Source organism: Martelella mediterranea DSM 17316 (assembly GCF_002043005.1).
Lineage (GTDB): Bacteria > Pseudomonadota > Alphaproteobacteria > Rhizobiales > Rhizobiaceae > Martelella > Martelella mediterranea.
Map to the genome: position 1 here is coordinate 342,933 of NZ_CP020331.1, position 57,671 is coordinate 400,603.

44 protein-coding genes and 3 pseudogenes (2 of these 47 cut by a window edge) are annotated in these 57,671 nt (G+C 61.8%); 37 read left to right on the forward strand and 10 right to left on the reverse strand.

Annotated features, from left to right (window positions below; translation table 11 throughout):
- Both Mame_RS23350 and Mame_RS23355 read right to left on the reverse strand, forming a co-directional pair.
- A protein-coding gene (locus Mame_RS23350) for a glutathione S-transferase family protein (protein WP_026173333.1) crosses the window boundary here: on the reverse strand, positions 1-99 show its start. It extends 567 nt beyond the left edge of the window; 99 of the gene's 666 nt are visible here — the first part of the coding sequence; the start codon lies at positions 97-99; its stop codon lies beyond the left edge, outside the window.
- Between the two features lie 154 nt (positions 100-253).
- Complete coding sequence (locus tag Mame_RS23355) at positions 254-1,039, reverse strand: GntR family transcriptional regulator (protein WP_155122267.1); 786 nt, start codon at positions 1,037-1,039, stop codon at positions 254-256.
- Between the two features lie 497 nt (positions 1,040-1,536).
- Between Mame_RS23355 and Mame_RS23365 the strand changes: the two genes are divergently transcribed.
- The 3 genes from Mame_RS23365 (at position 1,537) to Mame_RS23375 (ending at position 4,501) form a co-directional block, all read left to right on the forward strand.
- A complete protein-coding gene (locus Mame_RS23365; RefSeq protein WP_026173334.1) occupies positions 1,537-2,511 on the forward strand; it encodes a TRAP transporter substrate-binding protein in 975 nt (324 codons plus the stop codon).
- Positions 2,512-2,639: 128 nt separating this feature from the next.
- Positions 2,640-3,200, forward strand: coding sequence for a TRAP transporter small permease (locus Mame_RS23370; RefSeq protein WP_210162235.1), 561 nt, complete (start codon positions 2,640-2,642; stop codon positions 3,198-3,200).
- 2 nt (positions 3,201-3,202) lie between these two features.
- Complete coding sequence (locus Mame_RS23375) at positions 3,203-4,501, forward strand: TRAP transporter large permease (protein ID WP_018063974.1); 1,299 nt, start codon at positions 3,203-3,205, stop codon at positions 4,499-4,501.
- Positions 4,502-4,761: 260 nt separating this feature from the next.
- Here the strand turns inward: Mame_RS23375 and Mame_RS23380 are convergent, their stop codons facing one another.
- A complete protein-coding gene (locus tag Mame_RS23380) occupies positions 4,762-5,316 on the reverse strand; it encodes a putative glycolipid-binding domain-containing protein (RefSeq protein WP_026173335.1) in 555 nt (184 codons plus the stop codon).
- 498 nt (positions 5,317-5,814) lie between these two features.
- Here Mame_RS23380 and Mame_RS23385 point away from each other — a divergent pair, with 498 nt between their 5' ends.
- The 10 genes and pseudogenes from Mame_RS23385 (at position 5,815) to Mame_RS23430 (ending at position 18,540) form a co-directional block, all read left to right on the forward strand.
- A complete protein-coding gene (locus tag Mame_RS23385) occupies positions 5,815-6,843 on the forward strand; it encodes a LacI family DNA-binding transcriptional regulator (protein ID WP_018063976.1) in 1,029 nt (342 codons plus the stop codon).
- Between the two features lie 277 nt (positions 6,844-7,120).
- Complete coding sequence (locus Mame_RS23390) at positions 7,121-9,040, forward strand: ABC transporter substrate-binding protein (RefSeq protein WP_026173336.1); 1,920 nt, start codon at positions 7,121-7,123, stop codon at positions 9,038-9,040.
- A gap of 87 nt (positions 9,041-9,127) precedes the next feature.
- Positions 9,128-10,117: an ABC transporter permease gene (locus Mame_RS23395; RefSeq protein WP_018063978.1), complete on the forward strand. Its 990-nt coding sequence runs from the start codon at positions 9,128-9,130 to the stop codon at positions 10,115-10,117.
- A 19-nt stretch (positions 10,118-10,136) separates the two neighbouring features.
- Positions 10,137-11,270: an ABC transporter permease gene (locus tag Mame_RS23400; protein WP_026173337.1), complete on the forward strand. Its 1,134-nt coding sequence runs from the start codon at positions 10,137-10,139 to the stop codon at positions 11,268-11,270.
- On the forward strand, positions 11,260-12,339 hold the full coding sequence (locus Mame_RS23405) for an ABC transporter ATP-binding protein (RefSeq protein WP_018063980.1): 1,080 nt from the start codon (positions 11,260-11,262) through the stop codon (positions 12,337-12,339). The genes Mame_RS23400 and Mame_RS23405 overlap by 11 nt, the downstream gene beginning before the upstream one ends.
- Positions 12,336-13,373, forward strand: a complete 1,038-nt coding sequence (locus Mame_RS23410; RefSeq protein ID WP_018063981.1) for an ABC transporter ATP-binding protein — start codon at positions 12,336-12,338, stop codon at positions 13,371-13,373. The genes Mame_RS23405 and Mame_RS23410 overlap by 4 nt, the downstream gene beginning before the upstream one ends.
- Complete coding sequence (locus Mame_RS23415) at positions 13,374-15,221, forward strand: DUF2264 domain-containing protein (protein ID WP_018063982.1); 1,848 nt, start codon at positions 13,374-13,376, stop codon at positions 15,219-15,221. It begins immediately after the preceding gene.
- The gene (locus tag Mame_RS23420; protein WP_026173338.1) at positions 15,218-16,228 is read left to right on the forward strand and encodes a hydroxyacid dehydrogenase; all 1,011 of its coding nucleotides are present in this window, start codon (positions 15,218-15,220) and stop codon (positions 16,226-16,228) included. The genes Mame_RS23415 and Mame_RS23420 overlap by 4 nt, the downstream gene beginning before the upstream one ends.
- Before the next feature lie 419 nt (positions 16,229-16,647).
- Positions 16,648-16,806, forward strand: a pseudogene (locus Mame_RS27735) (DapH/DapD/GlmU-related protein); the annotation flags it as partial.
- 1,080 nt (positions 16,807-17,886) lie between these two features.
- Positions 17,887-18,540, forward strand: a complete 654-nt coding sequence (locus Mame_RS23430; RefSeq protein WP_018063985.1) for a ThuA domain-containing protein — start codon at positions 17,887-17,889, stop codon at positions 18,538-18,540.
- Between the two features lie 161 nt (positions 18,541-18,701).
- Here the strand turns inward: Mame_RS23430 and Mame_RS23435 are convergent, their stop codons facing one another.
- The 3 genes and pseudogenes from Mame_RS23435 to Mame_RS23445 form a co-directional block, all read right to left on the reverse strand.
- Positions 18,702-19,271 carry an RES family NAD+ phosphorylase gene (locus Mame_RS23435; RefSeq protein WP_018063986.1) on the reverse strand — a complete coding sequence of 190 codons (570 nt, stop codon included), beginning with the start codon at positions 19,269-19,271 and terminating at the stop codon, positions 18,702-18,704.
- A 116-nt stretch (positions 19,272-19,387) separates the two neighbouring features.
- On the reverse strand, positions 19,388-19,825 hold the full coding sequence (locus Mame_RS23440; protein ID WP_026173341.1) for an MbcA/ParS/Xre antitoxin family protein: 438 nt from the start codon (positions 19,823-19,825) through the stop codon (positions 19,388-19,390).
- 85 nt (positions 19,826-19,910) lie between these two features.
- Positions 19,911-20,058, reverse strand: a pseudogene (locus tag Mame_RS23445) (transposase); the annotation flags it as partial.
- A 66-nt stretch (positions 20,059-20,124) separates the two neighbouring features.
- Here Mame_RS23445 and Mame_RS23450 point away from each other — a divergent pair.
- Positions 20,125-20,507, forward strand: a pseudogene (locus tag Mame_RS23450) (SDR family oxidoreductase); the annotation flags it as partial.
- Between the two features lie 369 nt (positions 20,508-20,876).
- On the opposite strand, the gene Mame_RS23455 reads toward Mame_RS23450, so the two are convergent.
- Positions 20,877-22,016, reverse strand: a complete 1,140-nt coding sequence (locus tag Mame_RS23455; RefSeq protein WP_033409790.1) for an ROK family protein — start codon at positions 22,014-22,016, stop codon at positions 20,877-20,879.
- 91 nt (positions 22,017-22,107) lie between these two features.
- Between Mame_RS23455 and Mame_RS23460 the strand changes: the two genes are divergently transcribed.
- From Mame_RS23460 to Mame_RS23555, 20 genes are all read left to right on the forward strand, one after another.
- Positions 22,108-23,481 carry a sugar ABC transporter substrate-binding protein gene (locus tag Mame_RS23460; RefSeq protein ID WP_018063990.1) on the forward strand — a complete coding sequence of 458 codons (1,374 nt, stop codon included), beginning with the start codon at positions 22,108-22,110 and terminating at the stop codon, positions 23,479-23,481.
- 69 nt (positions 23,482-23,550) lie between these two features.
- Positions 23,551-24,462, forward strand: coding sequence for a carbohydrate ABC transporter permease (locus Mame_RS23465; RefSeq protein ID WP_018063991.1), 912 nt, complete (start codon positions 23,551-23,553; stop codon positions 24,460-24,462).
- Positions 24,462-25,541: a carbohydrate ABC transporter permease gene (locus tag Mame_RS23470; RefSeq protein WP_018063992.1), complete on the forward strand. Its 1,080-nt coding sequence runs from the start codon at positions 24,462-24,464 to the stop codon at positions 25,539-25,541. The genes Mame_RS23465 and Mame_RS23470 overlap by 1 nt, the downstream gene beginning before the upstream one ends.
- Before the next feature lie 4 nt (positions 25,542-25,545).
- Entirely contained in the window at positions 25,546-26,658 is a 1,113-nt protein-coding gene (locus Mame_RS23475; protein WP_018063993.1) for an ABC transporter ATP-binding protein, read from the forward strand.
- Positions 26,659-26,670: 12 nt separating this feature from the next.
- The gene (gene ugpQ, locus Mame_RS23480) at positions 26,671-27,393 is read left to right on the forward strand and encodes a glycerophosphodiester phosphodiesterase (RefSeq protein ID WP_018063994.1); all 723 of its coding nucleotides are present in this window, start codon (positions 26,671-26,673) and stop codon (positions 27,391-27,393) included.
- A complete protein-coding gene (locus tag Mame_RS23485) occupies positions 27,393-28,919 on the forward strand; it encodes a metallophosphoesterase family protein (RefSeq protein WP_018063995.1) in 1,527 nt (508 codons plus the stop codon). The genes ugpQ and Mame_RS23485 overlap by 1 nt, the downstream gene beginning before the upstream one ends.
- A 298-nt stretch (positions 28,920-29,217) precedes the next feature.
- Positions 29,218-30,693: a protein adenylyltransferase SelO gene (locus Mame_RS23490; protein WP_018063996.1), complete on the forward strand. Its 1,476-nt coding sequence runs from the start codon at positions 29,218-29,220 to the stop codon at positions 30,691-30,693.
- A gap of 56 nt (positions 30,694-30,749) precedes the next feature.
- A complete protein-coding gene (locus Mame_RS23495; protein WP_018063997.1) occupies positions 30,750-31,145 on the forward strand; it encodes a hypothetical protein in 396 nt (131 codons plus the stop codon).
- A 199-nt stretch (positions 31,146-31,344) separates the two neighbouring features.
- The gene (locus Mame_RS23500; protein ID WP_018063998.1) at positions 31,345-33,078 is read left to right on the forward strand and encodes a sensor histidine kinase; all 1,734 of its coding nucleotides are present in this window, start codon (positions 31,345-31,347) and stop codon (positions 33,076-33,078) included.
- 17 nt (positions 33,079-33,095) lie between these two features.
- Positions 33,096-34,463 (forward strand): sigma-54-dependent transcriptional regulator, encoded by a 1,368-nt coding sequence (locus tag Mame_RS23505; protein WP_018063999.1) that lies wholly within the window; start codon positions 33,096-33,098, stop codon positions 34,461-34,463.
- Positions 34,464-34,808: 345 nt separating this feature from the next.
- On the forward strand, positions 34,809-35,816 hold the full coding sequence (locus tag Mame_RS23510) for a DctP family TRAP transporter solute-binding subunit (RefSeq protein WP_018064000.1): 1,008 nt from the start codon (positions 34,809-34,811) through the stop codon (positions 35,814-35,816).
- A gap of 126 nt (positions 35,817-35,942) precedes the next feature.
- A complete protein-coding gene (locus Mame_RS23515) occupies positions 35,943-36,623 on the forward strand; it encodes a TRAP transporter small permease (protein ID WP_018064001.1) in 681 nt (226 codons plus the stop codon).
- 4 nt (positions 36,624-36,627) lie between these two features.
- The gene (locus Mame_RS23520) at positions 36,628-38,253 is read left to right on the forward strand and encodes a TRAP transporter large permease (RefSeq protein WP_018064002.1); all 1,626 of its coding nucleotides are present in this window, start codon (positions 36,628-36,630) and stop codon (positions 38,251-38,253) included.
- Positions 38,254-38,693: 440 nt separating this feature from the next.
- Positions 38,694-41,126, forward strand: a complete 2,433-nt coding sequence (locus tag Mame_RS23525; protein ID WP_018064003.1) for a glucan 1,4-alpha-glucosidase — start codon at positions 38,694-38,696, stop codon at positions 41,124-41,126.
- Between the two features lies 1 nt (position 41,127).
- Positions 41,128-42,129 carry a phosphogluconate dehydrogenase (NAD(+)-dependent, decarboxylating) gene (gene gnd / locus Mame_RS23530; RefSeq protein WP_018064004.1) on the forward strand — a complete coding sequence of 334 codons (1,002 nt, stop codon included), beginning with the start codon at positions 41,128-41,130 and terminating at the stop codon, positions 42,127-42,129.
- 19 nt (positions 42,130-42,148) lie between these two features.
- Positions 42,149-43,525, forward strand: a complete 1,377-nt coding sequence (gene zwf / locus Mame_RS23535) for a glucose-6-phosphate dehydrogenase (RefSeq protein ID WP_018064005.1) — start codon at positions 42,149-42,151, stop codon at positions 43,523-43,525.
- Between the two features lie 11 nt (positions 43,526-43,536).
- Positions 43,537-44,232, forward strand: a complete 696-nt coding sequence (locus Mame_RS23540; protein ID WP_018064006.1) for an ROK family protein — start codon at positions 43,537-43,539, stop codon at positions 44,230-44,232.
- A 24-nt stretch (positions 44,233-44,256) separates the two neighbouring features.
- Positions 44,257-44,841, forward strand: coding sequence for a rhomboid family intramembrane serine protease (locus tag Mame_RS23545; protein ID WP_018064007.1), 585 nt, complete (start codon positions 44,257-44,259; stop codon positions 44,839-44,841).
- A gap of 514 nt (positions 44,842-45,355) precedes the next feature.
- The gene (gene mprF / locus Mame_RS23550) at positions 45,356-47,935 is read left to right on the forward strand and encodes a bifunctional lysylphosphatidylglycerol flippase/synthetase MprF (RefSeq protein WP_018064008.1); all 2,580 of its coding nucleotides are present in this window, start codon (positions 45,356-45,358) and stop codon (positions 47,933-47,935) included.
- Between the two features lie 102 nt (positions 47,936-48,037).
- A complete protein-coding gene (locus Mame_RS23555; RefSeq protein ID WP_033409752.1) occupies positions 48,038-49,951 on the forward strand; it encodes a potassium transporter Kup in 1,914 nt (637 codons plus the stop codon).
- 87 nt (positions 49,952-50,038) lie between these two features.
- Here the strand turns inward: Mame_RS23555 and rhaM are convergent, their stop codons facing one another.
- The 3 genes from rhaM to Mame_RS23570 form a co-directional block, all read right to left on the reverse strand.
- The gene (gene rhaM / locus Mame_RS23560) at positions 50,039-50,353 is read right to left on the reverse strand and encodes an L-rhamnose mutarotase (RefSeq protein ID WP_018064010.1); all 315 of its coding nucleotides are present in this window, start codon (positions 50,351-50,353) and stop codon (positions 50,039-50,041) included.
- A 23-nt stretch (positions 50,354-50,376) separates the two neighbouring features.
- The gene (gene rhaI, locus Mame_RS23565; RefSeq protein ID WP_018064011.1) at positions 50,377-51,663 is read right to left on the reverse strand and encodes an L-rhamnose catabolism isomerase; all 1,287 of its coding nucleotides are present in this window, start codon (positions 51,661-51,663) and stop codon (positions 50,377-50,379) included.
- A gap of 222 nt (positions 51,664-51,885) precedes the next feature.
- Positions 51,886-53,985 carry a bifunctional rhamnulose-1-phosphate aldolase/short-chain dehydrogenase gene (locus Mame_RS23570; RefSeq protein WP_018064012.1) on the reverse strand — a complete coding sequence of 700 codons (2,100 nt, stop codon included), beginning with the start codon at positions 53,983-53,985 and terminating at the stop codon, positions 51,886-51,888.
- A 177-nt stretch (positions 53,986-54,162) separates the two neighbouring features.
- Between Mame_RS23570 and Mame_RS23575 the strand changes: the two genes are divergently transcribed.
- The 3 genes from Mame_RS23575 to Mame_RS23585 form a co-directional block, all read left to right on the forward strand.
- Complete coding sequence (locus Mame_RS23575) at positions 54,163-54,963, forward strand: DeoR/GlpR family DNA-binding transcription regulator (RefSeq protein ID WP_018064013.1); 801 nt, start codon at positions 54,163-54,165, stop codon at positions 54,961-54,963.
- 49 nt (positions 54,964-55,012) lie between these two features.
- Positions 55,013-56,002, forward strand: a complete 990-nt coding sequence (gene rhaS, locus Mame_RS23580; RefSeq protein ID WP_018064014.1) for a rhamnose ABC transporter substrate-binding protein — start codon at positions 55,013-55,015, stop codon at positions 56,000-56,002.
- A gap of 315 nt (positions 56,003-56,317) precedes the next feature.
- Positions 56,318-57,671: the 5' portion of a sugar ABC transporter ATP-binding protein gene (locus Mame_RS23585; RefSeq protein ID WP_018064015.1), read on the forward strand. It continues 158 nt past the right edge of the window; 1,354 of the gene's 1,512 nt are visible here — the first part of the coding sequence; it begins with the start codon at positions 56,318-56,320; the stop codon falls past the right edge of the window.

Here is a 57,671-nt window from a genome sequence, read left to right on the forward strand (position 1 = left end):
GATCCAGCGATCGAGATAGGGCGCACCAGCCTCCTCGAGCGCTGTCAACGTTACGCGTGAGCACGCGCCAGGATAGGCATATAGTACGGTTTGGCTCATGGTTTCCTCCTCTGGCCGCGAATATGTCGCATGGATAGTAGAGATTGGTGGGCGGGTGTTTCGCGCGTCCCGTGTGTTGTGAACCCGGTCGGCCGGTCATTGGCTGGCATGCCAAATCATTGGCCTCGATCAGGCAGCGGCGTATAGGCCCGGTTCAGCGCGCCAGAGTCCGCACATTGGCTGCGGTCGGCAACATTTCTCGTCCCTGAAGATCGCTCTCGAATATCTCGCGCACCCGGTCCCTGACCGTATAGCCATGTTCGACCATCAGGCCTTCCGCGCGGGAGGATTGCCCCTTGCGGACCGCGCCATAGATTGCCTTGTGCTGGACATGGGCCTCCTCCATTCGAGCCAGCCCGTCCCGGTCCTTCTTCACCGTAAAAAGAAAGGTCGCCGGTGATACGAGCGGCATGCGGCTGATATTCGCATAGACCTTGCTGAGCGTTGAGCGATGGGCGGCATGGATGATGTTGAGGTGGAATTTCTCGTTCGCCCGTGTCCATCGCGAAAGCTTCTCGGCCGACGTGCCGGCGCCCGACAACAGATCCTCACACTCGGCAATGGATTCCTCAAAGACCTCCATGCCTCTGCCGGCCAGATGTCCTTCTTCCATTGCGGTGCGGATGGCGAGGCCCTCAAGCGCGGCGCGGACGTCGTAGGCCGACAGGATATCGTCGACAGTGAACTCGCAAACTGTGAACCCTCTGTTCGGGTGGCCCTCAACGAGACCATCCGCCTCCAGCATGCCCAGGGCAACGCGCACCGGGGTGCGCGAAACGCCGAATGTTTCGGCAATGTCGCGCTCTTGCACGCGTTTGCCGGCCTGCAGTTCGCCACCCAATATCATTTCGCGCAGTTTCTGCGCCACGATTTCGGTGTTTGTGAGCGTTCCAGTGCGAAGCTGAAGTTTGCTCTGAGACTCTGTGTTCGAATGTGCCACCTAACACTCCAGTGATCCAGACCTCGCCTTGTACATCAATTCCGGCCTCTTGGGAGCGCGGGAACTGTTGTGGACAGCGCAAGTCGGCCTCGTGTATCCGACGCTTTCGACAAAATAGCATGCCATTTTGCAAAAAATCAATAATTCTCTTTGAATTTTGCCATTGATCAATTAGTTTGGCATGCCAGAATGGAATTGAGGCAAATCCAGGAGGATCGGGCAAGGATTGCCCGGCAGGTGTTTTGTCTCAAAAGCGGGAAGGGGAGGCTCGGCGCGGGGCGGCATGTTTCTCAAATGCAATTGCCGCTCTATTTCGGGGTAACCGAAGCAAAATCCGTTCTTAAGGCATTCAAGATTCTGATTCTGCAGGGGTTATATTTGGAGATTATCCTGAAGCAGAATTTGAAGGCGCAAAATTAAACTTTCTTTGGGAGGAAAGATTGTCAAAACTTACCAGATTTACCAGTGGTATTGCCGCGGTAGGCGTTGCCTGCTCAGTGCTTCTTTTTTCTGTTGCCGGCGCCTCTGCGGCGGAAAAGCTGCGCATGGTGACCAGCCTTCCGGCCCCTTCGTTCCTGTACAAGGACATCATTTCGGTCTGGGCGAAAAATGTGACGGATGCCTCCAACGGCACGCTCGACGTGGAAGTATTCCCGGCCGGGGCCTTGGGTCGGGATCCTGCGTCGCACCTTGATATGGTCTCCAGCGGCATAGCCGACATCGGCTATGTCGTGGCCGGCTATACCCCGGGCGCCTTTCCCGAAACGACGGTGATGGAGCTGCCTGGCGTCATTCCTTCCGCGACGGTGGGCTCGATTGCCGGCGCCATGATGGTCGAGGAGGGCCTGTTCAAGGGCGTTGGCATGGACAAGGTGAAGATACTGGGCATGTTCTCGACCGCGCCCACGCTTTTGCACACCACCTCCAAGGTCGAGACCCTTGATGAGGTCAAGGGCATGCGGCTTCGCGGAGCGGGCCCGCAACTACTGCATTCGATCGAGGCGCTCGGGGCAACCCCTGTCGGCGGCATCACCAGCTCGAACCTCAGCGAGGCGCTGTCGCGCGGGCTCGTGGCAGGTTCTGTGAATGAATGGGTGGCAGCGACGATTTTCGGCGTTATCGAATCCGCGAAATTTCATCTCGACGTCAATATGGGGACCTCTCCCATCATGGTCGTGATGAACAAGGCGAAATACGACGCCCTTTCGGATGAGCAGAAAGCGGCGATCGACAAGAACGCCGGCGAAGCCTTCTCACGGCTGTGGGGCGAGCAGTTTGACGGGAACAACGAAAAGTTCCGCGCCAAGGCCCTGGAAGATCCTTCCCAGCAGATGGTGACCCTTTCGCCCGAGGAGAAGGCCAAGTGGGATGCCCGCCTGCAGACCGTGGTCGACAGCTGGATCGAGCAGACGCCGAACGGCCAGCAGATCTTCGACAAATACAGCGAGGCAGTCGCCGCGGCGAGCCAGTAGGTTCGCCCGAACATGGGCGGCGGCGCGGATGAAGAACGCATCCGGCCGCCGTTCGTGCTCGCTTGTCATTCTCTCCAATGCCTTGCCGCGAAACCTGAACCTCACCGTTTTCGAGGGGAGTAAGTCCTTTGTCGTCAATAGATAAAATCACGCGCTACGCGACACGCTGGTTGGCGCTGCTGGGGTTTGGCGGCCTTCTCGTGCTAGCGATCATGACCGCGATCGATGTGCTCTCGCGGTCGCTGTTGTCGGCCCCGATTCATGGCGTCAACGATGTGAGTTCGGTCGTCATGGCGGTGGTGATCGCGTCATGCATACCCGCCAGTCTTTATGACCGGAGCAATATCTCGGTCGAGATTCTCGGCTCCATGGGCGGGCCGTCGCTTGAGCGTGTGTTTCGGGCGTTCTCAAGCCTGGTGGTTCTGATCTTCATGTCGCTGATGGCCTGGTACTTCGTGCCCTATACGGAAGAAACCTACAGGACCGCGCGCCAGACCTGGGTGCTAGCCTGGCCGGTCTGGCCCTGGTGGGCGGCGGCAACGGCGTTCTTGTTTCTCGCCGCCTTCGTTCAATTGCTGAATTTTATCAATGATATAATCGTGATGGTCACCGGCGGGCGGGTCGATCCGCAAGGAGTCGAAACGAAGCTCGTGCCTTCCCGCAACCCGAATTCGGAAAGTGACGCATAAAAATGGAGCCTTCTGTCATTGCCCTGATCGGCTTTGCCGTCATGTTCGCTCTGGTCGCCGCGCATGTGCCGATCGGCGTTTCGATGGCCGTTGTCGGCGTTGTCGGCTTTGCCTTTCTGGCCGGCTGGGGGCCGGCGCTGTCGCTTCTCGCTTCGGAACCCGCCTCGACAATGGCCAGCCTTGACCTCGCGGTCATCCCTCTTTTCATGCTGATGGGCGGTCTCGCCACCGCCGGGGGCCTTGCCAAGGATATATATGAGACCGCGGAAGCGCTCGTCGGGCACCGTCCCGGCGGGCTCGCCGCCACGACCGTCGTCGCAAGCGCCGGTTTCGGCGCCGTCTGCGGCTCGGGCGTTGCCACCACCGCGACCTTCGGACGCGTCGCGCTGCCGGAAATGCTCAAGCGCGGGTATTCTCCCGGCAGCGCCGCCGGCTCGGTCGCCGCCGGTGGCACGCTCGGCATCATCGTGCCGCCGTCGAGCATCATGATCCTCTACGCCGTGCTGACGGAGCAGTCAGTGCTTTCGCTCTTCACGGCGGCGGTGATCCCGGCCCTGCTGTCGGTAACGCTCTACATGATTGCCATCTGGATCGTCGCCAAGCGCAATCCGGCCGCAATGCCGGGAACGGAACGCTTGCCTTACAAGGACCGGATCAGGGCGATCGGCAAGTCCTGGGGCGCGATAATGCTGGCGGTCATCGTGCTCGGCGGCATTTACTCGGGCGTCTTCACGGTCAACGAGGCGGCTGCGATCGGCGTGGTCCTTGCATTCCTGTTTGCGATCTTTCGCGGGCGGCTGAACCGCAAGACGTTTCTGGTCGTGCTCTCCGACGCCAGCGTGTCGACCGTGATGATCTACATCATGGTTTTCGGCGCCATGATCTTCTCCTACTTCATCAGCATATCGGGCGTGACGACCGACATCGTGCTCGGCATTAACAACCTGGACCTGCCGCCGCTCGGCATCATCTTCATCCTGGTGGTGGTCTATCTTTTCCTCGGGTCGATCTTCGACGAGGTGGCGGCCATTGTCGTCACGCTGCCCTTCGTGCTGCCGATCATCATTGCGATGGGCTACGATCCGGTCTGGTGGGGCATATTGAATGTCGCACTCGTAGGCGTCGGCATGCTGACGCCGCCAATCGGGATCAATGTGATGCTGCTGAGTTCGATGAGGCCGGACATACCGCTCTTCACGATCTATCGCGGGATCACGCCATACTTCCTGGCCGATTGCGTCCGGATCCTGATCCTCGTCCTGTTCCCGCAGGTAACGCTGTGGCTGCTGCATGCAAGCTGAAGCGGCGCCCGTGCCCGGCCCCGCATATGGCGAGACCGTAAACCCGCCGCCGATCTGGCTGTTGAGGCAGGCAGGACGCTATCTGTTAGAGCACATCCACTTTACTCGGGTTCATACCCGCAGGATATGAAGTGGTTGGCGCATTCTTGCGGCTCGAACATGGCGACGATCTGGCCGACTGTGTCCCGCAGTCCCTCGACTGTGCGCGCGGCAAGCGCTCACTTCAGCGCCGACTGCCAGGCGCGGGCACGCGATGGACCTCAATTTCGAGATATCGCAGTCCAGAGGCCTGGGTACTCGATGACCACGCCAAATTGGTCCGTGACGAGAGTTGCACGATAGTCATGCTGCGGTGAGACATAGGCAAAAGTTCGCTGTCCAATTCGATGGTAGCTTTGGGGCAATCTCTTGACGGCCCAATCCTCCGTATCGAGCCATACCGCTACGCAGTCCGTGCCAGCGCCCTCAGACAAGTTCATTCTCCTGACAGCATTCGTATTGCTGGCAGGCGTGAATCCGAGATCAATGTCTTCGAGACCTGCCAGAGCAGGGTCAATCGTTCCGTTCACGCGCCAATTGGCTGCATGTTCGCGCTCAATTGTCAGGTTGAAGACTGTTTCTCCGATCCATCCCGATACGGCGGCGCTACGACTGCGCCAATCCCTGTCGCAGGACACACTGTATGAGAGATTGGCAGCAGATCCGGCGTGATCGAAAACGGCCACGCCCTCAAAGTTCCAACCGTCTGATATTTCCGAATAGCGGCAGACATCGTGCCCCTCTCGATCAAGGCGGCGCCACAAAACAATATGCATCAGGCTTTCCCGGTTCGCGAATATGCCTCCCATCATATGCAGGAAGACTGTGGATGTCCTCTCTTTCCCACGGCGTTGGCTTTGACCGGCCGCAACCTGAACGGCCATTTTCTACCGAAAGCGAGTTCACCTGTTGTGCCAGTTAGGTGATCCGCTCTCATCATGGATGTGCTCTCCGAAGCGAGACGTTGCGGGCGACATGAGTTGAAGTTTGATTCCGTATTTCCTGCAAGCGCCCGCTTCCTTAATTCAGCGCCATTGTCGTCATGCAGAACAGCCTGTAATCCGGCGATGGGCCGTGGAATATCGATCCACGGCCCATCCACCCCTGCCGTTTTGTCGTAAACTGCACACGGGAAGCAAACGCCTGAACACGTGGTGTGCCATCGGACACCTTGTCAGAGCACCAACAAGGGGAACCCTGGATACGGAAAGCGCTGAAGTAACCGTGGCAGGGCTTTCAAAAATCGCAAAAATTGCGTAATCGATATTCAGGCAATGACAGCAGTGAGCAACATGACCTCGACCGGCCGCAGACCCAACCAGACCGATATCGCCTCCAGGCTCGGCGTTTCCGTCAGCACGGTCTCGCGTGCGCTGGCGAATGAGGAGGGCATATCCGAAGCGGTTCGGCGGGATGTACAGCGCATGGCGCGGACGATGGGATACCGGTCCAAGCATATGCCTGGCCTGCGGGCGATGGATCGCCGGGTGGTCGCGCTCGTTCCCTTTGCCAATGCCACCGGAGGGCTTTCGAGCTTCTATGTCAGCATTCTTGATGCCATGCGAAGCGAGGCGCGGGCCTGCGGGCTTGATCTCGACGTTCGTGTCATCAGCGAGCGGACCGTCAATCTGGACCTCATAGACCGTCACGCAAAGGAGGCCGGCGCCGGCGCGGTATTGCTGGCGGGGATCGACGCGCCCGATGAACTGGCCGTGTGGTGCCGGGAGCAGGATGTCCATGCCGTGCTCGTCAACGGCAGCGATCCGCTCATGCGCATCAGTTCGGTGGCGCCTGCAAATTTCTACGGGGCATACATGGCCACGAAGCACCTGCTTTCGTGCGGCCACAGGAAGATCCTGCATTATACCTATGGCGACCGGCCGACCATCCTCGAGCGGCGGCGCGGCTTTGTAACGGCGATGGCGGATGTGCCGGGAAGCGAGGCTGTGCTGGTTTGCGGTGAGGAGCGTACACCTCTCGAACTGCTGAGCGATATCGCCGGGCGGAAGCATGATGCCACGGCGCTGTTTTGCTGGAATGACATTGCCGCAGTGGAGATCATGGAGGGGATAAAGGGCGGTCTTGCCTCGGCCGGTCAGGGTTTCTCGATCATCGGCTTCGATGACCTGCCGCTTGCGGCCATGACCTCACCCCGCCTTACCACGATCCGCGTCGATCGCGAGGCAATCGGCCGCGGCGCGATCCGGCTGCTCTCGCATCAGCTCGAGGGCGAGACGGCGATCCAGCAGATGGAAATCGGCGTGTCTCTGGTCGCGGGCGGCACGGTTCACGTGATCGCCTGATACCGGCTTTATCGCGGGGAACGGACGCCGGAAAATTTCCGCAGCGGGTCGTCATGGTGGCAAGCGAGCGCCGTGCGCATCTTCGCCATTTGCGTCTTCATCCTGAAAATCACCAAAATAACAATAACTTGTAGAATGTAGTCATGAGCCGTTGTCGTGATTTATGCAAAAAACGCAAATAAATGAATTAGTGTTGATATTTTGCGTTTTTGCGAATACGGTTTCTCCGTTCCAGAAGAGACGGGGTCCGGGGAGGGATCCCGAGGGAGAAAAGAACATGGCTTATGCAATTCGTGTGCGGCGGTCGGTGAGGCATTCCGTGCTCGCGACATCCGCTGTAATGATGCTTTCAGGCGCGGCACTCGCCGCGCAGCAGGCGCCGATGCTCGACCCGCTGGTCGAAGACGGCACGCTGCCGCCGGTGGACGAGCGCCTGCCGGACAATCCGCTGGTGGTGGAGCCGGTCGACAGCATCGGAAAATACGGCGGCACCTGGCGTTCCGGCCTGCGCGGGCGCGGCGACAACGCCTGGATTTCGCGCACGCTGAATTATGACGGGCTGGTGCGCTATAACCGCGAATGGGATGAGATCATTCCCAATCTCGCCGAGAGCTGGGAGGTCAGCGAGGACGCGCGCCAATATACGTTCCACCTGCGCGAGGGCCTGAAATGGTCTGACGGTACGCCGTTCACCAGTGCCGATATCGCCTTTGCGAGCGAACTTATCCAGGACCCGAATTATCCCGTCGGAGGGCTGTTCCTGACCGATCCGGGCAATCCGGTCACCATCGAGGTCGTGGACGACACAACCTTCACCTATATCTTCGAGGAGCCGAATGGCCTGTTGCTTGATGAGCTTGCCGGGGTCAACGGCATCTCGTTGGTTTCCCTGCAGAAAGCCTATTGCGGGCAATTCTCTCCCGCCGTCAACGAGAATGCCGAACAACTGGCGAAAGACGAGGGCTATGAGAGCTGGGCCTTCATGATGGAGGACAAATGCGCCTGGGGGCAGGAGACCCAGCGGTGGAGCAACCCCGACCTGCCTTTCATGAATGCCTGGGTGATCGAGGAGCCTTGGACGGGCAATGCCAGCCGCGTGGTCCTGGAGCGCAATCCCTATTACTGGAAGGTCGACCCGGACGGCAATCAACTGCCCTATATCGACCGGCTGGAAATGCGGGTCAGCGAAAGTGCCGAGGAATTGACGTTGATGGCACTCAATGGTGAGATGGATTTCACCGACCGCCACATCACGACAGTGGCCAATCGTCCGCTCTTCTATGACGGCCAGAAGGAAGGCGACTACCGCCTCGGCGCCAATGTGCCATCGCAGTCATCAACACTGGTTCTTCAGCTCAACCTGAACCACGCCGACCCGGTCAAGGCGGAACTCTACAACAGCAAGGATTTTCGTATCGGTCTTTCCGAGGCGATCAACCGGCAGGAAATCATTGATGCAGTCTTCACCGGTCAGGGCGAACCCTATCAGGTCGCGCCGCGCCCGGAATCGCAGTTCTACGACGAGGAGATGGCCAAGCAATACACGGACTATGATCCGGAATCCGCCATTGCGCACCTCGAATCCGCCGGCCTGACGGAAACCAACGGTCAGGGCATTCGGCTGATGAGAGACGGCCGTCCGGCGACCATCAACGTTGATGTGATTTCGGCGTTTCGTCCGGAATGGATCGACATGCTGGAGCTGATGTCGCTGCAATTGCGCGAGGTCGGCATCGATCTTGAGATCAACAATATCGATCGTACGCTGTTCTACGACAAGCGCCCGGGTGGCGATTTCGACGCCCAGGTGTGGCAGGGAGATGGCGGCCTCGATGTGATCCAGGAACCGCGCTACTACTTCCCTTCAAGTGACGAATCCGCCTGGGCCTTCCAGTGGCAGGCATGGTTCAATGGCACCGATCCGGAAATCGCGTCCGAACCGGCCGATTGGGCCAAGGAGCAGATGGCGCTCTATGACCGGCTCGGGGCTTCTTCCGATCCTGAGGAGCAGGAAGACCTGATGCGCCAGATCCTTGCCATCGCGAAAGAAAACTTCCCCGTCATCGGCGTCAGCCTCGCGCCGGATGGCTATTACATTGCCAAGAACAATCTGCGCAATGTCTACGAGCCGATGAAGCATGCCTGGCTGTTTCCCACGCCGGCCCCCTACGACCCGCAGCAGTGGTACTTCGACTAGAGAGAGCAACACCTCCTCCCGGGTGTATCCTCCGCGGCTTTCGGGTCGCGGGGGAACCGCGGGACGCATGCAGAAAGGGCAGATTCCATGCTCGGCTTCATAGTTCGGCGGCTGATTGCGATGGTTTTGACGATCTGGGCGGTTTCTTTTGTCTCGTTCGCCATCATTCAGCTTCCGCCCGGCGATTACCTGACAAGCTACATGGCAGACCTCAGCGCCGCCGGCGACAGGGTTGATCCGGCGACCATCGAGGCGATGCGCAAGCAATACAGCCTCGATGATCCATTCATCATCCAGTACTTCAAGTGGATCGGCGGCGTGCTGCACGGCGATTTCGGCAACAGCTTCGAATGGAGCGCGCCGGTCACCGACCTGATCTGGGGACGGCTCGGCAATTCGGTGCTCGTCGAGGGGCTGGCCGTGCTGGTCATGTGGCTCGTGGCGCTGCCGATCGGCATCTACGCCGCGGTGCGCAAATATTCGCTTGGCGATTATCTCGCCACCATCGGCGGCTTTGTCGGGCTTGCCATTCCCAACTTCCTGTTCGCGCTGGTGCTGATGTATCTCTGGTACATCTATTTCGGTGAAACGCTCGGCGGTCTCTATTCGCCCGATCTTCAGGGCACGCCGTGGGACCTTGAGCGGATCCTCGATTTCCTGGCGCATGCCTGGGCGCCGGTCCTGGTTCTCTCGACCGCCGGAACCGCGCAGCTCATCCGCGTGATGCGGGCCAACCTGCTCGACGAACTGACCAAGCCTTATGTCACGACCGCCCGGTCCAAGGGCCTGCCGGAATGGCGGGCGATCCTGAAATATCCGGTGCGCGTGGCGCTTAACCCGCTGGTCTCGACCATCGGCTGGCTGCTGCCGACCCTGGTCTCGAGCTCCGTCGTGGTTTCGGTGGTGATGAACCTGCCGACGGCCGGCCCGCTGCTTTTGCGCTCGCTTACCACCCAGGACATGTATCTCGCTGGCGCCATCATCATGCTTCTCGGCGTGCTGACCGTCATCGGCACGCTGATCTCCGATCTGATCCTGGCGTGGATCGATCCCCGCATCCGCTATGGAGGACGCTGACATGACCATCACCACGGACATGTCCGAGACGGCGGCGGTCGAGACATCCGCCAAAGCCACCCTGACGGGGCGGGAAACGCAGCTGAAGATGACCTGGCGCCGCTTCAAGCAGCACCAGCTCGCCTTCGTCTCGCTGTGGATCGTGATCGCGTTCTACCTGGTCGCGATCTTCGCCGAGTTCGTCGCGCCGACCTCGCCGGGCGCCTACAATCCGCGCTATACCTATGCGCCCCCGCAGGGTATCCACTTCATCGCCCGCGATGCGGATGGCGGCTTTCAGTTCGGACCCTATGTGAACGGCTACAAGACCGAGATCGATCCCGAGGCCCTGCGCCGGGTGTTCACGATCGACCCTGAGGTCCGTCATCCGGTCGGCTTCTTCGTGCCGTCGGAGCCCTACAAGCTGATGGGCTTCATCCCGATGAACCGCAAGCTCTTCGGCACGCTGGAGCCGCGCGCACCCTTCTACGTGATCGGCGCCGACAGGCTCGGGCGCGACCAGCTCAGCCGGCTGGTCTATGGTACCAGGGTTTCGCTGTCGATCGGCCTCGTCGGCGTGATCCTCAGCCTGTTCTTCGGGGTGATCATCGGCGGCTTTTCGGGCTATTACGGCGGCTTTTTCGACGGCATCGTGCAGCGGACGATTGAGTTCATCCGCTCGCTTCCGACGATCCCGCTATGGCTCGGCCTTGCCGCCGCCTTCCCGCGCGACTGGGGGCCGCTGCAGACCTATTTCGCGATCACAGTCATCCTGTCGATGCTGGGCTGGACGGAGCTTGCCCGCGTGGTGCGCGGCCGGTTCCTGGCCTTGCGCACCGAGGATTTCGTCACCGCAGCGCAGCTTGACGGGGCATCGGACTATCGGGTGATCATCAAGCACATGGTGCCGTCGTTTACCAGCCACATCATCGCGGCAACCACGCTTGCCATTCCGGGGATGATCCTCGCGGAGACGGCGCTCTCCTTCCTTGGCCTCGGCCTGCAGGCGCCGATCGTCAGCTGGGGCACGCTGCTGCAGGACGCCCAGAACATTCGCACGCTCGCAGGCGCGCCGTGGCTTCTGTCGCCAGGTGTCGTCGTTGTCGTCGCGATCCTTGCCATGAACTTTCTAGGAGACGGCCTTCGTGATGCCGCAGACCCCTATGGACGATAAAGCAGAACTGCTCAGGATGGAGAATGTCAGTATCGTGTTCTCCTCGCCCGACGAGGCGGATATCGAAGCCGTCCGCCAGGTCGATTTCACCCTCACGCGCGGCAAGACGCTGGCGCTCGTCGGCGAGAGCGGCTGTGGCAAGTCCGTCACCGCCCGCACCATCCTGCGGCTGCTCGACAGGAACGCCCGGATCGGAACCGGACGCATCCTGTTCCGGGCCGAGGACGAGGCGCCGGTCGATATCGTGTCGTTGAAGCCCGACAGTCCGGCGATGCGCGCGATCCGGGGGAACCGGATCTCGATGATCTTTCAGGAGCCGATGAGCTCGCTGTCGCCGGTGCATACGATCGGCGACCAGATCGACGAAATGATCATGATTCATGAGCGGATCGACCAGAAGGCGGCACGGGTCCGCACGGTCGATCTCCTCGAACAGGTCGGCATTCCGGGCGCGCGCCAGCGGGCGGATGCCTATCCGTTCCAGCTTTCCGGCGGCCTGCGCCAGCGCGCCATGATCGCCATGGCGCTTGCCTGCAAGCCCGACCTCCTGATCGCGGATGAGCCGACGACGGCGCTCGACGTCACGACCCAGGCGCAGATTCTCGATCTCTTGAGGGCATTGCAGGAAGAATACGGCATGGCGATGCTGTTCATCACCCATGATCTCGGCGTCGTAGCCGAGATCGCCGATGAGGTCGCCGTGATGTATCTCGGCGATGTCGTCGAACAGGGCAATGTCTTCGACGTGTTCCGCGCGCCGCAGCATCCCTATACGCGGGCGTTGATGCGCTCGATTCCACGCATGGTCCGTCGTACGGAGCGCGAACGGCTGGCGCCGATCGAGGGTAATGTGCCGTCCCCGCGCAACCGCCCGAAAGGCTGCGCCTTCACCTCGCGTTGTCCCCATGCCTTCGCCCCTTGCACCGGGGACTATCCCGAGCGCACGACGACCGGCGAGGCGCATTGGGCGCGATGCCACCTGCTGACGCATGATGGTGCCCCCGCTGCGGCGGGCCTGAGACAGGGGACGATGGTCGGCGAGAGCACTGCCCATGGAGGTCGCGCATGACCGCACTTCTCGAAGTCGAAAACCTCTCGAAGGTGTTTACCTTGAGGGCAGGGCCTTTCGGGGACCCGATCACGCTCGCCGCGCTCTCGGACGTATCGATCACGGTTGGTCAGGGAGAAACGCTCGCCATCGTCGGCGAAAGCGGATGCGGCAAGACCACGCTCGGCCGCTGCATCGTGCGCGCCGTCGATCCCTCGGGCGGCCGCGTGACCTATCATCCACAGGAAGGCGGCCCGGTCGAACTGTCCGGCCTTTCGAAACGGCAACTGAAACCATGGCGGCGCGATATCCGGATGATCTTCCAGGATCCGATGTCCTCGCTCAATCCCTATATGCGGGTCTTCGACCTCGTGGCCGAGCCGCTGCGCATCCACAAGGCTGCCCGCGGCGCGGAACTGGAGCACCGGGTGGTCTCGACGCTCGAAAAGGTCGGCCTTCCACGGGATGCGTTGCAGCGCTTCCCGCATGCCTTCTCCGGCGGCCAGCGCCAGCGGATCGGCATTGCCCGCGCGCTGGTGCTCGAGCCGAAACTTGTGATCGCCGACGAGGCGGTCTCCGCCCTCGACGTCTCGATTCAGGCGCAGATCCTCAATCTTCTGGAAGACCTGAAGGCCGATTTCGGCCTGACCTACATCTTCATCAGCCATGATCTCGGCGTGGTGAACTACCTCGCGGACCGGGTGGTGGTGATGTATCTCGGCCATGTGGTCGAGAGCGCGCCGACGGAGGCCTTGTTCGAGCGGCCGCGCCATCCCTATACGGAAGTGCTGCTCGACGCGCTGCCGATCGCAGACCCGACCCGGCGGGGCAAACGGCATGATACGGTCAAGGGCGAGATCCCCTACCTCGGCGACCGCCTGGAGGGGTGTCCGTTTCACACGCGCTGCAAATTTGCCGAAGACCGCTGCCGGAAGGACAAGCCGGCCCTGAGGCCGATCAACGGCGGCCCGAGCGAGGCCGCCTGCCACTTTGCCGAAACGATTGAACTCAAGGGCGCCTTTTCGGACAGCCCGGCTACAGGAACCTATGCCTAGATGACCTACGATCCCACCACTGCAAATCCGCTCTACGGCAATCCTCTGAAAACGAGAGACGATATCGAGCAGGCGCTGCACGCGCTTTTCAATCCGCTCCTGCCGTTTTTCTCCGAAGGCCGCGCCCGTGTCCGGCTCAGCGGCAACGCTGCCCATTTTGACCGCATCGCCGCCGATGTCGAAGGCTTCGCCCGTCCACTCTGGGGGCTGACACCTTATGCGGCCGGCGGCGGTTCCTTCGATTACTGGGATTATTTCCGCGACGGCATCGCCAACGGCATGGACCCCGACCACCCGGAATTCTGGGGCACGGTCGAGCGCACAGACCAGCGCATGGTCGAAATGGCCGCGATCGGCTTCACGCTGCGCATGGTGCCGGAAAAGGTGTGGGACCCGCTGCCGGGAAGGGCAAAGGACAATATCGCCACCTATCTGAAGAGCCTGCGCCGCTATGCCTATGCCAACAACAACTGGAAGTTCTTTCGCATTCTCGTCGACATGGGGCTGACGCGGGTCGGCGTCGATTTCGATCGGACGCTGACGGAGCAATATCTGGAGGAGCTCGACGGCTTCTATCTGGGCGAGGGGTGGTATCGCGACGGCAATGTTCGCCGTGTCGATCACTACATCCCCTTCGCCATGCATTTCTACGGCCTGATCTACGCGAAGCTCGCCGCGCCCGGCGACGCGCGGGCGGACGCCTATCGGGAACGCGCGGCGCTGTTTGCCAAGGATATCCGCCACTGGTTCGATGACGACGGCGGCACGCTCGCCTTCGGCCGCAGCCTCACCTATCGCTTCGCCTGCGGCGGCTTCTGGGGCGCGCTTGCCTTCGCCGATGTCGAGGCGCTGCCCTGGGGCGAGATCAAGGGCCATTTCATGCGGCATCTGCGCTGGTGGTCGCGCCATCCGATTGCCGACCGCGACGGCGTGCTGTCGATCGGCTACGGCTATCCCAATCTGTTCATGAGCGAGAGCTACAATTCGGCGGGCTCACCCTACTGGGCGCTGAAAGCCTTCCTGCCACTGGCGCTTGGCGCCGATCATCCGTTCTGGCGGGCGGAAGAGGCCGGCACGGATTTCGGCAGTGATCCTGTTGCGTTGAAACACCCCGGCATGGTGATGCAGCATCAGAAGGGCAATGTCGTCGCGCTTTCCAGCGGTCAGCAGAACCACCAGATGCGGCATGGCGCCGAGAAATATGCGAAATTCGTCTACTCCTCGCGCTATGGCTTCTCTGTGGAGGTCGACGAGCGCGGCTATGAGCGCGGCGCCTTCGACGGCATGCTGGCGCTTTCCGACGGTATGCGCCACTACCGCGTCCGCGAGGATAACGAAGTGGCGCAAATCGCGGGGAACACGCTCTTTGCCCGCTGGAAGCCCTGGGACGACGTGACGGTGGAGACCTGGCTCGTCCCGGCCGGCGACTGGCATGTGCGGGTTCACCGGATCGAAACCCCGCGTGCGCTGCACGCCACCGAAGGCGGCTTTGCAATCGGACGCGCCGACCTCGACGCCGACCATTGCGAAGAGGCGGACGGTGTGGCGCGCGCGCAGTCGGAGACCGATCTTAGCCAGATCGTCGACATCTCTCCGGAGGGCAAGCGGCAGGGTCGGGCCCAAAGAGCATTGCCGAACACCAATCTGATCGTCGCCAAGACCATAGTGCCGCAGCTGACCGGTGGCGTGCCGGCCGGCACGACCGTGCTGGCGACCGCCGTTTCGGCAACGGTGAACGGTGTCGATCCAGGCGAGGCGCCTGCGATGCCGGATCTCGGTGAACTGGAGGCGCTGTTCAGGCGGGAAGGTGTCACGGTCAGCGCCATCGATATCGCGGAGAGATACTGATGCGCCCACGCATAAGTTTCGCCATGGCCGCAGAAAAGACCCAGCATGTCTTCGATGAGCGGCTCTTCGACCGGCTCGCCAGGCACTGCGAGATCCTGTCCAGGACCCCGATGGAGGATTTCTCGACCGTGCAGGCCCGGGAGCTTCTGGCTGAGACCGATATCCTGATCACCGGTTGGGGTTCCCCCTACGTCGGAGAGGAGGTACTGCGACTTGCGCCTGGGTTGCGCCTGATCGCCCATGCGGCGGGAACGGTGAAATACACGATCGGCGAGGCGGTCTATGCCGCCGGCATCGCCGTCACCCATGCCGCGGCCGCCAACGCCGTACCGGTGGCCGAATACACGCTCGCCGCGATCATCTTCGCCAACAAGCGAGTGTTCGAACTCAGTGATATCTACCGCCACGATCGTGGCAGGACGGCGACCTGGGCGCTGATGAGCGAGCCGATCGGCAATTATCGCCGCACCGTCGGCCTGATCGGCGCCTCGCACATCGGCCGCAAGGTGGCCAAGCTGCTTGAAATGCTTGATGTGGATGTCCTGCTGCATGATCCCTATGTGACCGCCGAGGACCCGGTGGCGGCGAAGGCGCGGCTTGTCGATCTCGATACCCTGCTTCGGAAATCGGACACAATCTCGCTCCACGCGCCGGCCTTGCCTGCGACCCGGCACATGATCGGCGCCGCCGAGTTTGCCAGGATGCGGGATGGCGCCACCTTCATCAATACGGCGCGTGGCATGCTGGTGGATCATGAGGCAATGATCGGCGAACTGCAAAGCGGCCGGATCAGTGCCATCCTCGATGTTACTGCGCCTGAAGTGCTCGAGGCGGGATCACCTCTCTATACCCTGCCGAATGTGTTTCTGACCCCGCACGTGGCCGGTGCAGCCGGGCTCGAGCGACTGCGGCTGGGCGAGATGGCGGTGAGCGAGATCGAAAGGTTCGTATCCGGCCGCCCGCTGGAACATGCAATCCAACCCGAACTGCTGGAGCGGTCGGCATGAATTCAAAACTCGAGGATGGCCTCGACATGGCAGCCCGCGAAGCGCGGCTGCAATTCCTGACCTGGGAACGTACGCCGGACGATATCGACGCCCCCGCCCACCGGGCGCGCTGTGCCCGTCTGTCGGCAACGGCGGGTGCCGAAATCGACGATACCGCCTATATCGCGGAAAAGGCGGCGGTGTTCACCGAAAAGCTTGTCCTGGGCGCTCAGTCCTATATTGCCGGCTATGCCATCGTCCGGGGCGACGTTACGCTGGGTGCCAATTGCACTGTCAATGCCTATGCCTGCATTGCCGGAAAGGTGACCTGCGGCGATCATGTTCGCATCGCCTCGCATGCCCAGATCATGGGCTTCAACCATGGTTATGAGGACCCCGATGTCCCGATCGCGCGACAACCGCATGAAAGCCGGGGGATTGTCATTGAGGACGACGTGTGGATCGGTGCCAATGCGGTGGTGCTCGATGGCGTCCGGATCGGCCACGGCGCTGTCATCGCCGCTGGCGCCACGGTCACCCGCGACGTCCCGCCCTTCACGATTGCCGGGGGCGTGCCGGCAAAGCCGATCCGCAGGCGCGGTGAGAAATCGAATACCGACATCGAAGCGGCCCTCCGATCCGTGGGCGCGAGCATCGGGACAGAATGGCGCACGATCCTCCAGAGGAACCTGCGCGACGGGGTCTATGTCTCACGCGAGGCCGACGGCCAGGAGCGGTCAAGCATCCGACACCTCTGCGATGCGATCGAAATCGCGGCGGGCCTCGATGAACGTCCCGAAGGGCTCGATATTCCAGCCGCGATTACGACGCTGAAGGCGATACAGGATCCCGAAACGGGTCTTTTCCCCGACCCCAGCCGTCCGCCGCGGCCGGACCTTCCTTTGCGCGAGGAAGGTCTGGCGCTCTACAATGTCCTTGCAGTCGGCTATGCGCTGGAAGTGCTCGGCAGCCGGCCGGATCACAGGTTTACCGCCGTCGAGCTCGATGCTCCCGATCTCTGCACCTGGCTGGAAAGCCTTCCCTGGCGGACCAATGCCTGGGCGGCGGGAGCCTGCGTCGATGCAATCGGAACCGCCCTTTATTTCAACGCGCGCTACTTCTCGACCGGCAGGGTGCGGGAAACGCTGTTCGGCTGGCTTTCACTTCATGTCGACAGGAGCACCGGCCTCTGGGGCTCGCCGACGGCCTCGGAAGGCCTGCTGCAGCCGGTCAATGGTTTCTATCGGTTGACAAGGGGAACCTATGCGCAGTTCGGCCTGCCCGTGCCCCATCCCGAGGCCACGATCAATTCCGTGCTCGCCAACTACCGCAACCATGACGGTTTTTGCGGTCCGACCTATACCGCCTGCAATCTGCTCGATACCATCCACCCGCTGCTGATCTGTCTCGACCTCACGGATCATCGCCGGGCCGAGGTCGAGGCTGTCGCCCGCGCCATCATCACCCGCGCGCCATCGCGCTGGCGGAAGGGGGAGGGCTTTGCCTTTGCCGACGGCCAGGAACCCGGCCTTCAGGGCACGGAAATGTGGCTCTCGGTCATCCATCTGGCGGCAAAGCTTTTGAAGCGCGAGGATGCCTTCCACTATGTCCCGAAGGGCGTCCATCGCACGCAAGCTGTCGGTCTCGGACTATGAACAGGAATTGAGGAGAAGATCGCCATGACGAAGCGAAAGGCGCTTGTGGTTTACGGAGGAATGGAACTGCACACGCCGAGGGAAGGCGCCGAGGTCGTCCGCCAGGTCCTGGAGGAGCATGGCTTTGCGGTTCAGGTGACCGATGATTACGACGCGCTCGGCGCCGATGATGTCGGCTCCAACGCCCTCGTGGTGCCGGTCATCACGGATGGCGTCCTCGAACCGGAAAAGATGGCGAGGCTGATTGCTGCGGTGCAGGCTGGCACCGGCCTTGCGGGGTATCACATGGGGCTTGCGACCAGTTTTCGGGCAAGCGTGCCCTTCCGCTATGCCGCGAGCTGCTACTGGGTTTCGCATCCCGGCAATATCATCTCCTATCAGGTCGACGTCACCCGTCCCGATCATCCGATCATGGAGGGGATCGAACCCTTCGAGCATACATCGGAACAATACTACCTGAACTACGATCCGGCCGTGGAGGTGCTGGCGACCACCACGTTTTCCGGAGAATTCCACCCCTGGCGCAGGAACGTCGTCATGCCGGTGGTGTTCACCACCACGCACGGCGAAGGCCGGGTGTTCTATTCCTCCCTCGGGCACACAGCCGACGAGCTTGAAATCCCCAATCTGCGCCTGATCCTGACCCGCGGCCTGCTCTGGGCGGCCGGGGCGCTTTGACGGCCGGTCATCTTCGCCGAGCGTCTCGGTGCGGCTTTCGGTTTCAAATATCAATCGACACTGACGCCAATTCAGTGATGATCGCTATGACATCAGTGAAGTTGTCAGCCGGGATTGGCGCGGCCTTTATGCCCAAGCGGCAAGAGACGGGGCCCCGCAGATTACAGTTTTGAAACTTCCGGTTCCGGCGAACCTTGCCACTCCAGCCGCCAGATGGAACCTTGTCGCAAGTTTTGAACAAGCGACGGATGGAAGGCAACGATGCATGTGCCGCCCTTGGATCTGACAGAGGGGTAAATGAGCCCCGGGCTGTCCTTTTCCTTTCGCAGCCATCTGGAAAGCGTCTGGCCTGCCGGGTAGGCAATTGCAGGGTCAGCACTCAAAGATGGGTCTTCCGTGAACTGGGCGTCGCGCAGATCGTGAAATACGCCAATGAAATCCGCGATCAGCTCCGCGTAATCGGTCACATTCTCAAACCGGGCGATCGCCTCAAGCTCTCTCGAGATATGAAAAGATACCTCAGTCAAGGCGGTTTCGACCTCGAAAGCGCAATACCATGCGCCGCGTTCCTCGTCATTGAAGCGATTTCCACCAGGTCGCGTATAGGTGAAAGCTGCATTTATGCAGGTGTGGCCAGCGCGGCCAAAGACGAGTTCCTTCGGATCGAGGTCCAGAAGCCCGCCTTCTTGGGCTTGGAGGCGGCCGCTCGTTGCGCCCTCCAGTTCCGCCAAATCTCCCAGGATCCCATGATTGTGAGCGAGCGGAAGCAGTACCGGCTCCTTGAGCCTTGCACTGGAGATAAGTCGAACAGTGTCTCGCTGGGCAATATCCGCGCGAGGAGGCTCAATCACAATCCGCCTCGCAAAGCATCAATATGGCGCCGCACGAGCAGCAGTTTTGGAATGCCGCCCTCAATCATCACATCAATCGGCCGACGGCCGTCAAAAAGCGGCCCCTTGTTCGGCAGCTTCACCCACTCGTCGGCCAGTTGGTCCGAGAAGAGCAGGTGCAGGCCCTTGAATATTCCGATAAGCGCGCTCACTCGGGTCAGTGCATCTTGGGAAAGGCTACCGCTCCATTCCCCCTTTTTCATCCTGAACCAAGTTCGTTCGGAGACATCGCCCAACAAAGCGCAAATTTCCACACTGGTCAGCCGCCAAATCTCGGCCAGCCGGACAACACCGGAGACGGCAGCGGGGGTCAGTCTTTCTCGCGCGTTTGTATCACCCAAATTAACGGGTGATTGTGGTATTCCATTGTCGCGCACTTCATATGCTACGGTCATAGCAACCTCCAGATGTCAGCAAATATACTGCCAATTGGCAGAATTTCAAGGTGCTTCACGCGGCATTGGTGGCTGGGGTGGCGAAAACGCCCATGCCACCATATTTCGCCTTGAATTTATAAAAACTTGCCGGGCTGAGACCGTGCTTGCGGCAGATCAGACGTCGGAAGACCGGCTTCCTGTTCCTTGATCATCCCAATAATCTGCGCCTCGGTGAAACGGCTCTTTCGCATGAATCTGCTCCATATGATTGAGCAAACTCTACATCAAAACGCGGGACCATGCCGGGGGCGGGTCAGAGCCGTTATCAGATACCGGCAATGCTCGAACGCGGAGGCGGCTCTTTTGTTTCTACCTCCAGCTTTGTCGGCACGAGCGTCGGTTTGCCAGGGATGAGTGCCTACGCCGCTGCAAAAGCAGGACTGATGGGCTTGGTCAAAGGCATCGCGGCGGATTATGGCGTAAAAAACATACGGGCCAACGCCCTTCTTCCGGGCGGGACAGACACGGGATGGCGGGCGATCAATCGCAGAAGGATTGGGCCGCCGGTCTCCATGCGATGAAGCGAATAGCCCAGCCGGAAGAAATCGCGCACGCCGCGTTGTTTTTGGCGGGGCCTTCGTCGAGCTTCGTGACAGGCTCCGCGCTATTCGCGGACGGCGGAAATTCGGCGGTGAAATAGGCACATCTTTCACTGCGGTCGTTTGAACTGAACGGCTCGAACGACCGCTCCGGGTCGAAAGCGGCTCCAGGCCTACGAAGCGTAAATGGCCGCTTAGCTCATTATCTGAGTTCAAACCCGCCAGTCTGGACACGACCCATACCAGCTGTTTTGGAGCGCAATTTCTTGCCGAAACTAGAAACCCGATGCAGCTGCTAAACAACGCGGTCGTAGATTCCAATCCCATCAAGACCCGATTCTTTCTTTGGTGTGAGACCAAGCTCTCGGCAGAGGCATGTTTTTTGTGGAGCTCCCGCTATGCAAAACGGTTGAAGGTCAGGAAGTTTGCCAAGTCTCATTCTTCGGCGAACGGGAAACCGAGTCCCTCGCTCAGCCCATCGCCGCGAGATTATGCAGGATCATCGCGGCGGCGCCGAAGGCGACGGCGTCGGTTGCCGAGACTTCCGGCAGTAATATCTCCGGCTGGACCACGCGCGCGCCTTCGAACGGATCGGACCTGACGAAATCCAGCCATCGCACTAGGTCTTCGCGCACCAGGCGCGGCAGCGTTCCGCCGATATAGATGGCGGAGGGGGCAAGGATGGCGCTGATGGCGAAACCCAGCCTTGCGGTTTCCGGGCCGGCGCGTTCAAGCCATTGATCGAGCACGGCGCGGTTGTCGCGCAGATAGTTGGTCCACGATTCTGACGATCTGCCGCCGGGCGTTTCGCCGACCCTTTTCGCGCACCATCCGGCGAGATCGTCGAATGTCGGTCGCGACAATCCGCGCGCGCGCAACGCGCCGATCTCGCCGGCATTGCCGAGATTGCCGCGATAGAGCTGCTTGTCGATGATGATGCCGCTGCCGATGCCCTCGGAAAGATAGAGATAGACAAAATTCTCGTGGCCGGCGCTGTTGCCGAGCGAAAGCTCCCCGATCGCGGCGGCGTTCGCATCATTTTCGATCGCGACGGGACAGCCAAGCACCGCGCTGAGGGAGGTGCTCATGTCAGGTCCGGCCCAGGAAATCACCTCTTCCGCAAGATCGAGAAAGGACGCTCCCTGCCGGAACCGCGTCGGCATGGCAATGCCCGCGCCGAGCAACTGATCCGCCGCGATCCCGTTGCGGTCGAGCAATGCCGCCTTGCCCTTTTCGATCCCCGACTGAACATCCGCGAAGGCGTCGTAGCTGCCCGGCAGTTGCAGCTCGTCCACCATGCTGCCGCCGAAATCGAGCAGGGTCAGGGTTACCGAGAACCGATTGGCATGCGCGCCGAGGGCGTAGCCGATCAGGGGATTGAGCATGAGGTCGACATGCGGCGCGCCCCGGCCGCTCTGGCGCCGTGCGCCTTCCACCACGATACCGCGGCCGATGAGATCGCGCGTGAGCATGCTGACCGCCGCCGGCGTCACGCCACACAAGGCGGCGATTTCGGCGCGCGCGGCGGCATGTTTGCGGCGAAGATAGCGCATGACGGCGGCCTGGGTATTCCCGAGGCCCTCAAAGGCGGCGCGGCTGTTTGCTGACACGATCTGCTCTCCCATTTTCATTATCAGATGTCATGATCCTGTTACTTAAGCAACTTAATTAAATAAATAACACCAACGGGACCTCACCACCATGAACAGACTTCTCCCCCTCCTTGCCGCCGTTTCGATCTCCGCGCTCAGCGCCGGTCTGGCCCATGCCGAAGACATCACCATCAAGCTCTCGACGCTTGCCGAGCGCAGCGCGCCGGCCCGCATCACCAATATCGAAGGCGCTGCCGAAATCATGAACCAGCAGTTTGCGGCTGCCGGCGTGGACAAGCATATCGTCATCGACGTCAACAACAGCACCGTCCAGGGCTGGGATGATCTGGCGCTGGAAACGCTGAAGGCGATGGCTGTCGGCCAGGGACCGGACATCTACGTTCTGCCGCATGAGTGGATCGGCGAGTTTGCCGAGGACGGCTATGCCTTGCCGATGGACGACAAGATCGCCGCTTCCCCCTGGGTCTATGGCGATATCCTGCCGGTTCTGTGGGATGCCGCGAAGGCAACCGATGGCAAGATCTATGGTGTGCCGCAGGATGCCGAAATCCGCATGTTCTTCTATAACAAGGACATGCTGCGCGCGATCGGCAAGGACGAGGCCTTTATCGAAGGTCTGCCGGCCAAGGTCGAGGCCGGCGAATTCACGCTCGACGATCTGACGGCTCTTTCCAAGGAAGTCGTCGACGCCGGTGTCGCGCCTTACGGCATGCTGCACCGCCCGAATGTCGGCATCGACTACCTGATGGTCTTCCAGTCCTACGGCGTCAAGTTCATGGATGAGAACACCGGCAAGCTGGTGTTCCCGAAAGCGGAGATGACCAAGGCGCTTGGCTGGTACGAGCGCAACGCCAAGGAAGGCGTGACCCCGGTGGACAACACCGCCATGAGCTGGGACGCCATCAAGGAAGCCTTCAAGACGGAAAACGCCTTCATCTTCCATCAGGGCGTCTGGGCTGTTGCATGGCAGCTCGGTGAAGGCAGCGGCGCGACCTGGCCGACCGACAAGGACGGCTATTTCAACAAGATCGGTTGGATTCCGGCGCCGGCTGCGGAAAAGGGCGGCAAGCCCGCCAACCTGTCGCATCCGCTGCTCTACACCGTCAATGCCAAGAGCGAGAATGCCGATATTGCCGCCGATCTCGTGGCGCTCGCCTCGCTGCCCTATTTCAACAACGAGCACGCGGTGACCTCCTACCACACGGCGATCAGCAACGCGCAGACCGCGATGCCTAAATACAAGGACAACTGGGTGCTCTCCGCCGCCTCTCCGATGATGGCGCATGCCCAGTTCGTGCCGAACCACACCCAGTTCGGCAGCTATAACAAGGTGCTGTTCAGCGGCCTGCAGGCCGTCGAAACCGGTCGGATGACGGCCGAGGAAGCGGTCGAGTTCATCGCCGACGAACTCGATCTGCAGTTCGGCGATGACGTCGAAATCCGCGAGACTGCCGTCAACTGAGCCCGATCACAATCCGTGCCGCCCGGCTTTTGCGTCGGGCGGCATCACCTGTTCCAAGGGTGCCCTGCAATGTCGAATTTCCAGATCAGGCCGCGTCGGCCGGCGCGGCCGCTTTATTATCTCGCGCCGGCGATTGCGCTTCTCGCCGTGTTTTTCCTGGCGCCGATCGTCGTCAACATCGTGATCGCCTTCACCGATATGGGCGCCAATCTTCGGGTCGGTGAGTTCACGTTTCGCAATTTCGAGCGGATCGTGCAGCGCGACGCCCGCATCCCCATGGTGCTGCTGACGACGCTGATCTATGTCACGGCCACGCTGTTCATCTTCAATATCGGCCTCGGCGCGCTTCTGGCGATCACCTCGACGGCAATCCCGGACAGGCTTGGCAATTTCTTTCGCGGGTTGTGGCTGCTGCCGCGCATGTCGCCGGCGGTGCTCTATGCGATCCTGTGGATCTGGATCGCCGACCCGACGTCATCGGGCCTGCTCAATCAGGTCACTGGCGCATTCGGGCTGCCGCCGCTCAATCTGCGCAATGATTTTCCGCTGTTGCTGGTCATTCTGGCAAATGGCGTTGTCGGCGCCTCCTTCGCGATGGTGATCCTCACCTCGTCGGTCCGCTCCATCCCCGCGCATCTGGCCAATGCCGCGCGCGTTGACGGCGCCAGCGAATGGGGCGTGCTGCGCCATGTCGTGGCGCCGGCGCTCTCGCAGCCGATCCGCTTCATCACGATCTATCAAGCGCTGTCGCTGCTGACGACCTATGAATATATCCTGCTGATCACCGGCGGCGGCCCGGTCTACGATTCCACGCCCTACGCGCTCTACATCTATCGCCGCGCCTTTGATAACGGCGCTTACGCCTATGGCGCGGCCCTGGCGCTCGGCCTGATGGTGATCGGCATTGCCTTCACCCTAGTGCAATGGCGCGTCACCAATATGCGCGACACCTTCGCCGCGCCGAAAATCGAGGTGTTGTGATGACGCTTGCCCAAACCCGACCCGTTTCCCTTTCAGCCAGGGCGAGCGATCACTGGAGCCGGCTTGAACGGCGCGGCGCCATCAACCGCGCCGGCTTCCTGTCTGCGATCATCCTGTTCCTGACGATCGTTTCCGTGCCGATCATCCTGCCCTATCTCTGGCTGCTGGTGAAATCGCTGACATCGTCGGATGCTTCCGTCAGCCGCATGGTGCTGTGGCGTGCCACCGCGATTGCCGCGCTCGCCTATATCGGCGCCATCGCGCTCGCCTTTCTGGCCGATCGGCTGCGCCGGCCTTTGTTCTCCTGGGGCGCGCTCGCTGTTGCTTTGATCCTCCTGGCGGCGGTCTTTCTCGTTCCGCACCTGACCTTCGACAATTACCGGTTTCTCTGGAACCGCGACATTGAAGGCACCGGCACCACGCGTCTGGACCTGATGCCGTCGATCTGGTCAGCGCTGGGCAGTTCGCTGGCCTTCGCCGTCGGCCAGACGCTGATCGTCTCCCTGATCGCAACGCCGGCGGCCTACGCCCTGTCGCGCTTTGCCTTTGCCGGCCGCGAAAATTTCCTCCGCGGCCTGCTCCTGCTGCATGCCTTTCCGGCGCTGGCGCTGACCGTCGCGATCTTCATCCAGCTTTATTACATGGGCCTGCTCAACAGCCTCGCGGGCGTGGTCCTGGTGATGAGCGCGCTGGAACTGCCGTTTGCGATCTTTGTGCTGAAGAGCTTTTTCGACAACGTGCCCTGGGACATCGAGATGAGCGCGGTGACCGATGGCGCCACCCGCTCGCAGGCGTTCCGCATGGTCGTGCTGCCGCAGGTGCGCGGCGGCCTGATCGCGGTCGCGACCTTCACCTTTCTCAGGGGCTGGGAGGAATATGTCTTCGTCAAAACGCTCCTGATCGACAAGAGCCACATGACGATGAGCCTTTACCTCTTCTTCGTCGCACAGGACAATATGGGCGCGGATTACGGCCTGATTGCCGCGGTCGGCATCATCTATCTCCTGCCTGTGCTTGTCCTCTACGCCTTCACCCAGAAATATATCACGCAAATGAGCTTCGGCGGGATCAAGGGATAATATCATGGCACAAATCACCCTCGACAACGTCACCAAGAGTTGGGGCGAGACCCGGGTTCTGAAGCCGTTGAACCTTCAGATCGAAAACGGCGAATTCGTCGCCATCCTGGGGCCTTCCGGCTGCGGCAAGTCGACGACGCTGTTTCTGCTGGCGGGTCTTTACGCGCCAAGCGGCGGCGCGATCTCCTTCGATGGCCACAACGTCAACCGTATCGATGCGCGCGACCGCAATGTCGGTATCGTGTTCCAGTCCTATGCGCTCTATCCCAACCTGACGGTAAGGGAAAACATCGCCTTTCCGCTGCGGTTCAAGACGATGGGCAAGGAAGAAGCCGCCCGGCGCGTGGACGAGGCGGCAAAGCTGGTGCAGATCGGCACGCTTCTCGACCGCCGCCCGTCCCAGCTTTCCGGCGGCCAGCAGCAGCGCGTGGCGCTGGCGCGTGCCCTGGTGAAGGAGCCGAACATCCTTCTCCTGGACGAGCCGCTCTCCAATCTCGATGCCACGCTGCGCATCAGCATGCGGGCGGAGTTGAAAAGCATCCAGAAGCGCCTCGGCATCACCACGCTGATCGTCACCCATGACCAGATCGAGGCGATCACCATGGCGGATCGGATCATCTGCATGAACAATGGCGAAATTGCCCAGATCGGCACGCCCGACGATCTCTATCGCCGTCCCGACAACCTCTTTGTCGCCGGGTTCATCGGCACGCCGCCGATGAACCTATTGAGGGGGCAGGGCGAGGGCCGCAACCTGCATATCGGCGATGCCGCATTCGGTCTCAGCGGTGCATATGGCGGCGCAGCGACATTGGGTCTCCGCCCGGAAGACCTCACGCTCGTTGACCCCGAAAAGGCCGGGCTCAAAGGCGAGGTCGTCACCGTCGAGCCGTTGGGGCGCGAGGTCTTTTACGGCCTTGCCACGTCCGCGGGCCTCATCCATGCGCTGGAACATGGCGAAGCCGTGCAGCACTTGCCCGGCGCCACGGTCGGCATCACCTGCAAGCCCGAACTCACGCTCGTCTTCGACGCGTCGGGAAATCGCATCACCGATCTCCACGTCGATTTTTTCCATGATGCCGAACATCGCGCCAGCAAGCGCGCAGCGGCAAACTGACAGGATTTTTTTGTGACCAGGATCGTATCGCATCGCGGCGCCAACACCTTTGCGCCTGAGAATACATTTGCTGCCGCCGATATCGCACTCGGGCAGGGCGCCGACTATATCGAACTCGACGTGCGTGAAAGTGCCGATGGCGTGCTCTACGTCATCCATGACGAGACGCTGGATCGCACGACCAATGGCACCGGGCCAATCGGGCACATGCTGTCGAGCGAGGTCGACGCGCTCGACGCCGGAAGCTGGTTCGGTGAGGCCTTCACCGGTGCTGTCGTGCCCCGGCTCGATACCTATCTGGAGCATCTGCGCGGCCGCGCCGGCGTCTATCTCGAATTGAAATATTGTGACCCGGCCAAGGTTGTTGCACTCGTCCGCGACCTTGGCATGGTGCGCGACACCTTCTATTTCTCGTTCTCCGAGGACATGCGCCGTGACCTGCAGGTCATTGCGCCGGAGTTCCGCAAGATGATAACGCTCGATATCGCCAAATCCCCCTCGCTCGTCGGCGCCGTGCACCATGCCTCGATCATCGAGATCACGGTCGAGCAGATGCGCCGTCCCGGCATTGTCGCGGCGAGCCGGAAGGCCGGTCTGGAGATCATGGTCTATTACGGCGGCAGCGACATCGACATTCATCGCGAGATCGCCGCCGCCGGCGTCGATTACATCAATCTCGACCGCCCGGACCTGTTCGATGCCGCCCGCCGGGATCCGGACGGAGCTGCCGCCTGATGAAGCTCGCCGTCGTCGCCGATGTTCACCTGCACGATCTTGAAGGCGGCTACGGATGGCTGGAGGCGGGCAGTGGCGACGTTGCCCTTCGCACCCTTGAAGACACCATGGCCTCCACCCGGGTGTTCAACGAAAGCCATGCCGCCTTTCGCGCGGTGCTCGACGATATCGTCGGGCGCAAGATCCGCGACGTGGTGTTGCTCGGCGACTATTCCGACGATGGCCAGCCCGGTGCGGTGGCCGCCCTGAAACGGATTCTCTCTGCCTATGAGACGGCGCATGGCCTGCGGTTCTTCGCGACCTTCGGGAACCATGACTGTTTCGGCCCGGTGCCACGCCACCAGGAAAAATGGCTGACAAAAGCGGATGGTCTGGCCGTGCGACGGGTCACGAGCGACCCGCGCGCGCCAGCCGCCGATGCGATAGTCCGGGGCGGGATGATCGGCATGTCGACGCCCGATGCGATTGCGGCCATGGCACAGTATGGCATCACCCGGCCGGACGGCGTGGGGCATTGGGAAACCCCTTTCATCGATCATGACGGCGCGCGAACGCGCCGCTGCGAAGATCATGATCCAGAAGACACTGACGCTTCCTATCTCGTCGAGCCGCAGGATGGGCTCTGGCTTTTGATGCTGGATGCCAATGTGTTCTATCGGCTGGATGGCCTGTGGCAGGTCAGGTCGAATGCGGCCTGGGACCATGTCCTCGCGCAGCGGCCCTATATTCTCGACTGGATCGCCGATGTCAGTGAACGGGCGCAGCGGATGGGCAAGACGCTTCTGGCCTTTTCCCATTACCCCGCTCTGCCGCTGGCGATGACGGTTGAGAGCGGTTTGCCGGTTGCGGCCTGCACGCCGGACTGGCTGAAGCGAATGCCGTCGCTCGAAAGCAGCCGAGCTCTGGCTGAAGCCGGAATGCGCTGGCATTTCAGCGGTCACATGCATGTGGCCGGGCGGGTGGAATGGGACGGGCTGATCAACATCGCCGTCCCATCGCCTGTCGCCTATCCGGGCGGCTATGTCGTTGTGACGGGTGATTATGAAAACCTCGATTGTGAATTCGTCCGGCTGAAAGAAGCGCCGGGTTTCGACACGGCCTTTCCTGCCTACAGGGCGCAGCTGCGATCGGCCGAGATGGGGGATGCCTGCCATCAAGCGCTCGCCGCTGCGGACTATGAAAGTTTTCTGCGCGCGCATCAGAGAGGCATCATTGCCGCAAAAAACATCCCGAAAGACTGGCCACCGGAACTGCAGGAACACCTCGACACGCCCCTGACGCAATTGTCGGATGGCGCGTCTTGCCTCGTCGGTGCGTTGAGGTTCCGACCGGACATGGCAAAGCTCCGATTGGGCCAACTGCTGGAAGACTACTACTTCATCCGGTCGGGCGGTGAGGAAACGATACGGGCGCTCCCCGAAGGTCGCATCGCCTTCTACCGACATCTCGGCACTGCAGCGCATGCCAGCGGAAAGACCAACCAGCCGTTCGCGCGCATGGCGGTGTTGCTCGCCGCCTTGTTGTGAGGCGTCTTCTGATCCTCGCTGCACGCGCAATTTGGGCCGTGCTTGGCGGCAGCGGCGCCTCCATTCAGGACGCTCAAGCGAGTTTTCGATTTCATTGAAAGCTGCCGATCCGCAGGTTGCTGCAGTGCCTATTCTGTCCTGGTCGGATGGATCTGCTACTTCCGTGCCCATGGAACGTATCAGACAGAGACGTTTCTGGTCAGGCGTTGCTCTGGAAATCCGGCATCGGTAACGCCACCTATGTGCAGAATGGTCGAGGGCCAGCGGCCGAGCGGCACGACGGAAGCAGAGCGGAAAGATGACGGTACATTTCGACTTCGATAACAGCTACGCGCGTCTCGGCGCCACCTTCCACCGGCCAACCGTGCCGTCGCCCGTCGCCGCGCCGCATCTCCTGAAGCTGAACCGGCGGCTCGCCGAGGAATTGGGGCTCGACGCGGATGCGTTGGACAACGCCGAAGGGGTTGAAGTCTTCGCCGGCAACCGGCTCCCGACAGGCGCCGAGCCGCTTGCGACCGCTTACGCCGGACATCAATTCGGAAACTTCGTGCCGCAACTCGGCGATGGGCGCGCCATCCTCCTCGGCGAGGTCGTCGACAGACAGGGGCGGCGTCGCGACATTCAACTGAAGGGGGCCGGCCCCACCATCTTCTCGCGCAACGGCGACGGACGGGCAGCACTCGGCCCGGTCCTGCGCGAGTATCTCATAAGCGAGGCCATGGCCGCGCTTGGCATTCCCACCACGCGGGCGCTGGCCGCGGTCGCGACGGGAGAGCCAGTCTACCGGGAAACGGCCCTGCCGGGCGCGGTCCTTACGCGTGTCGCCTCCAGCCATATACGCGTCGGCACATTCCAGTTCTTCGCGGCACGGGGCGACGACGCCGCGGTGCGCCAACTCGCCGACCATGTGATCGACAGGCATTACCCCGAGGCCGCGAACGCTTCCAATCCCTACCGCGCTCTTCTCCGGGGCGTCTGTGCCCGTCAGGCGGCGCTCGTCGCACGCTGGATGCAGATCGGCTTCGTGCACGGCGTCATGAACACGGACAATATGTCGATCGCCGGAGAAACGATCGACTACGGCCCGTGTGCCTTCCTCGACGCCTACGATCCCGCGACCGTCTTCTCCTCGATTGACCGCAACGGACGTTACGCCTACGCCAACCAGCCGAGGATCGCGCACTGGAACCTCGCCCGTCTGGCGGAATGTCTGCTTCCTCATCTCGATCCGGACGAAAACAAGGCCATTGAAGCCGCACAGGACGTCCTCTCCGGCTTTGCCGACGCGTTCAACACCGCTTATGTCGACGGCTTTCGCGCGAAGATCGGTTTGCAGACACCGCAGACGGAAGATGCCGCGTTGATCGAGGATCTTCTTGGGCACATGGCACGGCAGAATGCGGACTTCACCCTGACCTTTCGCAATCTCGGCAAAGCGGCGGAAAGCGAGCAGGCCGATGGGGCGGTGCGCGGTCTCTTTGCCGATCCAGCCGCCTATGACGGCTGGGCGACGCGCTGGCGTCAGCGCCTCGCGGCCGAACCGAGAGAGCCGGGTGAACGGCGCGTTGCGATGGATGCGGTCAACCCGGCGATCATTCCGCGCAACCACCTCATCGAAGAAGCGCTTTCCGCCGCGATGGCCGGCGACCTGGCACCCTTCGAACGCCTAAACGAAGCACTGGCCAAGCCCTTCGAGGATCGGGCGGCGTTCGCCGATTACGCCGGCCTTCCGCCGGTGCCCGAGGCGGCCTACCGAACCTTCTGTGGCACGTAAACGCGCCGCCCGAGAGTGACGCAATCCTATTGGTGGACCGAGGAGCGGCTCTTTCAATGGCGGTTATCGGGATCATTTCGGATACGCACGGGCTGCTGCGCCTCGCACATATCGAGTTCGGTGAAAGTCTCTATGATGTTGTTGTCCGGGTCAGTATGATAGCCGGCGTAATTGTGGCCAGGGCCATGGCGCGCCGGACCCCACTTCATCGCAACACCACCGGCCCGCAATGCGTCGCAGGCGACCGAATGATATATCGGTGGCGCTTCAAAAGGCGGCAGTATTCCCATATTGCCTTTCCCCGATTGGATCAGGGAATGGTCGTGGGCCGCGCGGTGCCGTCTTTCGGCGATGTTGGGGCATTCCGCTTCAAGTGGCGCGTGACCGCGTCGTTGCCTATCGGCATCCCGAGCCGATCCATCAGATGTCCGCTGGCGACGCCCATCTTGTGACCAATCGGGTCCAGATCTCTGCCATCCGAATCGTTCGGCGCGCTTAAAGCGGGTTTGATTGCCTCCCCTTGACCCGGAACAGGGCAGCTGCGAAGGCAGCGGCGGGGGTTCAATTCCGTTGGTTCCCGAAGCGCGTTGCGGCTATGCTGGACACGTGTGATGTCTGATCCGGCAGGGCGTCGCTCGCCAAGGGGATGGGATGGACAACTGGCTCGCGGGAAGAACGATCAGACGGCGCTTCTTCAGGCTGCGCCTGGGCGCAGGTCTTGTTCTGCTGGCCGTGGCCTCTGCCGGCACCTTTGCCGCCTGGAGCGTGGCGACCAGCCGCACCAGCGACTACCTTCAGCGCCAGGCCGCCGAAACGCTGGCCGTCCAGTCCGAGGTTCTGAACGGGGTGCTGGAAAAATACCGGCTCATTCCGCCTCTTCTCGCGCGGCAGGATGAAGTCGCGCGACTGTTTGCCAGCCTTGCTTCCGATGCCTATCGGCAAACCATTGCGCGCGCGCTGGCAGAGGAAATAACCGGTCTGTCCGGCGCGCGCGATGTTGCCTTCTTTTCTGCCGACGGTGCGCTGCTTGCAGCGGCGCGCGATATCTTCGGCGACGAGCCGGCGGGCCGCGCTGAACTTCTGAAGGCGGCGCGCGAAAACCGGCTTGGCCGCACCACGGCCCTGATCAGGGGAAAGAACCGTGTCTATGCCTTTGGCGCGGGAGTTCGCCGCGATGGGCAATTGCGGGGCGTGGTTGCCGTCTATGTCGGGTTCGACGCGGTCGAGCGTACCTGGGCCCTTTCGGCCAATCCGATTTTCGTGTCCGATAACACCGGCACCATTTTCCTCTCCAACCGCGTGGACTGGCTGTTGAAGCCGGTCTCGGAGATCGAGGCAAAGTCCGGCGCGGCGAGAGGTAATGCCTCGGGCTATATCGATGTGGTGCGCGATCTGCCGCTGATGGGATGGCAATTGCATGTGCTGGGCGACCGCAGCCGCATCGTTGCCGCGCAAACGACAGTCGTCGGCTTTTCGCTGCTGATTTTCCTGCTTGTCGGCGTGATCGCATTTTTCATGATCGGCCGGATCGAGGATCGTATCCTGCTCCGGCGACGCGAGCGGGCGCAGGCCTTGCGCCTCGAACGGGCCGTGCGCGACCGGACGAAGGAGCTCAGTCTGGCAAACCGCAGCCTCTCGCACGAGATCGAGGAGCGTATCGAGGCCGAACGAGAGCTGAAACGCGTTCAACATGAACTGATCCAGGCCGCCAAGCTCGCCGGCGTCGGCCAGATGGCGGCAGCACTCAGTCACGAGATCAACCAGCCGCTGGCCGCTATAGAAACCTATGCAGCCAATACGAAGAAAGCGCTGGCGCTTGGCAGGCAGGAAATCGCCGAGGGCAATCTGGACCGCATCGCCGCCATGGTCGCCCGCATCTCCGAGCTGTCGGGAACCCTGCTTTCATTTTCGCGCAAGCCCGCCACCAGTCTGCAGCCCGTCTCGGTGCAGGCGGCGCTGCAGGAGGCGCTGATCCTGATCCGGCCGAAGGCGGATCGGGCCGGCGTCGCGATCACCGTCGATCCGGCGCTCGATGGCGTGATGGTCGAGGCCGGGCGCATCCGGCTGTCGCAGGTGTTCGTCAACCTCTTCGGCAATGCGATCGACGCGCTTGAGGGGCGCGCGGACGGGCGGGTCGCTGTCGAATTGAAAAGCGCCGACGGGAGGGTTTGTCTTCATGTCCGCGACAACGGGCCGGGGATCGCGCCGGAACTCGCAGGCGAAGTGTTCGAGCCGTTCTTTACCACCCGTGACGGACAGGGAAGCGGACTGGGACTATCTATCGTCTATAACATCATGCAGGATTTCGGCGGCAGCGTCGCGCTGTTGCCGAACGAGGCAGGTGCGGTCTTCGAATTGCGGCTGAAGGCGGCGCAAGCGGAGTAGGGAGATTTCGGCAGGTCATGGCAATGCAAACGTCAACACCGCTCGTCCATCTTGTCGATGATGATGACGATCTGCGTCACGCGCTGGCGCAGGGGTTGGAGCTCGAAGGCGTCAACGTTGCGGTTCACGACAGCGCAGCAAGCGCGCTGGAACGCATCACCCACGAAGCCTATGCCGTTCTCGTCACCGATATCCGCATGCCGGGGATGGACGGCATGGCGCTTCTCAAAGCGGCGCTTTCGATCGATCCGACCTTTCCGGTGATCCTGATCACCGGGCATGGCGATGTGCAGATGGCGGTCGATGCCATGCGCGCCGGCGCCTATGACTTCATCGAAAAGCCGTTTCAGGCCTCCCGCCTCTATACCGTCATTGATCGCGCGCTTGAAAAACGGCGGCTTGTCCTGGAAAACCGGACGCTGCGCTCGGAGCTGGACGGCCATGATGCGCTCTCGCTCAGGCTGGTCGGCCGCACCGAAGGCATTGTCAGACTGCGCGAGCAGATCGCCATGCTCGCCGACACCGATGTCGATGTGCTGGTGCGCGGCGAAACAGGGGCCGGCAAGGAGGTCGTCGCCCGCGCGCTGCACGATACCGGCGGCAGGGCGAAGGGCAATTTCGTCGCCATCAATTGCGCGGCCGTGCCGGCCGACATGATCGAGGCCGAGCTTTTCGGCCATGAGGCCGGCGCTTTCACCGGTGCGAGCAAACAACGGATCGGCAAGCTGGAACATGCCGATGGCGGCACGGTGTTTCTCGACGAGATCGAGTCCATGCCGCTCGACCTTCAGGCCAAGATCTTGCGCGCCATCGAAACCCGATCCGTCGAGCGGCTCGGCTCGAACAAGCAGATCGCGCTCGACATCCGCATCGTCGCGGCGTCGAAATCGGATCTCATGCTGGAAAGCGATGCCGGCCGTTTCCGGGCCGATCTTTATTACCGGCTGAACGTCGTCACCCTCGACATTCCGTCGCTCAGGGAGCGTAGGGACGATATCCCTCTGCTGTTCTTTTTCCTCGCCCGGGATGCACGGGCGCGGTTTCGCCGCGAAATCCCGGAAATCTCGCCGCTGCTGCAGGCGGATCTGATGGCGCATGATTGGCCCGGCAATGTCCGCGAACTCAGAAACTACGCCGACCGTTTCGTGCTCGGCCTCTGGCGCGGGTTCGATAATGACGGACCGGGCGAAGCCGCCATGACACCGGCGGCGGGCGTGCCGCTTGCCGATCAGATGCAGGCTTTCGAGCGACAGGTGATCGCAGCCGAGCTCGCCCGCCATGACGGCGCGCTGAAGCCCACCTATGAGGCGCTGCAAATCTCCCGCAAAGGCCTCTATGACAAGATGAAGCGCCTGAGGATCGATTATATTGACGATGCAGATTAGGTGTTTCGCAATGTGTCGTTTCCTACCCATTTGGAGGAAAGGCCATGTGTCACCACTGACACATTTACGCCGCAATGCTTTTCCTCTCAAATTTTAAAATCGTTAAGTATTTGTTTCAAATACATTATTGACGTTTCTCTAAAACTGGCACGCCGCTTGCTCATAATATATCGGCAGCGGCGGAGAGGGACGTCGCGGGAGGATTTTCGGATCAGACCCAGCCGGCGCTTGAGATTGCCGCTGCCGTGAAACCAGGTGCTGGCCGCGTTCGACCAATAGGACAGCGGCTCGCCGGGGCGAACGCCCCATCTGACACGTTTTGGGTTTAACGGGAGGACGTAAACCATGAAGACATTTCTGACTGCCGCCGTTTCCGCCGTAGCGCTTTTTGCCGCGGCTTCCGCCGTTTCCGCCGCCGATCCGGCCTGCAGTGACGACGAGATGGTGATCAAATTCAGCCATGTGGTCGCCGATCAGGGCCACCCGAAGGGCGATGCCGCGCGCATGCTGGCCGATCGCATCAATACCGAGCTCGACGGCGAAGCCTGCATGGAGGTTTTCCCGAACTCGACGCTGTTTGACGACGACAAGGTGCTCGAGGCGCTGCTTCTCGGCGACGTCCAGCTCGCGGCTCCGTCGCTTGCCAAGTTCGAGGCCTACACGCTGAAATACCGGCTCTACGACCTGCCCTTCCTGTTTTCGAGCCTCGATGCGGTGGAAAAGTTCACCACCAGCGATGCCGGCAAGGGCATGCTGTCGGCGATGGAGGACAAGGGCTATATGGGGCTTGGCTACTGGTCTTCGGGCCTGAAGCAGTTTTCGGCCAACAAGCCGCTGATCCTGCCAACCGACGCCGCCGGGCTGAAATTCCGGGTGCAGACCTCGGATGTGGCCGTTGCCATGATCAACGCGCTCGATGCCTCGGCTCAGAAGCTCGCCTTCAAGGAAGTCTACGGCGCGCTTCAGACCGGTGTTGTCGACGGGCAGGAAAATACCTGGTCGAACATCTACACCCAGAAGTTCTTCGAGGTTCAGGACGGCATTACCGAGACCAACCACCAGCTTCTGGCCTACCTGCTGGTGACCTCCACCGACTGGCTCGATGGTCTCGATCCGGATTTCCGCGACCGCTTCCTCAAGATCGTCGAGGAAGTCACGGCGGAGGCCAACGCTTCGGTTGCTGCGACGGAAGAGGAAAACCGCGCCAACATCATCGCCGCCGGCAGCGAGGTGCGGGTGCTCTCACCTGAACAGCGCCAGGCCTGGGTCGATGTGATGAAGCCCGTCTGGGCCGAGTTCGAAGGCGACATCGGCGCCGACCTCATCCAGGCGGCGGTCGAATCCAACAACTAGAACAATTCCGGGTGCGCCGGTTCGCTGTCGGGAATGGGCTGAAAGCCACCCGCGGCGGACGGGCGGGCGGTGCGGGGAGGCTCGCGCTGCCCGCAGTTCACCGACTGCCTTGAGAGGGGACCTGCCATGGCCGCCTATTGGCCTTACTTTGCTCTGATTTTGATCCTTGTCCTGCTTTACCTGGCCGAACGCCGCCATCGGGCTTTTGTCACCCGGCTGGAGGAAAACGTGCTGGCGACGCTGCTTGCCGCGATCACCGTGATCTCGTTTGCGCAGGTCGTCATGCGTTACGGCTTCAACAGCGGCTGGGGCGGGGCACTCGAGCTGACGCGCATCCTGTTTGCGTGGATGATCCTGTTCGGCATGAGCTACGGCCTGAAGACAGGTCTGCATCTGGGCGTCGATGCCCTGATCCGCACGCTGCCGCACCGGGCCTTCCGCGTGGTCGCGCTGTTTGGCGCGCTCACCGGCCTTCTCTACGCGGGCATCCTGCTTTCGTCCGACTGGCTGCAGATTTTCGGGGCCAATTCCAAGGGCGGCGCCGTGTTTTACTGGCATCGCTTCTTCAAGGCGGGGATCGGGCTCGACGATTTGCGCTACCCGATGTTCATGCAGGAGTGGTTCGGCATGCAGGACCGGGTCCAGCGCTGGATCGCCTATATCATCCTGCCGGTGGGGTTGGCGCTGCTTGCATACCGCTCGGTCGAGGCCTTCATCCAGATATGGACCGGAAAACGCGAACTCGTCATCGCCGGCCATGAGGCAGAAGAGCTGGTGGCCGAGAACAAAGACGTGCTGAAGGACTAGGACCATGGAAATCGCCATTCTGTTTCTGCTGGTCTTCGGCCTTCTGTTCGCAGGCGCGCCGGTTGCCATTTCGCTCGGACTGTCATCGGTTCTGTTCATCGCGTTTTTCTCGCGCGATTCCATGTCCTCGGTGGCGCTGCAGCTGTTCACGGCCTCGCAAAACTATACGCTTCTGGCCATCCCCTTCTTCGTGCTCGCCTCCGCCTTCATGTCGACCGGCGGGGTGGCACAGCGGCTGGTGCGGTTTGCGATTGCAAGCGTCGGGCATTTTCGCGGCGGCCTGGCCATGGCCTCGGTGCTGTCCTGCATGCTGTTTGCGGCACTCTCCGGCTCGTCGCCGGCAACCGTGGTCGCCATCGGCACGATCGCGATCGCCGGCATGCGGCAGGTCGGCTATTCCAAGGAGTTTGCCGCCGGCATCATCGCCAATGCCGGCACGCTCGGCATTCTCATTCCGCCATCGATCGTCATGGTCGTCTACGCTGCGGCGACCGATGTGTCGGTCGGGCGCATGTTCCTTGCGGGCATCATTCCGGGCCTTATCGCCGGCTTCATGCTGATGGCGGCGATCTACGTCATGGCGCGGATCAAGAAACTGCCCGCCGAACCGTGGAAAGGGTTTCTGGAAATCGTCGAGGCCGGCAAGGATGCGGGCTGGGGCTTGTTCCTGATCGTCATCATTCTCGGCGGCATCTATGGCGGCGTGTTCACGCCGACGGAAGCGGCGGCCGTCGCCGCCGTCTATGCCTTCCTGGTGTCGATCTACATCTATCGCGACATGGGGCCGCTCAAGGGGATGCGCTGGGTCGAGGAAACCGACAGCCGGCGCTCGAAAACCGGCTTTCTCGCTTCGGTCTACGGCGTCTCCTTCCTGCTGGTGTTCCTGATCCTCGCCTTCTTTGCCACCGATGGCGTCGAAGCCGCCTGGGCGAGCCTGACATCAAGGGTCATTGCCGGCGTCGTTCTCGCCATCGGCGTGGTGATTGCCTACACGCTCTGGCGCGGCGAAAATGCGCGGGCGAGCCAGGTGCCGGCCTATCTCTTGGCCGGCGTGCCGATCTGGTATCGCAACCTGAAGGCCAATATCCTCAGGACGCCGTTCTGCCTGTCCCATGCCGATACCCGCCAGACGACCGTAAGCGCGGCCAAGACCACGGTGATGCTGATGTTCATCATCGTCAACGCGCTGCTCTTTGCCCATGTGCTGACGGCGGAGCGCATTCCGCAGGCGATCACCTCGGTCATGATCGATGCCGGCTTCAACTGGTTCACCTTCCTGATCGCGGTCAATGTGCTGCTCCTGATCGGCGGCCAGTTCATGGAGCCGTCCGGCCTTCTCCTGATCGTCGCGCCGGTGGTGTTCCCGATCGCGATGGAACTCGGCGTCGATCCGATCCATCTCGGCATCATCATGGTGGTGAACATGGAGATCGGCATGATCACGCCGCCGATCGGGCTCAACCTGTTCGTCACATCGGGGATAACGGGCATGAGCCTGGTCAAGGTGGTGAGGGCAGCCGCGCCCTTTGTGGCGGTGCTGTTCGTGTTCCTGATCCTCGTCACCTATGTCCCTTCGATTTCCACGGCGCTGCCCTACTGGCTGATGGGTCCGGAAATCGTGACGCGGTGATTTTTGACGATAACCCCGGGGCTCTTGCCGAGCCCCGGGGGCTGCCGAAGAAAGCGATTGAATACCATTGCGTCATTGGGCTCATCTCCATCGGCCCTGCACGCCAATCCGAGAGGCGATTGAACTGAACCGCCTGATGATTTGGCGTGTCGGGATCTTCGAAAAACCGGATTCCACTTTTTCGCCGACACTCTGGATACGCCCCTCCAACGGCCCTGAAACTCGCGCGAACCTTACATCTTTGCAAGAAATGCTGTTTGTCTGGCGGGAAAGTCGACGCTGTCGTAGGGTCAGGGAAAAGGGAGCGTGCTGCCCATGAGGATCCTGCCTGGCGCTGGCGCGGGCGATCGTGGAACGCCACCCTGCTATCGGTTCTGAATACCGGGTCCGGGTCTGGATCCGCAAAACAGACGGCGTCACATTTTACGGAGGAAGCAGAGATGAGCGACATGATCGATTTTGCCACAGGCGCGCCGGGCATCGGCTCCAGGTGGACGTCGAGCGCCAAGAGCGGGGTTGGCACCGCGCTTTCGGTGGCTTCGCCGGTCTGGTTTACGCTGAGCCACGGCATTCTCAACGAGATATATTATCCCCGCGTCGACAGCGCCTGCACCCGCGATTTCGGTTTCCTCGTAACCGGCCCGGATGGCTATTTTTCCGAGGAAAAGCGCGATTGCGAGCAGGAAACAACGCCGCTTGAGGATGGCGTTCCGGCCTTTTCGATCGTCAACACCGCTCTTGATGGCGCCTACCGGATCAGAAAGCAGATCATCAGCGATCCGGCGCGGGCGGTCGTTCTCCAGCGCATTTCGTTCAGCGCGCTCAAGGGCAGGACCCGCGATTACCGGGTGACCGCGCTTCTGGCGCCGCATCTGGTCAATGCCGGCGCATCGAACTCCGCCTGGATCGGCGAGTTCGAGGGCGCGCCGGCGTTGTTTGCCAGCGGCCGTTCCCGCTATCTGGCGCTGGTATCAAGCGCGCCGTGGCGCGCAATGTCCGCCGGTTTCGTCGGGACGTCGGATGGCTGGCAGCAATTGTCCCGGCATGGACGGCTCGTTGACCAGTACCAGCGCGCCGATGACGGCAATGTGGCGCTGGCCGGCGAGATCGATTTTTCCGGCGGCGATGGTTCCGTGGTGCTGGCGCTCGGTTTTGGCCAGACCGAACACGAAGCCGCCGCCGTCGCCACGCGGAGCCTGAAGGACGGCTTCGACCACGCTCTGGATAAATTCATAACCGGCTGGCGGAAGTGGCAGGACGGTCTGGTCCCGCTCGATCGCAAGGCGGAAGACGGGATCAACGCCTATCGCGTCTCGACGGCGGTGCTGGCGACCCACCGGGCCTCGGACCGGCCCGGCGCCGCGGTTGCCAGCCTGTCGATCCCCTGGGGCTATTCGAAAGGCGATGACGATCTTGGCGGCTACCATCTTGTGTGGCCCCGCGACCTGGTCGAGACGGCCGGCGGCTTTCTGGCCGCGGGGGATGCGAAAGCGGCGCTGGCGATCCTCGATTATCTGCGCGAGCTGCAGCAGCCCTCCGGCCGCTGGGCGCAGAACTTCTGGCTCGACGGCAAGCCCTACTGGCCTGGCGTCCAGATGGACGAGTGCGCCTTCCCGATCCTGCTTGCCGACATGTTGCGGTGTCAGGGCCATCTGAACGGCAAGACAATCCGCCGCTTTATGCCAATGATAAAGAGCGCCGCCGGCTATATCCTCGCCAATGGTCCCTCCACCGGAGAAGACCGCTGGGAAGAGGACGGCGGATACAGCCCGTTCACGCTCGCGGTCGAAATCACGGCCCTGCTGGCCGCTGCCGATATTCTGGAAGCCGAGGGCGAAACGAAAGCGGCCCATCATCTGCGCGAGACGGCCGATTGCTGGAACGAGCAGATCGAGAAATGGACCTTCGAGGGCGATCCGGACCTCTGCCGGTCATTGGATATCGCGGGCTACTACGTCCGCATTGCCGCGCCCGGGGCAACGGATGCCGCCGGTCCGGCGGGCGAAACGCCGATCCGCAACCAGACGCCCGACCGTTCGATCATGGCGAGCGATGCCGTGATCAGTCCGGACGCGCTGGCGCTGGTGCGCTTCGGGCTGCGCGCGGCGGACGATCCGCATATCGTCGATACCGTCAAGGCGATTGACCACACGCTGCGTATGGAACTGCCGCAAGGCCCGCTCTGGTACCGCTACACCGGCGACGGTTACGGCGAGCATGAAGACGGCCGGGCTTTCGACGGCATCGGTCAGGGGCGGCCCTGGCCCTTGCTGGCAGGCGAGCGCGCCCATTACGAGCTTGCCGCCGGCCGGACCGATGCGGCCAAGGCCCTGCTCGAAACCTTCGAGAAATCCGCCAATGCCGGCGGGCTGCTCCCGGAGCAAAGCTGGGATGGCCCCGATATGCCGGATCGCGAACTTTATTTCGGCCGGCCCTCGGGCAGCGCGATGCCGCTGGTCTGGGCGCATTCGGAGCATATCAAACTGCTGCGCTCGCTTGCCGATGGCGCCGTGTTCGACATGCCGCCGCAGGGCCGGAGCCGCTATATCGAGAAGCAGACAGCGTCAAGAATACGGATCTGGCGGTTCGACAACAGGCTGGCCACGATCCCGGCCGGCAAGAAGCTCAGGATCGAACTGGCGGATGCGGCAACCATCCACTGGAGCGCCGATGGCTGGTCGACCGTCAAGGACATCAAGACGAAGCCATCGGGGCTCGGGACCCATTTCGCGGATCTGCCATTGAAGGGCGTGGAACCCGGACATGCCGTGGTTTTCACTTTCTTCTGGCCGGAAAGCGGGCAGTGGGAGAATGTAGATTTCACCGTTCGCGTCGGCGAACAGGTCGATCGGCAACTGGAAACGGAGTTTTGACATGCAGATTGGAATGATGGGTCTTGGACGTATGGGCGCCAACATGGTGCGGCGTCTCATGAAGGACGGCCATGAATGCGTCGTCTACGACGTCAACGCCGACAACGTGGCCGCACTGGTCAAGGAAGGCGCGGTCGGCGCCAGTTCCGTCGAGGACCTTGTCGCCAGGCTGGAAAAGCCCCGCGCGGTGTGGATGATGCTGCCGGCGGCGATCACCCCGCGGATTGCCCGCGATCTTGCGGACAAGCTCGAAAAGGGCGACGCCATCATCAATGGCGGCAATTCGCACTACCGCGACGCAATCGACCTCGCCGCGGAATTTTCGCCCGCCGGTATCGACTTCATCGACGCCGGCACGTCGGGCGGCGTGTGGGGTCTCGAGCGCGGCTATTCGCTGATGATCGGGGGCCCGAAGGCTGCGGTAGAGCGGCTCGACCCGATCTTCGCCTCGCTTGCGCCGGGCGCCGATGCGGGGGCTGCGCCGGAGGCATCCACGGGCACGGCCTCAAAGGGCTATCTCCATTGCGGGCCGACGGGGGCGGGCCATTTCGTCAAGATGGTGCATAACGGCATCGAATACGGCGTGATGGCGGCCTATGCGGAAGGGCTGAACGTGCTGAAGGCGGCCAATGCCGGCAAGTCCGAACGCGAAATCGACGCCGAGACCACGCCGCTCTCGAACCCGGAATACTACCAGTTCGACATCGATCTTGCGGCCGTGACCGAGGTCTGGCGCCATGGTTCGGTGATCGGCTCTTGGCTTCTGGACCTGACCGCTGCGGCGCTGAAGGAAAATCCGCATCTCGAAGGTTTCGACGGTCGGGTGTCGGATTCGGGCGAAGGCCGCTGGACATTGCAGGCGGCAATCGACACCGGCGTTCCCGCGCCGATCCTGTCATCGGCGCTGTTCGAGCGGTTCTCCTCGCGCGGCGAGGCGGAATTCGCGGGCAAGGTTCTCTCGGCGATGCGCTACGCTTTCGGCGGCCATCTGGAAAAATCGTGACGGGGCGGAGATCGAGACGATGACGGAGCAAAAATCCGATGCCCTGGTCGTGTTCGGCGTGACCGGCGATCTGGCCCACAAGATGATCTTCCCCTCGCTTTACGCGATGGTGAAGCGGGGCGCGCTGGTGACGCCGGTGATTGGCGTCGCCTTCGACGACTGGACCCTCGACCAGCTCATTGCCCGCGCCAGAGACGCGGTGGAGACCCATGTCGAGACGATCGACGAGGCGGTGTTTGCGAAATTCACCGGGCTTCTATCCTATGTTTCCGGCGATTATCGCAGCCAGTCGACCTTCGACACATTGCGCGAAACGCTCGGCGACGCCAAAAGCCCGCTCTATTATCTCGCCATTCCGCCATCGCTGTTCGAAACGGTCGCGGGCGGGCTCGACAAGGCGGGGATCGCCAGCGGCGCCCGACTAATGGTGGAAAAGCCGTTCGGGCGCGATCTGGAATCGGCCGAGGCGCTCAACGCGGTGCTGCATACGGTGTTCGAGGAGGATGCGATCTTCCGCATCGACCATTTCCTTGGCAAGGAGGCGATCCAGAACCTGCTTTATTTCCGCTTCGCCAATGCCTTTCTGGAGCCGGTGTGGAACCGCGACCATATCGACAGTGTCCAGATCACCATGGCCGAGGATTTCGGCGTTTCGGGACGCGGCAAGTTCTATGACGAGGTCGGCTGCATCCGCGACGTGATCCAGAACCATCTGGTCAACGTGCTGCTGCTGCTGGCGATGGAGCCGCCGGTGACTGGTTCGTCCGACGATCTGGTGGACGAGAAGGTGCAGATCCTGAAGGCGATCCCGCCACTGACCCACGAGGACGTGGTGCGCGGCCAGTTCGACGGCTATCTCGATGAGCCGGGCGTTGCCGCCGGTTCGACGACGGAGACCTTTGCCGCCGTGCGGTTTCACCTCAACACCTGGCGCTGGAGCGGCGTGCCCTTCTTCATCCGCGCCGGCAAGAACCTGCCCGTTCACGCGACCGAGGTCGTGGTGCGGTTCAAGCGCCCGCCGATCGCGCTTTTCGACACGGTGGAACATTCCAGCGCCAATTATGTCCGCTTCCGGCTGGGGCCGGAGATCGCGATCGGCCTTGGCGCGCGGCGCAAATCGCCGGGTGAGGACATGCGCGGCGAGGCCGTGGAGCTTGCCGCCGTCGATGACGGCGTCGGTGATCTCGCGCCCTATGACCGGCTGATCGGCGATGCCATGGCCGGGCGGCGCGAACTGTTCACGCGCGAGGACGCAGCCGAACTCGCATGGACGATCTTCGAGCCGATCCTGGACGACAAGGCTCAGCCGGAAACATACAAGCCCGGCACCTGGGGCACCGAGAAAATGACACGCTTTGCCCCGCCCGGCGGCTGGTTCGATCCAGCGCAATCCTGAAGGAGCGAGATATGGAACAGACCAATCTGAAAGGCAGCGAGCGCCGCGTTCTCGCCATCGATATCGGTGGCAGCCACGTCAAGATCCGCTCCAGCGCCGGCGGCCCGGAGCGGAAGGCCGACAGCGGAAAAGAGATGACCGCCGCCGAGATGGTGGCGGCGGTCAAGACGATGGCGGAGGGTCTCGATTACGACGTCATCGCGATCGGCTATCCGGGACCGGTGGTCCATGACAAGCCGATCGCCGAGCCGGCGAACCTCGGCGAAGGCTGGGTCGGCTTCGACTACCGCCAGGCCTTCGGTTGCCCGGTCCGCATCGTCAATGATGCGCTGATGCAGGCGCTGGGGTCCTATCAGGGCGGCCGCATGCTGTTTCTGGGGCTTGGCACCGGTCTGGGCGCAGCCATGATCGTGGAGAATGTCGCCCAGCCCATGGAGATCGCCCATCTCCCTTACCGCAAGGGCAACAGCTTCGAGCATTATGTTGCCGAGGCATATCGCGAGAAACACGGCAAGAAGAAGTGGCGCGAAAAGGTGCATGATGTCGTGGAGACGCTGACGGCGGCGCTGGAGCCGGACTATATCGTCATTGGCGGCGGCAATGTCGTCAAGCTGGATGAACTGCCGCCAAAGTGCCGCCGCGGCGACAACACGCTGGCTTTCGACGGCGGTTTCCGCCTTTGGCAGGATGACAGCCTGACGGTCTGACCCGTTCAGGAGCGGATTGAAAACTTGCCCATCAACCTCACACTCTGGCGCTTTCGTTTCACGCTGGCGTTTCTGGCGGTCATGCTCGTCGCCAATACCCTGGCCGGTACGTTTTCCGGCGAATTGCCGGCGAACGCTCTGGCAGACTGGGGCATCGGCAAGGATGCCGTGTGGTCCGGAGAAGTCTGGCGATTCGTGACGGCCACTTTTCTTTCTCACGACCGGGGCATGCTGGTCCGCCAGCTTCTCTTCGCGGCCGCCATTTTGGGCTATACGGAACGGAAGCGGGGTAGCGTCTCGACCCTTGTCCTGTTCTTCTCCCTCGATCTTGCGGCATCTGGCCTGCTGTTGCTGGGGGTTGCCCTGTGGCCGGACACCACCGGCCTGTCGGCGGCGCATGATGTCGGCATGTCGCTGGGCGGGTTCGGGCTTATAGGACTTGCCGTGACCGGCATGCGCTGGCGGTTTCCGCTTTTGGCAGCCATTCTCCTGATGATCGGGCTGAAGATTGCGTTTGCTTTCGATCCGCTTGCCGACATCGGCCACATCATCGCCCTGTGGCTCGGATTTCTGCTGGGATTGGCGCAACTCAGAATGTCGGGGAGGTAATACCAAGGATCAGTGATTAGGACCCATATGATGCGCGCTGGAATGGCCATCCGAGTAGGAAAACACCGCAGAGCGATGCTTGAGCATCGCGCGAGGATTTTGACGCCCTCGGGGGCCATTCCAGCCGCACCCTTTTAGGGCCGGGCGATTTTGAAAGCCTGCGTCGTTGAAAATCCTCGCCGTAGCTATGGCTACGACTGCGGTTTTCGCCTAGCCGGCTTTCAAAATCGCTCCGGTCATATGGGTTCTAATCACTGATCCTTGGTATAAGCCCGGTCGCGACCCGATGCATATGCCCAGGCGCGATGAAGCTGTCCAAACGGGAGCCCCTCCGGCCGCGGACGAAGCGGCCTTGGCAAATTGACCATTCGTCGTCGGCACGTTACGATTCCGAACGGTGAGGCGGCCGGTTCTTCGGGCCGCCCTTTTTGTCGGGTCATCCATGGTTTCTGAAGGCGAACAACCCATACCGGCCAAGCGCCGAGCCGTCTCATTCGTCCGGAAGTTCGGACCTGTGCTGGCCACGTTCATTCTGTTCGGCCTCGGCGCATTCGCCGTCTATGAGGCATTGCACGGGATCACGATTTCCGAGGTCATCAGCCGGATAAGACTGACGCCGACACATTCATTGCTTGTTGCCGTGCTGGCCACCGCCGGCGGCTATGCGGCACTGATCGGTTATGACTGGTCGGCGTTGCGCTATGTCGGCAAAGGGGTTCCCCTTCCGACCTTGTCACTGGGCTCCTTTACCGCCTATGCGCTCAGCAATTCGATCGGGCTTGCCGTCCTGTCCGGCGGCGCCGTCCGGTATCGGTTCTATCGCGGCCTTGGCCTTTCCCTTGCCGATATCACCGTGGTCTCGAGCTATTGCGCCATGGCGTTCGGTGTGGGCGTCACCGTGATCGGGTTGGCGGCGATTGCCTGGCATCCGGCGGCAATCGAGCACTTCGTTCCGTTGTCGGCCGAAACGATCAGGGTCGCGGCGCTTGCGGCCTTCGCAGTGGTGACGATTGGCGTCGCCTGGAGTTCGGTTGCCCGGCATCCGATCGGCTTTGGCCGTTTCAGATTTGTCATGCCGCCGCCCCGCGATGCGGCGCTTCAGATTCTGTTCTCGCTCCTCGACATCATCTTCGCGGCGGCAACGCTCTATATCCTGTTGCCGTCCGGCGCATCGGCGGTCGTTACCTTCCCGACCTTCGTTGCGGTTTTTGCCGCGGCTGCCGTCGCGGCGGTGCTCAGTCACGTTCCGGGCGGCGTCGGCGTTTTCGAGGCCGTCATCCTTGGCGCATTCGCAACCGTGTCGGATCAGGCGGCAGGCGTCGCCGCGGCGCTGCTCGTCTACCGGATCATCTACTACCTCCTGCCGCTCATGGCCGGCGTTCTGATCCTTGTCGGGGTGGAGATCCGCGAAAGAGCAGCGCCGCTGACAAGGCCGGGAGGCAAGGCGTTGAGCGCGTTCTCGGTGCTATCTTCCCTGACCTCCCTGATGCCCTCCGTCGCCGCCGGCCTGGCTTTTCTTGCGGGGCTTATCCTCATCCTCGATGGCATTATCCCGATCCCGAAACCCATTCTGGAGGAGTTGCAGCCGGCGGTACCGCTCGGCCTCTTCGAGTTTTCAAACGTGATCATGGGCGTGACCGGCGGCATTCTCATCGTGCTTGCCAATGGTTTGCGGGCGCGCTCGCGCAGCGCCTTCTACATGGCGATAGCGATCCTGGGCCTCGCCGTGATTTCCCTGCTCCTTCAGCGGCTCGATTTCGGTCTCGCTTTCGCGCTTGCCTTTCTGGCGGCGGTGCTATGGGTCTCACGGGATCGTTTCGATCGCAGGACGCCGCTTTCGGCCGGCCAGCACTCCATGACGTCGCTTGCGCTCTGGGCCGGTTTTGCCATTTGCGTTGTCCTGTTTTTCCTGTTCGCCCAGCAGGATGCCGAATATTCCCATTCCCGCTGGTGGCAGTTCGCATTCGACGCAAACATGCCGCGGGCGTTGCGCACGGCCGGCATCAGCGTTTCGGTGTCGCTGATCGTGCTGTTGTTCCTCGCGCTGAGGCCAAGGGCAGGGGCCTCGCCGTCAGGCTCCGAAGCCGATCTCGCTCTCCTGCGTTCGCTGATTGCCCGTCAGGATGATCCCGATGCGAATTTTGCCCTGTCGGGAGACAAGCTGTTTCTGTTTTCGGATGATCAGAGTGCCTTCGTGATGTATGGCCGCCATGGCCGCAGCTTCGTGGCTCTCGGCCCTCCTGTCGGACAGAAAAATGCGACCGCGGAACTGATCGATGCCTTCGTCTCCGAGGCGAAGCGAGCCAATTGCCGGCCGGCCTTCTACCAGATCGCGGCCGACGACCTGGCAATTTTTGTCGATGCCGGCTTCATGCCGAGCAAGCTCGGCGAGGAGGCCGTGGTGGATCTCGGAACCTTTGCCCTGGACGGACCGGAACGGCGCAAGCTGAGACAGGCCTATAACCGTGCGACCCGCGACGGCCTGACGATGGAGATCGCCTCGCCGCCCCATTCTGCGGCTTTGATGGCCGAACTGAAAGTGATCTCGGACGAATGGCTCGGCGAGAAACATGTGCGGGAAAAGCGGTTCTCCCTTGGCCGTTTCGACGAGGACTATCTCCAGAACTTCCGGCTGGCGCTGGTGCGCAAGGAAAGCCGGGTCGTCGCCTTCGCCAATATCTTCGAAACCTCGACACGAAAAGTCGGTACCATCGATCTGATGCGCCACGCCTCCAGCGCGCCGTCTGGCACCATGGATTTTCTTTTCGTCGCGCTGATGCTCGCTCTCAAGCAGGAAGGCTTTCGGCAATTCTCGCTGGGAATGGCGCCGTTGAGCGGGCTGGATTCCTCTCGGCACCCGAGAATCTGGGAACATGTGGCGGGGTCCGTCTCCCGGCTTGGCGGCCATTTCTACAATTTCGCGGGCCTGCGCGATTACAAGGACAAGTTCGCGCCGGACTGGCGCTCGCGCTATCTCATGACCTGGGGCGGCATCGATCCGCTGCTGGTCGCCAATGATGTGAACGCGCTCGTCAGCGGCGGGCTTCGCGGCGCGATAACGCGCGGCGCCAAAGGCAAGGAAGACGACGAGTGATCGGCCGGTTCGGAGGCGGGGCCGTTGCGGCCCGTGACATGTTTGTCTCGCCTTCCATTGGATATTCGCGGAAAATCTGAAACCATCATAAAACCGCGTCGAATGGGGCGCGCGTATTTCTCGGGAGGCGGGGCGTTGGCGACTGGGCAGGACGAAAAACAGCCGGCGGGGCTGGCAGCTTTGTCGGTTTCGGCGCTTGGCATCGTCTATGGCGATATCGGCACGAGCCCACTCTATGCCTTCCGCACGGCGCTCGGCAGGGCGACGCCGGACGAGATGTCGGTGCTCGGCATCCTGTCGATGATCGTCTGGTCGCTGGTGATCGTCGTCTCGCTCAAATACCTGCTGCTGGTCATGCGCGCCGACAATAATGGCGAGGGCGGGGTTCTGGCGCTTCTCGCCCTTCTCCAGCCCTGGCGCGGAGCATCGCGCAGGGGTAAAGGCGTTCTGCTGGTGATCGGTCTGTTCGGCGCCGCGCTTCTTTATGGCGACGGGATGATCACGCCGGCGATTTCCGTGCTGAGCGCGGTCGAAGGCATCCAGACGATCGAACCGACGATCTCCGACTTTGTCGTTCCGATCACCATCGTGATCCTGCTCGGGCTCTTTTCCGTGCAATGGCGCGGCACGGCCCGTGTCGCGGTGCTGTTCGGACCGGTCATGCTCGTCTGGTTCGTGGTGATCGCTCTGCTTGGCCTCGCGCAGATCATGCAGCACCCCGTCGTGCTGAAGGCGTTGAGTCCGCTTTATGCCGTGGAATTCGGCATCGCGAGGCCGGGGGTCACGGCGATGGTGATGGGTGCGGTGTTCCTTGCCGTCACCGGATGTGAGGCGCTTTACGCCGATATGGGCCATTTTGGCCGCCCGCCGATCAGGCTTGCCTGGTTTGCCTGCGTCTTTCCCTGCCTCGTCATCAACTATTTCGGGCAGGGCGCCCTGGTGCTGTCCGACAGCGCCCATGCGGGACAGACCTTCTATGGCCTGGCACCCGGCTTCTTGCGCATTCCGCTGGTCCTGCTTGCGACGGCCGCGACCATCATCGCCTCCCAGGCCGTGATTTCGGGGGCCTTTTCGCTGACCCGCCAGGCGGTCCAGCTCGGGCAGTTTCCCCGGGTCGAGATCCGTCAGACCTCCGCGGAAGAGACCGGACAGATCTACGTGCCCGCGATCAATCTGTTTCTGGCCGTTTCCACCGTGGCGCTGGTGCTGGCCTTCCGCAGTTCGGAGAACCTCGCGGCGGCCTACGGCATTGCCGTCAGCACGACCATGGTGATCACCACGATCCTGCTCTATTTCGTGATGGTTTACCGGTGGAAGTGGAAAGCCCGCTTCGTCCTGCCGCTCATACTCTGTCTTGCCTTGATCGACCTGACCTTTCTCGCGGCCAACAGCCTCAAGATCATGGAGGGCGGGTGGCTTCCGCTGGCGGTCGGGGCGGGCATCTTCGTCATCATGCGGACCTGGGCATCCGGGCGGGGCAGGCTCATCACCTATCTGAACCGGAACGGACAATATATGGATGCGTTCCTGGACGACCTCCGTCACAAGAACGTCCCGCGGGTCCCTGGCACGGCGGTTTTCCTGACGGCATCGCTGCCGCACGTGCCGCCGGCGCTCCTGCACCAGTTCTGGCATCTGCCGGTGCTTCACGAGCGGATCATTCTCCTGCATGTCGAGAGCGAGGAGGTGCCGAAGGTCAACGCCCGTCAGCGGCTCGAGGTCAAGGATCTCGGGCAGAACTTCTCGGTGGTGCACGCGCATTACGGGTTCATGCAGTCACCGAATATCCCGGTCGCGCTCAGGCTTCTCGGCGAGATCGACGACAGCCTCGATCTCGATCACGTCACCTATTTCGTCGGGCACGAGACGATCATTCCCTCTCAGGATGCCTCCTTCCTGCGCCGCTGGCAGGAGAAGTTGTTTGCGGTGTTGACGCGCAACGCTGTCAGGGCGACGGCTTTCTACAAACTGCCGCCTGAAAAAGTGGTCGAGCTCGGCATGCAGATAGAAATCTGACAGACCAGCGGACCGATTTCCCCGTCAGCGCTTTATGGAGGAAAACCGCGGGACGCCGTCGTTCCGGAAAAACCGGAACGGGCGCTGTCAGTCAAGATGGAACATTTTCTTCAGTTCCACCTGAACCGGGGATTTGTCGGGGTTGGTCTCCATGATGTCTGCCATGAAGGCCCACCAGCGCTGCGCGATCTCGGTATCGGGGATGGCATCCATCCGATGATCGTCGCTGCGCTTCAGCACCGCGAACAGATGATGGGTCTCCTCATCGAGCCAGATCGAATAGTCGGAGACGCCGGAATCCTTCAGGAGGGCTGCGAGCTCCGGCCAGATCTCGTCATGGCGGCGCTTGTATTCCTCCGTCTGGCCACGGTTGAGGTTCATGCGGAATGCGATGGTTTCCATGCTCTTCTCCGCTTCGTCGCCGCTCACACGATACCACCGCCGGCGCCGGTGACGGCCGGGCGTTCGCCGGCGACCTTCTGGCGATAGCCGGCCGCGCGATAGGTCGCGATCGGATCGATGGCGCCGCCGGCCTGTCTGCGGGCCATGGCGAGGATCGGGCCGACATCGATGCGGAAGGCGTCCTTCAGCGTTTCGGATGCCATCATCGCGTCATTCTCGTCCTGATAGCCGGACAAGGCGGCGCGGTCGACCAGAAGCGCCTGCGCATAGGCGCGGCGGACTTCGATGGCCGAGCGCATCAGGCTTTCGATCGGGTCGGTGACATTGTGCGACTGGTCGAGCATATGGGCGGGATCGAAACCCTCCGTGCCTTCGGCATCCACCAGTTCGTTGAACACCAGGAACAGCCGGAACGGGTCGATCGAGCCGGTGTCGAGGTCGTCATCCCCATACTTCGAATCGTTGAAGTGGAAGCCGCCGAGCTTGCCGAACTGGATCAGGCGGGCGACGATCATCTCGATATTGACGTTCGGCGCATGGTGGCCGAGATCGACGAGGCAGAAGGCCTTGGGCCCGAGCTCCCTGGCGATGAGGTAGTTCGTGCCCCAGTCCTGCACCACGGTGGAATAGAAGGCCGGTTCGAAGATCTTGTGTTCGGTGAAGATCCGCCAGTCGTCGGGCAGCGCCGCATAGACGGATTTCATCGCCTCCAGATAGCGCTCGAACTGCCTGGTGAAATGGCTTTGTCCGGGAAAGTTTGAACCGTCGCCGATCCACACCGTCAGCGCCTTGGAGCCGAGCGCCTTGCCGATTTCGATGCATTCGATGTTGTGGTCGATCGCCTGCTGGCGTGTCGCCGCATCGGTATGGGAGAGCGAGCCGTATTTGTAGGAATGGTCCTGTCCCGGCTGGTCCTGGAAGGTGTTGGAGTTCATAGCGTCGAAGCCGAGGCCGAGGCTTTCGCCTTTCTGGCGGAGTTCGGAAAGGTCGTCGACCTTGTCCCACGGAATATGCAGCGAAACCGTCGGCGTCGCGCGGGTCAGTTCATGGATCACCGCGCAGTCTTCGAGCTTGTCGAAGATGCCGCGCGGCTCGCCGCCGCCGGGGAACCGGGCAAAGCGGGTGCCGCCGGTGCCCACGCCCCAGGACGGCACGGCGACGCCGTAGCCGGCGACCTTTGCCGTGACGTCGTCTATGGCGATGCCCTGCCGCGCGAGCCGCTCGCCGAGCGTGTTGTAGTCCTGCTCGAGCGCGGTTGCCCGTTTCTCGTTCTCCGCGGCCAGCACGTCGCTATCGATCATCCGTTCCATGTCTTCCTCCCGTTGCAGGCCGGGCCTGCTGAATTCGTTTTCCCCAAGATGTCTCCGCCATCAATCTCCCCCCTTGAGGGGGAGATGTCGCGAAAGCGACAGAGAGGGGTATGGGCACAAGCCGCAATCTCTGTGCTCACCGAAAGGGTTCACCCCTCTCTGCCCTGCCGGGCATCTCCCCCTCAAGGGGGGAGATCGACCATGCGGCAAGCCCTTCTACCCCTACCGTGGAAACGACACTGCGTTGCCGGCGTCCACATTGATGATGTTGCCCGTCGATTTCGCCGACATGTCGGAGGCGAGGAAGTAGATGGCTTCCGCGATATCCTCCGGGTATACCGAGCGCTTCAGCATGGAACGATCGCGATAATGCGCCTCCAGTTCGTCGGTCGACATCTTGTAGGCGGCGGCGCGCTGTTCCTTCCACTCGCCGGTCCAGATCTTCGAGCCGCGCAGAACGGCATCCGGATTGACGGTGTTGACGCGGATCTGGGCCTCGGCCCCTTCCAGCGCCAGGCAGCGCGCCAGGTGGATTTCGGCCGCCTTGGCGGTGCAATAGGCCGACGCACCCGGTGAGGCGGCGAGGCCGTTCTTCGAGGAGACGAAGACGACATTGCCGCCGGCATTCTGGTAGCGGAACAGCCGGAAGGCCTCGCGCGAGACCAGGAAATAACCGGTCGCCAGAATGGAGATGTTCTTCTCCCAGAGAGCAAGCGTCGTCTCCTCGACGGGGGCGGATGAGGCGAGGCCGGCATTGGAGACCAGAATATCGAGCCCGCCGAATTCGACCACCGAATCGGCAAAACCCTTCGCGACTTCGGCCTCGTCGGTGACGTTCAGGTGAACGCCGCGCACGATATCCTTGCTGAAGACCGAAGAAAGCTCCGCTGTGGCAATCTCAAGCGCCGCATCATCGATATCGGCAAGCACCACGCAGGCGCCCTCGCTGGCCAGCCGGAAGGCGGTTGCCTTGCCGATGCCGCCCGCGCCGCCGGTAACGAGCGCTATTCTGCCGGCCAGCGGTTTCGGCTTCGGCATGCGCTGGAGCTTCGCCTCTTCCAGAAGCCAGTATTCGATGTCGAAGGCTTCCTGTTCGGAAAGGCCCTGATAGGCGGAAACGGACGAGGCGCCACGCATGACGTTGATCGCGTTGACGTAGAATTCCGCCGAGATGCGGGCCGTCGCCTTGTCCTTGGCGAACGAGATCATGCCGACGCCGGGCACGAGATAGATGACGGCGTTCGGGTCGCGCATGGTGGGGGAATTGGCGTGCTTGCAGCGCTCGTAATAGGCGGCGTAGTCCTTGCGGTAGGCGGCGATTGCGTCGGGAAGGCCGGCAACCGTCTTGTCGATATCCGGGTTCTCCGGGTCGAAATCGACGACCAGCGGACGGATCTTGGTGCGGAGAAAATGATCCGGGCAGGAGGTGCCGAGGGCTGCCAGTTCGTTAAGCCGGTTGGAGCCGACGAATTCGAGCACGGCCGGTTGGTCGTCGAAATGACCGAGCTTGCCTTCGGTCTCGGAAATCATGCCGCGGATCTTCGGCATCAGCTTTTCGGCAATCGCACGGCGCTCCTCTGCCGGCAGCGTCTTCACCTTCGGCCCGCCGAAGACCGGGCCATCAATCCTGGTATCGAGCCAGTCCATCGCCTTGTTGATGATCTCGAGCGTGGTCTCGTAGCTTTCCTTCGCGGTGTCGCCCCAGGTGAAAAGGCCATGGCTTTCGAGGATGACGCCGCGCGCATCCGGGTTTTCTTCGCAGAACCTGCCGAGCCAGAGGCCGAGTTCATAACCGGGCCGTTTCCAGGGCAGCCAGCCGATCTCGCCGCCGAAAATTTCCTGCGTCAGGACCTGTGAATCCACCGAGGCGGCAATGGCGATGATCGCGTCGGGATGCATGTGGTCGACATGTTTTTTCGGTACGTAAGCATGCAACGGCGTGTCGATGGAAGCGGCGCGGGCATTGAGGTTGAAGGTGCAGTGGGGGAGGTAGCCCACCATCTCGTCCTCATGCTCGAGCCCGCGGTAAAGCCCTTTCAGCGCATTGAGCTTGTCCATGTAGAGCGTGGCGAAACCATCCATCTTGATGGTGCCGACATCGCCGCCCGAGCCCTTGACCCAGAGCACCTCGACCTCTTCGCCGGTGAGCGGATCTTTTTCCATTACCTTGGCCGACGTGTTGCCGCCGCCGTAATTGGTGATGCGCTTGTCGGAGCCCAGGAGATTGGAGCGATAGAGCAGGAGCTCGGATTCGCTCATGCCGGTCGCCTTGCCGTCATCCCACAGGTTTTCGAGCCGGGCGGCCCGGGTGTCATTCGCCATTGTTTCCTCCTTCGGGGCCTTTCGGCTGGTTCTTCCCCGGCAAAATCCATGCGAAAGGCGGTATTGTCAATCATTAACGATCAAGTTCGATCATAAATAACGATATTAGATAGAAGATGATTATTTTTGATTGACATTGATGGGAATTCGCTGAACTCTGTCGAAAAGTGAGGGGCCATGCACGAAAAAGAGCGTCATCGCATCATCCTGTCAGCGGTACAGGAAAAGCCGGTCGTGACCGTGGCGGAGCTCGTCGACCTGACGGAGAGCTCCGAGGCGACGATCCGGCGTGATATCGCCGCTTTGCATGTGGCCAAGCGTCTGAGACGCGTGCGCGGTGGGGCCGAAGCCTTGAACCCGCCGCAATTCGTCGGCCTTGCGGGGCGTCCCTTCAGCGTCAACCAGACCATGAATGTCCGGCAGAAACAGGCGATCGCAAAGGCGGCCGTGGCGCTTTGCGATGATGGCGACTCGGTGATCATCAACGGCGGCACGACCACGTTTCAGATGGTCCATCACCTTGCCAACCGCAGACTTCAGATCTTCACCAATTCCTTCCCGATTGCCGAACATCTTCTGAAGCATTCGAAGAACACGGTGATGCTGTCGGGCGGGGTGATCTATCGCGAGCAGAATGTGATCCTGAGCCCGTTCGAAAACGATGTGACCCGTAATTTCTGGGCGAAGCGCATGTTCATGGGCGCGAAGGGGATCGGCCCGCTCGGTCTGATGGAGGCCGACCCGCTTCTGATCCAGGCCGAGCAGAAGCTGATCGACCAGGCAGAGGAGCTCGTGGTTCTCGTCGACTCGTCGAAGTTCAAGCAGCGGTCGAGCCTGATCCTGTGCGGTCTCAAGCGGATTTCGACCGTGATTACCGATTCCGGGCTGCAGGCGTCCGACGTCCGCATGCTGGAGGAGGCCGGCGTTTCGGTGATCATCGCCGATGCGCAGGCAATGGAGGAAACCGGTTCCGGCTGAAGCTCACAGGAGGTCAGCCAGAACCCCGTTCATCAACCGGAGGAGAAAGATGAGCATTTTGAAGAAAGTTCTCGTGGGGGCCCTGCTCTCCACGGCGCTCGTGGCGCAGGGCGCCAACGCCGCCGACAAGAAGATCGCGCTGGTGGTCAAGGCGCTTGGCATCGGCTTTTTCGAGGCCGCCGCCGAAGGGGCCGAGGAAGCCGCCAAGGAAATCGGCGGTGTCGAGCTGATCTATACCGGCCCGACCGACACGACCGCCGAAGGCCAGATCGACGTCATCAATTCGCTGATCGCCCAGAAGGTCGACGCCATCGCGATTTCGGCCAATGACCCGGACGCGCTGGTGCCGGCGCTCAAACGCGCCATGCAGCGCGGCATCAAGGTGGTGTCGTGGGATTCCGGCGTTGCCCCCGAGGGCCGCATGGTTCATCTCAACCCGTCGTCCAATCCGCTGATCGGCAACATGATCATCAAGCTTGCCGCCGACAATCTGCCGGATGGCGGCGAGGTAGCGGTGCTTTCCGCGTCGGCGACAGCCACGAACCAGAACACCTGGATCGCGGAAATGGAAAAGGTGAAGGGCGATTACCCGGGGATCGAGGTCGTTACCACGGTTTACGGCGATGACCTGTTCGACAAGTCCTATCGCGAGACGCAAGGGTTGATCCAGTCTTATCCGGACCTGAAGGCGATCATCGCGCCGACCTCGGTCGGCATCGTCGCCGCAGCCCAGGCCGTGACCGATGAGGGCAAGATCGGCGAGATCAACGTCACCGGCCTCGGCTTGCCGTCCGAAATGGCGGCCTATGTCGAAAACGGCGCGTCGAAATCCTTCGCCATCTGGAACCCGATCGACCTCGGCTATGCCGCTGTCATGCTGTCGAACGACCTGATCGAAGGGGCCGAAGCCAAACCGGGCGCCGAGCTTTCCATGGGCCGCCTCGGCGAACTGACGCTGGACGACGACAATGCCGGGGCGATGGCCGATCCCTTCGTCTACGACAAGTCGAACATCGACAAATTCAAGGACATTTTCTGAGCTTCGCCGTGCTGAGAGGCCGTCGGTCTCGGTATCCAGACACGGGAATGCCCTCAGTCCCGATCTCCCCCCTTGAGGGGGAGATGCCCCGACAGGGGCAGAGAGGGGTGAAACCTCTCTGCCCATTCGGAGCCTGCGGCTCATGCCCGGCACCCCTCTCTGTCGCTTTCGCGAGATCTCCCCTCAAGAGGGAGATTGATGGCTGCAGCGCTCGCGCCGAGGTCTTCGTCATCAGTGGACTGCAATCATCGTCTCACAAACAATCCGGCCCGCTCATCGCGGCGGGCCGGCACCCTCAAAACACGGCAGGTCCCGATGCCCGACGCACAACAACACGCCGCCATCGCGCTGGACGGCATCACCAAGACCTTTCCGGGCGTTCGCGCGCTGTCGGATGTCTCCCTTGCGCTCTATCCGGGCGAGGTGACAGCGCTTGTCGGCGAGAACGGCGCCGGAAAATCGACGCTGGTCAAAATCCTGACGGGCATTTACCAGCCGGATGGCGGCGAGATCACCATCGGCGGTGCGCCCGTCAGTTTTCCGACGGCGGAAGCGGCAAGCGAGCATGGCGTGACCGCCATCCACCAGGAAACCGTGTTGTTCGACGCGCTGACGGTGGCCGAAAACATCTTCATCGGCCATGCGCCGACAAATCGCTTCGGGCTGATAGACTGGAAGGAGATCCACGTCCGCGCCCGCGACATTCTCGACAGTATCGGTGCGCGCATCGATCCGCGCCATCGGCTTTCCGAACTTGGCATCGCCAACCGACATATGGTGGCCGTTGCCCGCGCGCTTTCCGTCGATGCCCGCGTGGTGATCATGGACGAGCCGACGGCGGCGTTGTCGCAAAAGGAGATCGAGGAGCTTTACGAACTGGTCGAGAAGCTGAAGGCCGACGGCAAGGCGATCCTGTTCATCTCCCACAAATTCGACGAGATCTTCCGCATCGCCGACCGATACACCGTGTTTCGTGACGGGGAGATGGTAGGCGAAGGCAAGATTGCCGAGACCGACGAGAATGCGCTGGTGGAATTGATGGTCGGTCGGCCGGTCGATCAGGTCTTCCCCAAGCAGGAGGTCGCAATCGGCGAACCGGTTCTGACGGTCTCCGGCTATCGTCATCCGACCGAGTTCGAGGATATCGGCTTTTCGCTCCGGCGCGGCGAGATACTCGGCTTCTATGGTCTCGTCGGCGCAGGCCGGTCGGAATTCATGCAGGCGCTGTTCGGCATCACCCGGCCGTCGGCCGGCGCCGTGCGGATCGATGACGAGATCGCCGTCATCCGCTCGCCCTCGGAGGCGGTGAAGCAGGGCATCGTCTATGTGCCGGAAGAGCGCGGCACACAGGGCACGATTGCTGCCATGCCGATCTTCGAAAACGTCACGCTGCCATCGCTGGCCAAGGTCTCGCGCAGGGGCTTTGTCCGCATGGCCGAAGAGTTTTCTCTGGCGCGGGAATATACCGGGCGGCTGGATCTCAGGGCCGCTTCCCTCGACCAGCCCGTCGGCAATCTCTCCGGCGGCAACCAGCAGAAGGTGGTAATCGCCAAATGGTTGGCGACCCAGCCGAAAGTGATCATTCTCGATGAGCCGACCAAGGGCATCGATATCGGTTCGAAATCCGCCGTTCATGCATTCATGAGCGAGCTCGCGGGCAGGGGGCTCT

Bases quoted from the DNA above. Each gene is read 5' to 3' on its own strand.
- Mame_RS23475 (WP_018063993.1), top strand. From the start codon at position 25,546: ATGGCACAAATCACCCTCGACAACGTCACCAAGAGTTGGGGCGAGACC.
- Mame_RS23465 (WP_018063991.1), top strand. From the start codon at position 23,551: ATGTCGAATTTCCAGATCAGGCCGCGTCGGCCGGCGCGGCCGCTTTAT.
- Mame_RS23380 (WP_026173335.1), bottom strand. From the start codon at position 5,316: ATGCATATTGTTTTGTGGCGCCGCCTTGATCGAGAGGGGCACGATGTC.
- Mame_RS23460 (WP_018063990.1), top strand. From the start codon at position 22,108: ATGAACAGACTTCTCCCCCTCCTTGCCGCCGTTTCGATCTCCGCGCTC.
- Mame_RS23490 (WP_018063996.1), top strand. From the start codon at position 29,218: ATGACGGTACATTTCGACTTCGATAACAGCTACGCGCGTCTCGGCGCC.
- Mame_RS23430 (WP_018063985.1), top strand. From the start codon at position 17,887: ATGACGAAGCGAAAGGCGCTTGTGGTTTACGGAGGAATGGAACTGCAC.
- Mame_RS23440 (WP_026173341.1), bottom strand. From the start codon at position 19,825: ATGACCGTAGCATATGAAGTGCGCGACAATGGAATACCACAATCACCC.
- Mame_RS23520 (WP_018064002.1), top strand. From the start codon at position 36,628: ATGGAAATCGCCATTCTGTTTCTGCTGGTCTTCGGCCTTCTGTTCGCA.
- Mame_RS23570 (WP_018064012.1), bottom strand. From the start codon at position 53,985: ATGGCGAATGACACCCGGGCCGCCCGGCTCGAAAACCTGTGGGATGAC.
- Mame_RS23495 (WP_018063997.1), top strand. From the start codon at position 30,750: ATGGCGGTTATCGGGATCATTTCGGATACGCACGGGCTGCTGCGCCTC.
- Mame_RS23395 (WP_018063978.1), top strand. From the start codon at position 9,128: ATGCTCGGCTTCATAGTTCGGCGGCTGATTGCGATGGTTTTGACGATC.
- Mame_RS23410 (WP_018063981.1), top strand. From the start codon at position 12,336: ATGACCGCACTTCTCGAAGTCGAAAACCTCTCGAAGGTGTTTACCTTG.
- Mame_RS23515 (WP_018064001.1), top strand. From the start codon at position 35,943: ATGGCCGCCTATTGGCCTTACTTTGCTCTGATTTTGATCCTTGTCCTG.
- rhaI (WP_018064011.1), bottom strand. From the start codon at position 51,663: ATGGAACGGATGATCGATAGCGACGTGCTGGCCGCGGAGAACGAGAAA.
- gnd (WP_018064004.1), top strand. From the start codon at position 41,128: ATGCAGATTGGAATGATGGGTCTTGGACGTATGGGCGCCAACATGGTG.
- Mame_RS23485 (WP_018063995.1), top strand. From the start codon at position 27,393: ATGAAGCTCGCCGTCGTCGCCGATGTTCACCTGCACGATCTTGAAGGC.
- Mame_RS23525 (WP_018064003.1), top strand. From the start codon at position 38,694: ATGAGCGACATGATCGATTTTGCCACAGGCGCGCCGGGCATCGGCTCC.
- Mame_RS23390 (WP_026173336.1), top strand. From the start codon at position 7,121: ATGGCTTATGCAATTCGTGTGCGGCGGTCGGTGAGGCATTCCGTGCTC.
- Mame_RS23540 (WP_018064006.1), top strand. From the start codon at position 43,537: ATGGAACAGACCAATCTGAAAGGCAGCGAGCGCCGCGTTCTCGCCATC.
- Mame_RS23575 (WP_018064013.1), top strand. From the start codon at position 54,163: ATGCACGAAAAAGAGCGTCATCGCATCATCCTGTCAGCGGTACAGGAA.
- Mame_RS23555 (WP_033409752.1), top strand. From the start codon at position 48,038: ATGGGGCGCGCGTATTTCTCGGGAGGCGGGGCGTTGGCGACTGGGCAG.
- zwf (WP_018064005.1), top strand. From the start codon at position 42,149: ATGACGGAGCAAAAATCCGATGCCCTGGTCGTGTTCGGCGTGACCGGC.
- rhaM (WP_018064010.1), bottom strand. From the start codon at position 50,353: ATGGAAACCATCGCATTCCGCATGAACCTCAACCGTGGCCAGACGGAG.
- Mame_RS23500 (WP_018063998.1), top strand. From the start codon at position 31,345: ATGGACAACTGGCTCGCGGGAAGAACGATCAGACGGCGCTTCTTCAGG.
- Mame_RS23400 (WP_026173337.1), top strand. From the start codon at position 10,137: ATGTCCGAGACGGCGGCGGTCGAGACATCCGCCAAAGCCACCCTGACG.
- Mame_RS23510 (WP_018064000.1), top strand. From the start codon at position 34,809: ATGAAGACATTTCTGACTGCCGCCGTTTCCGCCGTAGCGCTTTTTGCC.
- Mame_RS23385 (WP_018063976.1), top strand. From the start codon at position 5,815: ATGACAGCAGTGAGCAACATGACCTCGACCGGCCGCAGACCCAACCAG.
- rhaS (WP_018064014.1), top strand. From the start codon at position 55,013: ATGAGCATTTTGAAGAAAGTTCTCGTGGGGGCCCTGCTCTCCACGGCG.
- Mame_RS23375 (WP_018063974.1), top strand. From the start codon at position 3,203: ATGGAGCCTTCTGTCATTGCCCTGATCGGCTTTGCCGTCATGTTCGCT.
- Mame_RS23415 (WP_018063982.1), top strand. From the start codon at position 13,374: ATGACCTACGATCCCACCACTGCAAATCCGCTCTACGGCAATCCTCTG.
- Mame_RS23405 (WP_018063980.1), top strand. From the start codon at position 11,260: ATGGACGATAAAGCAGAACTGCTCAGGATGGAGAATGTCAGTATCGTG.
- Mame_RS23505 (WP_018063999.1), top strand. From the start codon at position 33,096: ATGGCAATGCAAACGTCAACACCGCTCGTCCATCTTGTCGATGATGAT.
- Mame_RS23470 (WP_018063992.1), top strand. From the start codon at position 24,462: ATGACGCTTGCCCAAACCCGACCCGTTTCCCTTTCAGCCAGGGCGAGC.